The following is a 56340-nucleotide window of genomic DNA, read 5'->3' on the forward strand; positions in this document are numbered from 1 at the left end:
CCGTGTTCATCCCCGAATACGTGGTCGGACACTGGTGGGAACAGGTGCTGCACAACCAGAGTGCGCTGCGGCTCAAGGGGCGGTTGTTGTTCGAGCCCGGTGTGATGGTGACCAGCGTGCCGTGGCAGTTGAGCTCGTCGGCGCGAGCCAGGACGCCGCGCGCGGTGAACGCCCCGGGATCGGTGCGGCGCGGATTCGAGGACCACAGATGAGGTCGGCAGCTCCTCCGCCTTGTCAGGCGACGAGCTGGCCCACGGAGGCATCCGGCCGGACTTCGACACAGGGCCTGACGACATGACCGACTGGTTGGGCGCCGCCTTCGAGGTGCGGGTCGGGCCGCCGGGGCACGGCGGTTTCTGCGTCGCCAGGCACGACGGCCGGGTGGTGTTCGTCCGGCACGCGCTGCCCGGCGAACTGGTGCGGGTGCTGGTGACCGAGGACCGCGGCGGATCCTTCTGCCGCGCCGACGCGATCGACATCCTGGAGGCCGCCGCCGAGCGAGTGCCCGCCACCTGCCCGGTATCCGGGCCCGGCGACGCCGGATGCTGCGATTTCGCACACGCGACACCCGCGGCGCAGCGCGGGTTGAAGGCGGCGGTGGTCGCCGAACAGTTGCGCAGGCTCGCGGGCATCGAGCGAGAAGTGGTGGTGGAGCCGATAACCGGCGCGGGCGATGCCGTCGGCGGTTGGCGCACCAGAGTGCGTCTGGTCGTCGACGATGCGGGCCGAGCGGGCGTGCACCGCTATCGCAGCACCGACATCCTGCCGGATCTGCGCTGCCCACAACCGGTTCCGGGGATGCTGGACGGCATCGCCGACCGAACCTGGACGCCCGGAGCGGATTTGGTGCTCGCCCTCGACGGTGCCGGGGTGCGGCACGTCGTCGAGCTCGCGCCGACGGCGGTGAACTCATCGGAAGCTCGTGCGGCGCAACGAAACCGCAACGACCGCCCCGGAAATCACCGGGAGCCGCGCCGGAAACGCGACCGCCCGACGACGGTCGAGCCGCCCGAACATCGCGGGCGTGGTCGCCGTGCGGACGATTCAGTGGATCCGACCGCTGGTGGAAAGCCTTGGCGCGCGGCGGATTCGGTGGGCCGATCCGGTGACGAGCGGCGGCGCAGCGCGGCGGCGCGGCGGGCGGCGACGCATGCGGCGCGGGACGAATGGGTGGTGATCGGCACCGGGCGGGCCGTGGAGTATGTGGCGGGGCGTCGGTGGGAGTTGTCGGCCACCGGGTTCTGGCAGGCGCATCGCGGTGCGGCGCAATGCTATTCGGATGTGGTGGCGGAGTGGTCCGGGTTGCGACCGGGCGATGTGGCCTGGGATTTGTACAGCGGTGCAGGGGTTTTCGCGGCTCGCATGGCCGAGATCGTCGGGCCGACCGGTGCGGTGCGCGCGGTCGAATCGGCCCGACCCGCCGTCGCCGACGGCCATGCCGCCCTGCACGACCTGCCCTGGCTGGATCTGCGGGCGCAGCGGGTGGAGCGCTGGGTGCGCGAACAGTCCGGTGCGACACCGGATGTCGTCGTACTCGACCCGCCGCGCGCCGGTGCGGGCAAGGATGTGATCGCCGCGGTGACCGACGGCGCACCGGACCGCATCATCCACATCGGTTGCGATCCGGCCTCGTTCGCCCGCGACCTGCACCTCTATCTGACGGCCGGATATCACCTGACCGAACTGCGCGCCTTCGACGCCTTCCCGGCCACCCACCACGTCGAATGCATCGCGCTGCTCGAACGCTGACGCGGTGCGCGCTGCCGACAAGATCAGGTGTAACGAACCTGCCGGTGTCAACCGATTTTGTCGGCAACGGCATCAGGCGCGGGTGAGGGTGGCATGGTCGAATCGGTACGGCAGCGGGCGTGGCAGGGACGCGCCCGATGGTGGCTTTCGGTGCTACGTCAGGTGGCCGGTGCCGCCGCGGCGCTCGCGCTCATCGTGGTGCTGCTGCAGTTGCGGGCGCCGCAGCCGACCGACCCGGCCGCGCCGGTGATGCAATTGCCCGCCGTATCCGCGCCGATGGACGGATCCGTCCGGGGCTGAGCCCGGCGGAGGCCACCCCGCAATCGATGCCGTGCGGTCGCCGTGGCCCGCATGCGATGCTCTTGCGGTGACTTGGTCGATGATTGGTGGGTTCGCGGTAACGGTATTCATCGGTGCGATGGTGCCGGGGCCGACGACCGCGCTGATGATCCGGCGCAGCGCACTCGGTGGCACCCGGGCGGCACTGCCGATCATCGGCGGGATGGAAATCGGAATCCTGTTCTGGGCGTTGGCCTCCGCGCTCGGAGTCTCCGTGCTGGTGGCGGCCAGCGATGTGGCGTTCCTGGTGATCCGGGTGGTCGGGGCGGTGGTGCTGATCGGGCTCGGCGTGCAGGCGTGGCGGGCGATCCGGCGGCCGGTCGCGACGGAGGAGGTCGACGAACAGGCGGTGCGGGCCACCAAGTGGCGAGCGGCGTCGATCGGGTTGCTGACGAATCTGGCCAATCCGAAATTGGCGGTGTGGGCGTTCGCGTTCTATCCGCAGTTCGTCTCGGCGGGCAGCAATATCCTGCTCACCACGGTGCTGCTCGGGCTGCTGCACATGGTGATCGACGCCACCTGGTTCACCCTGCTCGCCACCTTCGTCGGCCGCGCGCGCAATTTCTTCAACCGGACCCGGGTGCGGCAGTGGCTGGAGGGCGTCACCGGAACGATCCTCATCGGGCTCGGACTGCGGCTCGCGGTGAGCGAGATCTGACCGCCACACGGTGCTTGAATCAGGTATGACCGTATATGCCGTAGTGCAATTGAAGTTCACCGACCGGGCCCGCTACGACCGCTACGTCGAGCGATTCATGGACGTATTCGGGAAATTCGACGGAACCCTGCTGGCCGCCGACGAGGCGCCGAAAGTTGTCGAGGGCGAGTCCGACCGGGAAAAGGTGGTGATCATGTCGTTCCCGGACGAACCGTCCTTCCGGGCCTGGGCGGAGTCACCCGAATACCAGGAGATCGCGAAAGACCGCTACGCGGGCGCGGATTCGGTGGCCTTCCTGGTACAGGGACTCGGCTGACGCGCCCTCAGTCGAGCAGCCAGGTGGCGCGGACCGTCGCGGAGATCTCACTCTCGCCCAATTCCACCGGAACCGGCGCCGCGCCATACCCCTCGGCGAGCGACATCGCCCGCACCTGTGTCTTCGGCGCGAAAACCGGTGCGGACGCGGTATTTTCAGTGATCTCCAGCACTGATCCCAGTGTCCGCCGCGCCCGTTCGGCGTATTGGGCGGCCTTGGCGAGCGCATCGTCCCATGCCGCGTCGCGCGCCTGGGCCAGCAGCCCGGCCTGATCGGCGAAGGTCAATGTCAGCCCGCCGAGCCGGACATCGTCGCCGCCCGCCTCGACACAGTCGGCGATGACGGCGGCGGGTCCGGGATCGGCGTCGTCACCGATTTCGCGCAGCACGACCGTCAGATCCGTCGTCGCGAGATAGCCGGTGATCCGGTTGCCCTGACCCTCGGTCCAGACGGTTTCGGTGTGCACCGATAGTCCGCTCGTCGCGATATCGGCCGAGCCGACGCGGTTGGCGCGCAGCGAGCGGGTGACGGCCGCGACCCGCTCACCCGCCTGGCCGTAGGCCGCCGCGACCTTGCCGGCCCGGCATTCGACGGAGATCGTGACCCGCATCAGGTCCGGGGTGGCACGCACCGAACCGTGCCCGAATGTGGTGACCGTCGCGCGATCGGATTCGTGCTTCTTGCCCAAGGTGGCCTCCTACTGTCGTTGCCCTGCCAACGAGCGAACCCGTTCAATAGTCCCCGCCGCGCACCGCGATCGCGCGCACCGCCGCGTCCATCTGCGCGTACGCCCCGGCCGCGAGCCGTTCCAGCAGCGCGAGTTTCAGCTCCGGCGCCCGCTCGGTGAGCTGGTCGAACCGCGCCGGGCGCAGTACCGCGACCCGCACCCCGGATTCGGCCCGCGCCTCGTTGACGAACGGGCTGCCGATCAACATCGGAATCTCACCGAACGACATACCCGCCGACAGCGAAACCAGCCGGTGAGCGCGCCCGTCGGCGCCGGTGAAACTGATCCGCACCCGGCCCTCCAGGATGAGGTAGAGCCCCGACCGCGCACTGCCTCGCTCGGCGATGGTCTCGCCGCGCGCGATCGTGCGGACCTCGAATTCCTTGGCGAGCCTGGCTCGGTCGCCGGGGTCCAGCGCGGCCAGCGCCGGATGATCCTCCAGCGCGATCGAGGTGCACACCGGATCGTCGGCGGGGCGGTAACGCGCGAGCACGATGTCCTCGCACCATTCGGTGGCGGTGTCGCGGTCGATGAACACCCGCCCGCGCGGATCGGCCGGGTCGAGGCTGGACACCAGGTGTCCGAGCTTTCCGTCCGGGTCGACGATGGCCACCTGGCAGCCGGTCGCGGCGAGTTCGCTCTGCAGTTCGTCGAGCATGCGCACCGCGATCGAACTCACCTCGCCGACCCGGCGCAGATCCACCACCAGCGCGACCAGTTCGCCCGCCTGTTCCTCGATGGTGCGCACGGCCCGCTCGGCGCCCGCGAACAGCAGGTCGCCGTGCAGTTCGTAGATCCGCGCCCGATATCCGTGCTCGGCGAGCACCGCCAGCTCGTCCGGGTCGCGCCGCAGCCGCGACGGAACCTCGGCCACCGTGTATTCGGAGCGGATCGCCGCCCGCGCGGCCCGGGTGACGTGCAGGAAGTGCAGTTCGAGCCGCTTCGACAGCTCCCGGCACGCGGTGACCCCGCGCACGCTGTTGCCGTGCGGATCCAGCCGGGGCGAATACACCGCGATGCCGATCTGGCCGGGCAGCACCGCCAGGATGCCGCCGCCGACACCGCTTTTCGCGGGCAGCCCGACGGTACTCACCCAGTCGCCGGCCGCGTTGTACATGCCGCAGGTGGTCATCACGCTGAGTACGCGTTCGGTGAGCGCGGCCGAGAGGGCCCGCTCCCGGGTGATCGGGTTGACTCCGTTGTTGGCCAGGGTCGCGGCCATCACCGCGAGATCGCGGCAGGTGACATCCACCGAGCATTGGCGGAAATAGCGGTCCACCGCCTCGTCCGGATCGGAATCGATGATGCCGAACGAGCGCAGCATGTAGCCGATCGCGCGGTTGCGGTATCCGGTGCGCGCCTCGGAGTGGTAGACCGCGTCGTTCATGGTCAGGTCGCGTCCGGCGAAGCGGGAATAGCAGTTCAGGATGCGGTCGAAGCGTTCCGCCGCGTCGCGGCCCTTGATCAGCGATGCCGCGGTGATGGCGCCCGCGTTGATCATCGGATTGCGCGGGCGTTCGGTGACCGGGTCGAGGCTGATCTCGTTGAATGCCTCGCCGGATGGTTCGACATCGATGCGGTCGGCGACGGCGGCCAGTCCGCGGTCGGCCAGCGCCAGCGCGTAGGTGAACGGTTTGGAGATCGACTGAATGGTGAACGCCGTCGCGACATCTCCGGTGCCGTATATCCGGCCGTCCGCGGTGGCGAGGCAGATGCCGAACGAATCCGCTTGCACCGCAGCGAGTTCCGGAATGTAATCGGCCAGCTCGCCGGATCGGTCGGCGCGGCAGCGGGCGTACACGTCATCGATGATCCGGCCGACGACACCGGCGGACGGCGGGCGCCGCCCGGCGTCGGGCGACTGCGGAACCACCTCTTCGGGCTCGGCCACCCGCTCACTCTATGCGGTGCGCGTCGCGCGCCGCGCGGCGGCATCGCGCCCCAAAGGCCCTGCGTCGAAGTCCCATCCGGCGCCTCCGTGGCCCAGCTCGCCGCCTGGCCGCGTTGTCGTCGCCGCCGATACAACCCCGGTATCGGCGGCTCCTCCGCCTTGCCAGGCGACGAGCTGGGCCACGGATGCATCCGGCCGGACTTCGACACAGGGCCTAGTGGCGGTGCAGTGGCAGCGCGAAGCCGCCCGCGCGTAGGGGTCCGGCCGCGTAATGTGTTCGGACACAGCCGCGTAACGTGTGTCGAGAGTTACATTTCCGCGCGATGTCGGCTGGTGGGATCGCGCGGGGCGGCCGGGGCCATCCGACCGCTCCGTAGACTGTTCGGATCAAGATGCGCTATCCGGAGGGAGCGAGTTCAGGTGGGAGTGCTTTCCCGGGTCGATACGCCCGAAGATCTGCGCCGGCTGACCGTGCCGCAAGTGCGCGAGCTGGCGGCGGAGATCCGTGAGTTCCTGGTGGAGAAGGTCGCCGCGACCGGCGGGCACCTCGGCCCGAACCTCGGCGTCGTCGAGTTGACCATCGCGCTGCACCGGATCTTCGACTCACCGGCCGACCCGATCGTCTTCGACACCGGACATCAGGCCTATGTGCACAAGATCCTCACCGGACGTAAGGACCAGTTCGACGGGCTGCGCACCCGCGGCGGACTGTCCGGCTACCCCAGCCGGTCCGAGAGCGAACACGACTGGGTGGAGTCCTCGCACGCGTCGGCGGCGCTGTCGTATGCCGACGGACTCGCCAAGGCCTTCGGGCTCACCGGTCAGCACGACCGGCATGTCGTCGCGGTGGTCGGCGACGGCGCGCTCACCGGCGGCATGTGCTGGGAGGCGCTGAACAATATCGCCGCCGCCGAGCGCCCGGTGGTGATCGTGGTGAACGACAACGGCCGCTCCTACGCGCCGACCATCGGCGGCCTGGCCGACCGGCTCACCGCGCTGCGCACCCAGCCCGGCTACGAGCATGCGCTCGACGCGGGCAAGAAGTTGCTGAAAAGCATTCCGCGCGTTGGCGAATCGGCCTATTCGATGGTGCACGCGGTGAAGGCCGGGATAAAGGACGCGGTGAGCCCGCAGGAGCTGTTCAGCGATCTCGGGCTCAAATACGTCGGCCCGGTGGACGGGCACGACGGGGTCGCGCTGGAGGCCGCGCTGCGCCGGGCCAAGGATTTCGGCGGGCCGGTGATCGTGCACGCCGTCACCCAGAAGGGCCACGGGTACGCGCACGCGGAGAATCACGTCGCCGATCAGATGCACGCGTGCGATCCGATCGACCCGCTCACCGGGCGGGCGCTCGGCGGTCCGAAGGCGCTGGGTTGGACCAGGGTCTTCTCCGAGGAGCTGATCGCGCACGCCGAGCGGCGCGACGATATCGTCGCGATCACCGCGGCGATGCCGGGCCCGACCGGGCTCGCCGCATTCGGTGAGCGCTTCCCGGACCGGATGTTCGATGTCGGCATCGCCGAACAGCATGCGATGACCTCGGCGGCCGGGCTCGCGCTCGGCGGGCTGCATCCGGTGGTCGCGATCTATTCCACCTTCCTCAACCGCGCCTTCGACCAGTTGCTGATGGATGTCGCGCTGTTGAAGCAGCCGGTGACGGTGGTGCTCGACCGGGCGGGCATCACCGGTCCGGACGGCGCGTCACACAACGGGATCTGGGATCTGTCGGTGCTCGGCATCGTCCCCGGTATCCGGGTCGCCGCGCCGCGCGACGGCGCGACGCTGCGCGAGGAATTGGCCGAGGCGCTCGCCGTCAGCGATGGTCCCACGGCCATTCGGTTCCCGAAAGGCAGTGTGGCCGAGGACCTTTCGGCGGTCGAACGGCTCGACGGGGTGGATGTGCTCCGGCTGTCGGAGAGCGGGCCCGCGCAATCGGTGCACGGCGACGTGCTGATCGTCGCGGTCGGGCCGTTCGCGCACACCGCCGTCGCGGCGGCGGAACTGCTCGGCGGCGAAGGCGTTTCGGTGACCGTCATCGACCCGCGCTGGGTGCTGCCGGTCTCGGACACCATCGTCAAACTCGCCGAGAACTACCGGATGGTCGTCACCCTGGAGGACGGCGGCCTGCACGGCGGCATCGGCTCCACCGTCTCCGCACGGCTGCGCGCCGCCGGCCTCGACGTGCCCACCCGGGATCTCGGTGTGCCGCAACAATTCCTGGACCACGCCTCGCGCGGCGAGGTACACGCGGACCTCGGGCTCACCGCGGAAGGTATCGCCCGGCGCATAGGTGGCTGGCTCGACGCTCGGTAGGGCTTCCGGTGGTTCGGGTCACCTGGTGACCCGAAGTGGTACCACCGTAGTACCATGGTTGGCATGGCGATGAACCTGCGACTGACCGAACAGAATGAGCTCGCCTTGCGCGCCCAGGCTGAGGCCGAAGGCCGCAGCATGAATGCCGTCGTCAACGTGGCCGTGGCCGAATACGTCGAGCGATGGCAGCACCGTGACGCGGTGCGGACCGAGATCGCCTTCATGATGGACGAGCATCGAGAGCTGTTGGACAAGCTCAAGTGAGCGAAATCCGATATCTCGGGATCGAAGACGTTCTCGAAATCGCCTACCAGGTGACCGAGGGCGCTGCCGTCGTGCGTGATCCGGGTCTGCTGCAGGCGGCCGTGTTCAGGTACCGCACAACAGTATTCGGTGAAGACGCATACCCGACTCTGTTCGACAAGGCAGCGGCATTACTCGAATCGCTGGCACGCAATCACGCACTGATCGACGGCAATAAGCGAACCGCCTGGGGCGCGACGGCTGTGTTCCTTGGTATCAATGGGCACCGTGTCACCTTGCAAAACGCGCCTCTGTCCGAAACCTACCCGTTCATGATCGCGGTCGCGACGGGTGAACTCGGGTTGGACGAGATCTCCACCACGCTCGCCAAGTTCGCTGGATCGGTTTGATCGACGCGTCGGTGCAGTCGACTTCGGCTGCGGCGATGTGCCAGGTCTCGTACGCGTCACAGTCGGGTAATGCATTAACCGCATGACGAGCTGGATCGGATGCCAGGTGGGACGCTGTCCATACGATGTATTGGGTCAAGGCTCTACGGGCATTGCGGATGCCCGCTCTCGCGGTCGCGGCGGCGTTGCTGGTGTCCGGGGTTCCGTCTGCCGCCGCCGGATCGAATTCGGACTGGACGATGTGGCAGTTCGATCTGCGTGGGTCGCGCTACAACGCGAACGAGTCGACGTTGACGCCCGCGAATGTCGGTTCGCTGCAACTGAAGTGGGCTTTCGCCTTTCCCGGCGCGATCGCCCAGTCCAGTCAACCGGCGGTCGTCGACGGCACCGTCTATTCCGGCGGGCGGGACGGGAAGATGTACGCGCTGGATGCGAAAACCGGTGCGACGAAATGGATTTTCGATACCGGCACCGCGCTGGAACACATCCCGGACTACGGTTTGCGCGACGGGCCCGCCGTGGCGAACGGCCTGGTCTACTTCGGTGATAACGGGGCCAATGTGTGGGCGGTCGACGCCGCGACGGGCGCGCGGCGGTGGATGACGCAGGTGGAGACGCACCCCTTCTCGATCATCACCAGCTCACCGCTGTACTTCGACGGCCATATCTATATCGGCGTGTCCAGCCAGGAGGAGGGCCCGGCGGGGGTCGATCTCTACCCGTGCTGCACCTTCCGCGGCAGCGTCGTATCGTTGGACGCCGCGACCGGGGCGGTGCAGTGGAAGTACTTCACCCTGCCGCCGCAGCAGGATCTCGGGCCGTTCGCGAGGCCGGAGTTCGTGCCGAGCGGTGCGGCGGTGTGGTCCTCGCCCACCATCGACCCGGACACCAGGACCCTCTACTACACCACCGGTAATCCGTACAGCGGCGAGAATCCGCAGGGCGCCGAGGCGATCGGCGCGGTGGATATCGATACCGGTCAGGCCCGCTGGATACAGCGAATGACGCCGGGCGATACCTGGAACGTCCGCTGTGTGCTGCCGCCATCCGGCGGGAACTGTCCCACTCCCGGACGCGATTTCGATTTCGGTACCCAGCCCAATATTTTCGCGATCAACGGCCGCACCGTCGTCGGCGCGGGCCAGAAGACCGGTATCTACCATCTACTCGACGCGGCCACCGGGGCGATCATCTGGCAGACCCAGCTGTCGGTGCCCACCTCACCGCTGCCGACGCCGGGCGCCGAGTCGCTGGCCGGAATCCAGTGGGGCGCGAGCTACGACGGCAATCGACTCTATGTGGCGACCTACGGCGCGAATCCCGGCACCCTGTTCGCGCTGAATCCCGCTACGGGACAGCTCATTTGGAGCACACCCAATCCGGCCAACGGCTGTCTTATCAATCTGCCTCCGGTGCCGATGGATCCGTTCTGTCAGCTGTCGATGCCCAATGCCGTCTCGTCCTCGCCGGGCCTGGTCTACGAGGGCAGTATGGACGGCAAGATGCGGGTGTTCGCCGCCGACACCGGGGCGATCCTGTGGGAATACAACACGGCCGGAGTGCATTTCGACACCGTCAACGGTGTTCCCGGTGTCGGCGGCGGACTCAACGGCAACGGTGCGGTGGTCGCGAACGGCATGCTGTACACCAATTCCGGCTACGGACATCCGATCACGACCGGCATGCCCGGCAATATGCTGCTGGCATTCGGGCTGCCGTAACCGAATCCCGTTCAGCTGCCGGGGAATTCGACCTCGGGCTCCTGGTCGGCCGACAGCGGGAAGTAGGCGAGGAACACCACATCCTCGTCGAGGGCGTCGAAGCGGGCGATTCGCACGCCCTCGGGTTCGAAGAACACATCGCCGGGGTGCAGGACGACTTCCGGCTCGCCGTCGATCTGGTAGGCGACCGAACCGCTGACGATACTGCCGACAACGGGACCGTTGTGCACATGGAGTCCGGCCGCCGCACCTGCCGGCATCCCGATCCGCCGCACCTGAATTCGCTCGGTCGGCTTGGCGGGGGTGAGCTCGGTGTCGAGCACGATGGTCCGAGAGAAAGCGGCGAGCTGTTCGGTCGATTCAGGCACGATCGCCAGAGTAACCTATTCAGCCGGTTACGCAAAGGTTCACGGCTGTGGCATCAGCGCCTGAGTGAGCCGCGGTACGGCGAGTTCACGCTGCCAGGGGCGGGCGCCGCCGGATTTGAGGAATCCGTCGATGGCGGTCGCGAGATCGTCGGGGGAGTCCGGTATCCGGTCATAATCGGGCAGGCCGTCCCAGCACAGTCGCCGCACCAGATCCGGTGAGAGCAGGTTCTCCACCGGGATGGACACCTCCGTCGACAACTCACCCATCGCCGCGCGCGCCTTGTTGAGCCGTTTGGCGGCGGCCGGGTCGCGGCGCTCCCAGCGGTTCACCGGCGGCGGACCGTCGAATGGCTGGGTCAGCGGCGGCAATTCGCCGTCCGGCAGGGCGCGCGCCCGATCGACGGCGCCGAGCCAGTCGCGGGAGTACCGGCGTTGCCGCGGCCCGCCGAACACCGGCAGCGCCCGCAACTGCGCGACCGAACGCGGCTCCGCGGTCGCCGCCGCGATGATCGCCGCGTCCGGCAGGATTCGCGCGGGCGCCACATCACGGGCCCGCGCGAGCGCATCTCTGGTGTGCCACAATTCGCGCACGGTGGCCAGCTGTCTGCTGCGGCGCAGCGTGTGGATACCGGAGGTGCGCCGCCACCGGTCGGCCTTCGGCGCCGGCGGCTCGGTGATCCGGATGTGCTCGAATTCCTGTGCGGCCCAATCGGTCTTACCTTGCAGCTCGAGTTCCACCGCCACCGCGTCGAGCAGTTCGAGCAGCAGTTCCACATCGAGTGCGGCGTAGTTCAGCCAGTCGTCCGGCAGCGGTCTGGTCGACCAGTCGGCCGCGCCGTGCCCCTTGCGTAGCGCCCGGCCGAGCAGCCGCTCCACCATGGCCGCCAGCCCGACCCGCTCGAATCCGGCCAGCCTGCCGCCCAATTCGGTGTCGAACAGGCGGGCGGGCCGTAAACCGAGTTCGGCGAGGCCCGGCAGATCCTGATCGGCCGAATGCAGCACCCATTCCAGGCCGTTGATCGCCGCAGCCAGCGGTTCGAGCGCATCGGTGACCGGGATCGGATCGATGAGGAAGGTGCCCGCGCCCTTGCGGCGCAACTGGATCAGATAGGCGCGCGCCGAATAGCGGAAACCCGAGGCGCGTTCGGCGTCGACGGCCAGTGGACCGGAACCCGCCGCCAGTGCCGCGGCGGCCGCGGCGACCTCCGCGGCGGTGTCCAGAACCGGAGGAACACCCTCGGCGGGTACGAGCAAAGGCTCGGCTGCGTTCTCTGGTTCTTCTGCTACCGGCATAAGCCTGAACTTTACGTTGCGGTCAGTTGGGCTCGCCGGTGGTATGGGACTGCGGCCGCAGATGAGTTATCCCGGCGGGCGGCAACCCCGCGGCATAGGCGAGTACTTCACAGAACGCTTCGACATGCGGGCGCATTTCCGTCGTCGTCGCCGTCCACGAGGCGCGCAGCTCCAACTGGTGTGCGCGCGGCGGCCCGGCGATATCGCCGTAGCGCACCGAACTGGTCGCGGTGACCGTGCCGCCCAGCGCGGTGAACGGCTCCGATCTCGATTCCAGCGCGTCGACCAGCCAGCTCCACGCCACCTCCGGCAGCAGCGGATCGGTGGCCAGCGCCGCATCGATATCGGCCTGGATGTAGGCCACCAGCCGGAATGTGCCGTGCCATGCCTCGTCGCCGTCCGGATCGTGCAGCAGGATCAGCCTGCCGAACGCGTCGCCCTCCGAATCGGCGGGCACCACAGCGGTTTCCGGATGTTTGACCTCGGCGCCGACGGCATACGAATACGGTGCGAGGCGTTGCGGCGGCCGAATCGGTGCGAGCTCGATCCGGGGGTGCACGGTTGCGGTGCCCATCGCATCGACCGCGGCGCGAAAGCGTGCCGGCTCCCCGTTGGGTCCCTCGGTCGGTGCGGCGCCGTCGCGGAAGTCGAGCGGTGTCACAGAGGGGACGGTAGACCCTGGGCACCCGGCGCAGTCGGAGGCGCGCCGCTCAGTGCCGCATAGTGATACAGCGGGATATTGCCGCGACATCGCGGACGCCGCCGGGATACGGCCGCAGGCACGCCGCGTGGGGCGCCGCATACGATGACGGGTGATGAGCACATATACGCGCCGCCGGTTGTCCGACGCTCCGTTCCTGGCCGCCGCCACCGGCGCCACACCGTCGCGGCGTCCGGTGTGGTTCATGCGACAGGCCGGACGTTCCCTGCCGGAATACCGCGAACTTCGCAACGGCATCGGGATGCTGGAATCGTGCTTCGATCCGGAGCTGGTGTGCGAGATCACCATGCAGCCGATCCGCCGGCACGGCGTCGACGCCGCGATCCTGTTCTCCGACATCGTCGTTCCGCTCAAGGCCGCCGGAATCGATCTCGATATCGTCCCGGGCGTCGGGCCGGTGATCGCGTCGCCGGTGCGCGACGTCGCCGATGTGCGTGCGCTGCCGCGGCTGCGGCCCGAGGAGGTCGGCGCGGTCGCCGAGGGTGTGCGGCTGCTCACCGCCGCGCTCGGTGACACCCCGCTGATCGGATTCGCCGGTGCGCCGTTCACGCTCGCCTCGTATCTGGTCGAGGGCGGGCCGAGCAAGAACCACGAGCGCACCAAGGCGATGATGCACGCCGACCCGCAGACCTGGCATGCGCTGCTCGGCGCGCTCACCGATATCACCATCGTCTTCCTGCGCGCGCAGCTGGCGGCCGGTGTCGACGCCATCCAGCTGTTCGATTCGTGGGCGGGTGCGCTGTCGTTGGCCGACTACCGCAGGTTCGTGCTGCCGCATTCCGAGCGGGTGTTCGCCGAGGTCGCCGACGCCGGCGTGCCGCGGATCCACTTCGGCGTCGGCACCGGCGAACTGCTCGGCGCGATGGGGGCGGCGGGCGCGGACGTGGTCGGCGTCGACTGGCGGGTGCCGCTCACCGAGGCGGTGCGCCGGGTCGGACCGGGAAAAGCGTTGCAGGGCAACCTCGATCCCGCGGTGCTGTTCGCGGGGCAGGAGGTGATCCGGGCCGAGACGCGCCGGATCGTCGGGGAGGCCGACGAGGCGATCACCATGGGCGCGGCAGGACATATCTTCAACCTCGGGCACGGGGTGCTGCCGGACACCGATCCCGGCGTGCTGACCGAGCTGGTGGGATATATCCACGAACTGTGAGGTTCGGTTCGGGCGGAAATCGGTCCGAGCGGTCGGGCGGACACTCGCGGGACCGGTGGTGGGCGCGGCCGGGGCGAGGGGTTACGGTCGGGACATGAGAATCGCGGTGATCGGCGGTGGCATCAGCGGGCTAGTCGCGGCGTATCGGTTGCGCACCTTGCTGGGAGCCGGGGCCGAGATCCTGGTGATCGAGCGCGGTGATCGGCTCGGCGGCATTCTCTACACCGGCGAATTGGCCGGGGAGCCAATGGATCTCGGTGCCGAGGCGTTCGTCGGGCGCCGGCCGGAGGTGCCGGGGCTGCTCCGGGAGCTGGGTCTGGAACCGCAGCTGGTCGTGCCGTCGGGGGTGCGGCCGTTGATCTGGTCCGGCGGGCAGACGCATGCGCTGCCGGAGCGGACGCTGATGGGCATCCCGTCCAACGCGGAATCCGTGCGCGGACTGGTCGACGAGGAGACGCTGAAAAAGATCGCCGCCGAATCGCATCGGCCGCTGGAATGGCTGCCCGGATCCGATATCGATGTGCACAGTCTGGTCGCGGAACGGTTCGGCGCGCAGGTTGTCGAGCGCAGCGTCGATCCGCTGCTCGGCGGCGTGTACGCGGGCAGTTCCCGCACGATCGGGGTGCGGGCCGCCCTACCCGGGCTCGCCGTCGCGCTCGACGGCGGCGCGCCGAGCCTCAGCCACGCGGTGGCCGCCGCCATGCCGCCGCCGTCCACCGCACCCGTCTTCGGCGGCATTCGCGACGGTTACCGCGTGCTGCTGGATGCGCTCTCGGCCCGGTCGGGAGCGAAATTCCTGACGGCGACGGCGGTTTCGCGGCTCGCCAGGACCGAACACGGCTGGATCGTCGACCCGGTCGGCGCGGTGGACGCGGTGGTACTCGCCGCCCCGGCGCCGGTGACGGCGCACCTGCTGACCAGCGCGGTACCCACCGCCGCCGCGGCCGCCGCGGAAATCCAGCTGTCCTCTTCGGTGGTCGTCGCACTCGCCCTGCCGAAGGACACCGCGCTACCGGAGCACTCCGGCATCCTGGTCGCCACCGGAGAACCGTTGCGCGCCAAGGCATTCACCCTGTCCAGCCGGAAATGGCCGCATCTGGCCGCCCGCGAAACCGCCCTGGTTCGCGCCTCGTTCGCCAAATTCGGGGACGACAGCCCGCTCGGCTGGTCCGACGCCGATCTCGTCGCGGCCGCCGCCGACGACCTAGCCACCGTCACCGGTATCCCCATCACCCCGCTATCCGCCGCCGTACAACGCTGGCCGGGCGGCCTCGCCCAATACGCCCCCGGCCACACCGAACGCGTGGCCACCATCGAATCCGCCGTCAACGACTCCGACCGTCTCGCCGTCGCGGGCGCCTACCTCCACGGCGTCGGCGTCCCCGCCTGCGTCGCCTCCGGCACCGCCGCCGCCCAACGCATCGCCGCCATGCTCAGCTGAACCCCAACGGTTTTCGAGCGTCCGGTGGCAACCCAGTGGGTGAGTTCGCGCAGCCTGCGCATAGCAAATAGCTTGCCGCGCAAGCGGTCGCGCGTCATGGGAGGGTGATCGCTATGCGCGAAGCCGAACCTGCGGAACTGTTGCCTCTGATTTGCTAACAGGATTTCCGGGTGGGGTCGGTAGGGGCGGAGGTCCCTGGGTTTTGTTGCCTTCGGCCACCGGGGTGTTGTCGGTAAGTCCCTCCTTGGCTTGATCATCTTCGAATAGCCTTCTGGTGCAGCAGTTTTGAATAGATCAGCGGGTGCGGTGAGCCTTGGATCCATCGTGGAACACTGCCGGCGGAAAATCCGCAGCGGATGGCGTAATTAAGCACACGCCGGTTTGCTGCTGAGTTTTCGGAATGGCGTGGTTAGCGTGCTGGGTATGCAGCTTTCGCGATTCACCGATCTCGGGTTGCGCGCGATGATGCGACTGGCGGTGAGCGGGTCGGCGGAGCAGCGGGTGACCACGCGGTTGATCGTCAGACAGGTCGACGCCTCGGAACATCATGTGGCCAAAGCGGTTACCCGTTTGGTCGAGCTGGGGTTGGTCGAATCGCAGCGCGGGCGCACGGGTGGTCTGTTCATCACCGAGGCCGGGCGCTCGATCACCGTGGGCCGCTTGGTCCGCGACCTGGAAGGCGATCGAGAAGTGGTGGCGTGCACCGGAATTCCGCCGTGCCCGCTGGTGGGTGCCTGCCGGTTGCGGCGGGTGCTCGCCGACGCTCAGGACGCGTTCTATCGCGAACTGGACCGGCACACGCTCGCCGAACTCGTCTCGGGTCCCGCGATCGGACTGCTGCATATGCTCGCGGGCCCTTCCGGGAGCGACGACGACGAAAGAGGAGTACCTGTGCACACCGAGATCGTGACCACCGAGCCCGCGCTGGAACCGGAACACGCCGAAATCATCCGCGCCACACTGCCTTTGGTCGCCGCCAACATCGATCGGATCACCCAGGTCTTCTACCGGACCATGTTCGGCAACCATCCCGAGTTGATTCGCGACCTGTTCAACCGCGGCAATCAGGCGCAGGGCGCCCAATCCCGGGCGCTGGCCGCATCGATCGCGACCTTCGCCACGCACCTGGTGGATCCGGAGCAGGCTCGCCCGAACACCATGCTGAGCCGGATCGCCAACAAGCATGCCTCCCTCGGCGTCACCGCCGACCAGTATCAGGTGGTGCACGACAATCTCTTCGCCGCGATCGTCGAGGTGCTCGGCGCCGACGTGGTGGACGCATCCGTCGCCGCGGCATGGGACCGGGTGTACTGGCTGATGGCCGACGCGCTGATCGACGAGGAAAAGGGCCTGTATGTAGCGGCCGGTGTGGAACCGGGCGACGTGTACCGCCGGGCCACCGTCGTCGCGCGCGACGACGAACCGAGCGGTGTCGCCGTCTTCACCGTCGAATCCGCCGATCCCGCCACGCCGCTGCCGGATTTCGCTCCGGGACAGTATGTTTCGGTCGGTGTCCGGCTGCCCGACGGCGCCCGGCAGCTGCGGCAGTACAGCCTGGTCGACGCGCCGGGCGCCGGGCGGTTGTCCTTCGCGGTCAAGCGGATCGATGCCGCGGGCGACTGCCCGGCCGGTGAGGTGTCCACCTGGTTGCACGAGCGGGTCCGGCCGGGCGATGTCGTCGATGTCACGGTGCCGTTCGGCGATGCGGGTGTCGACCTGGCCGATGACGCGCCGCTGGTGCTGGTGTCCGGCGGTATCGGCGCGACGCCGATGATCGGCATCCTCGAACAGCTGGCCGCGCGGCACCCGGGGCGGCGCACGCTGGTGGTGCACGGCGACCGCTCGCCCGATACCCATCCGTTGCGAAATCGCCTACGGCAGTTGATGTCTCGACTCCCGGAGAGCGAACTCGAGCTCTGGTACCAGGACGCGGTACCCGGCGCCCATATGGGCCTGGTCGATCTGACCGAACTGGAGTTGCCCGCGGGCGCCGATATCCACGTGTGCGGCCCGGTCGGATTCCTGCACGAGATGCGCACTCAGCTGCACGCGCTCGGCGTCCCTGACACCCGCATCCACACCGAACAGTTCACGCCCACCGACTGGCGGCTGGACGCCTGCCCGCGCTGATTCGGTTCCGGGGCCGAGTGGCAGGATGGGGTGTATGGCCAGACTCGATTACCAGGCGCTCAATTCGACGATTCGCTACCTGATGTTCTCGGTGTTCGAGGTGCAGCCGGGGGTGCTCGGGGACGATCGGGAGGCGGCGATCAAGGAGGCGCGGGCCTTCTTCGACGGGCTCGCCGAACGCGGTGTCGTGGTGCGCGGACTCTACGACGTCGCGGGTATGCGCGCCGACGCCGACTTCATGATCTGGTGGCATGCCGAGCAGATCGAGGAACTGCAGGCGGCCTACGCCGACTTCCGGCGCACCACCGAATTGGGCCGGGCGAGCGCGCCGGTGTGGAGTCAGGCCGCGCTGCATCGGCCCGCCGAGTTCAACAAGAGCCACGTTCCGGCGTTCCTGGCCGGTGAGGAACCGGGCAAGTACATCTGCGTCTACCCGTTCGTCCGCTCCTACGAGTGGTATCTGCTGCCCGACGACGAGCGCCGCAAGATGCTCGCCGACCACGGCAAGGAGGCCCGCGGCTACCCGGACGTCCGCGCCAACACCGTCGCCGCGTTCGCGCTCGGCGACTACGAGTGGATCCTCGCCTTCGAGGCCCCCGAACTGCACCGCATCGTCGACTTGATGCGCGACCTGCGCGCCACCGAGGCCCGCCTGCACGTCCGCGAGGAGGTCCCCTTCTTCACCGGCCCCCGCGTCGAAATCGAAAAACTCGTCGCCGCCCTGCCGTGATCCGCTGGTCGGGTACGCCCAACGTCGGCATACTCGACAACCATGCACTGGACGTCGACGAGACTCGTTGCGGCGCTGGTTATCCGGCTCCGCAGGATGATCGGGCGACCAGGTCGGATGTCGCTCACATCATGGCGAGACGATGCAGTTCGGCCGGGCCTGATCCGCATCATGGGTGCAGCAGAAGCCGGAGCCAGCGGCCGAAATGACATCTCTGCTCGGGTGGATGAGATTCTGGCGGAAGAGTGGCTGTCGTAGAACAGCCACCTGGGGACCGTCCGATAGCCTAGGTGTCAATGGTCTCGTTAGGAGGTGCCGGTGACAACGTTGGAATTGCCACCCATGTTCGAGTGGACGCCGGATGCGTTGGAGCGGTTGCCGTCCGATTATCGGTATGAGGTGCGGGAGGGGAACCTTGTCGTGATGGCGTCCGCAATGCGTCCGTGGCACGCGCGTACCCAGTCGCGGGTGTGCCGCCTACTAGAGGACCAACAGCGAGAGGCATACGCCGAACAGGGCATCGTCTTGTGTGACGGCGAGATTCGTACCTGCGATGTCGGTGTGTTCCGCGCGCCTCCGATTGGGGAACGAGCGTACAGGTCCGCCGACGAATTCGAGATGCTGGTCGAGATCGTCTCCCGAAGTTCGAGGCGCGAAGACCGCGAAATCAAACCGAAACTGTACGCGGCTGCCGGTATCGCTGAGTATTGGCGGATCGAAGAGGATACGTCCGGCGAGCCGATCGTCTACCAGTACCACTTGGCGCGCCTCGACGACGGTACCGCTGTATATGTCGAGACGCGCGTTGTGGCTCTTACCACCCTCGAAACAGGAGTTTCCTGAGCCTATTTCGCCGGGTTCAACCGCAGGGCAATGGAATTGATGCAGTAGCGCTTGTCGGTGGGGGTTTGGTAGCCCTCGCCTTCGAAGACGTGGCCGAGGTGGCTGTGGCAGTTGGCGCACAGCACCTCGACGCGGTGCATGCCGAGGGTGTCGTCGGCGCGCAGGATGACCGCATCCGATTTCGCGGGGTCGAAGAAAGAGGGCCAGCCGCAGTGCGAGTCGAATTTCTCGGTGCTGCGGAACAATTCGGCGCCGCAGGCCCGGCAGGTGTAGACGCCCTCGGTTTTGGTGTCGGTGTATTCGCCGGTGAAGGGGCGTTCGGTGGCGGCCTCGCGCAGCACCGCGTACTCCTCCGGATTCAGCTTGACCCGCCACTCCTGGGGAGTCAGCTGAATTCGCGGCGCGGGTAGGGATGTGTCGGCGTCGGTCATGATTCCACGCTAACGGGTTTCGCGGCGGGCGCCGACCCGTTGCGCCGATCGTCATCGGCGGATTCCGGCAGCATCCACGCCGGGTCGATGCTGCCGGAGCCGAGCCGCCCTTCCCGGCGCGCGTTCAGGTACCGGTCGCCGAGCACACAGAACACCACGATGAGCAGCAGCCCCCACCCGAAGGTGACGCGCAGGTATTCGAGCGCGCGCCCGGTGCTGGGCCAGCGGTACGACAGCCACTGCTCGCCGAACATGAATCCGAAGACCGCCAGCCACGCGGGCCAGTTGCGCAGCACCGAATTGCGCAGCACCACCGTCATCAGGAATGGGAACAGCATCATCGAGTAGTACTGCTGGCCGAGCGAGAGCAGCAGCCACGATGCGATGAGGATGATGCCGGAGCTGGTGCAGACGAAGAACAGCTCGTCTTCCCGGTAGTAGCGGTAGAGCACCCAGAGCGAAATCAGCACGAGCACGGCCATCACGATGCGCATGCCCCAGGTGAGCCAGACCGGCAGCCCGTAGTATCCGGCATTGCCGACGATCGCGCTGTTGAAGTAGTCGCGCGACTCCAGAATGTATGGCCCCGTGCGCTTCACGAAGTCCATCGGATCCTTGATCAGCGGCCAGGCGATGGCGTTGAGCACCAGCGGCACGCCGATCGCGGTAATGAACACCTGCCACTGGCGGCGGACCAGCGGGATCACCAACAGGTAGGCGAGCGTCGGTTTCACCGCGATGGTCAAACCCATGACCACACCGGCCCACAGGTCCTTACGCCGCAGCAGCAGGTGGATGAAGATGACCTCGGCCAGCAGCACACATCCGTTGACATTGCCGAAAACCAGTGTGTTGACCACGGTTTCGGACATGAACATGGCCAGCAGCAGTGCGGGCGCGACCACCGAACGCAGCGTGAACTTGAACAGCCGCAGCAGCAGATACCAGGCGATGATGATCGCGACGGCGTTCAACAGGATGAAGCACCAGCGCGATTTCTCCGGGTCGAGAATGGCCAGCGGCGCGATCATCAGCGTCCCGCTCGGCGGGTAGAGGTAATGCGGGTCGACGGAGTCGAAGTTGTCCGTATACACCGGACGGTGGTTCAGGAACGCCAGCGAGGCATCGTACACGGGCCTGAAGTCGTCGGTAACGTAGCGGTTGACAGCCCTGATGATCACCCGATGCACCACGGTCATGATCGCGATGGGCCAGAGGATGAAATTCAGCGCCTCGGCGGTGGTACGAGCGGTGCGAGGCTCGAGCTGTCGAAGGAACACTGGGGCACGGTACACCGAATGCGATCCCGGCGCGTTGCCCGGACCACATTCGGCGTGCCGTCGACCCGGAAAGTCAGGCCGGGCAGGCGGTTCCGTCCTGCGGCAGCTTGGCGTCCTGCAGATAGGCCAGGATCGTGGTCTGCGCACAGCCGGAATGGCTGAACACCGGATGCCCGAAGCCCTGCCAGGTGATGGTCGCGGTCCGCGCGCCCGCACCGGCGAGCGCGCCGGTGACCGAGCTCTGCGCGCCATTGCCGACCACCGGGTCGGCCACCGAATCCAATACCAGCACAGGCAGATTCAACTTCTCCGGCAGCGGCGGCACCGTCGCGATCGGCCAGGCGACGCAGCCGATCATCCCGATCGCCGAGACCCGGCCGAATACCGGATACTTCTTGGCCCAGGTCTCGGCGAGGTCCTTGGCCTGGTTCGGCGTCGGCTGCTGCTGGGTGTCGGTGCAGCCGTTGACGAATTGGCCGTCGCTCGCGGTGGCCGCGTTCTCCCGTTGGATCAGCCCGGTGAGCGGGCCGCGGTCGCCGCGTCGGGCGGCGGACAGCGCGTCGGCGAGTTCGGCGGTGCGGTCGGGCTGGTCGGCCCGCGGTTCGCCGAGGTAGCCGGTGATGGTGTCGAGCAGCGCGCTGGCCGAGATATCGCCGAGCGCGCCGGTGCTCGCCTTGCCGACCAGATCGGTGATCGCGCCCTTCGGATCCGCGCCGAGCGAACAGCCGATTCCGGTGCAGCGCTGGATGAATGCGGCGAGCGCCGCCTCCGCGCCCTGCACCTGCTGTTCGACGCGGGTGACGGTATCGGTGTTGACGGCGACGGGTGAGTCGAGGACGAGCCGGGCGAGGTGGTCGCCGTAGCGGCGCGCGTAGCTGAGCGCGACCTTTGCACCGTTACCGGAGCCGAGCAGCATGATGTGGTCGACCTGCCACTGTTTGCGCAGCTGCTCCAGATCGTCGGCGGCGTGCGGTGCGTCGAAGGTGCCCTCGTACGGTTGCAGGAAGTCGCGGCAGGCGATGGTGGCGTTCTGGCTGAGCGTGGTCATCGCGACCGCGGGATCTTTTGTGTCCGTATTGAATTGGGCGTTGTCGGCGAGCCCCTTGCGCACCTCGGGCGGCATGCAGTCGATCGGCTGCGAGGTGCCGATACCGCGCCGGTCGACCGCGACGATGGGCCGGGCGGCCAGCAGCGCGTTGCCCTGGCCGACGGCGAGTCCGGCCAGCGTCGCGGTGGATGACCGGTCGACGCCCGAGGTCAGCACCAGCGGCGCGGCGTCGAGCGGGGTCTGCGGGACGCGGGCGCGCAGCGCGCCGGTGCGGAAGGTGCCGAGCACCTGACCCGCCGCATCGATGGGTGTGGAGAATTCGGCGCATTCCAGCACCAGCCCGGCGGGCGCCGCGCCGAGACCGAACGTATTCAGCGTCTGCGCGGTGCAATCGCGCCACGGGAGATCGGTCTTCGGCACTTCGGCCTGCGGTGGCGGCGCGGCGGCGGCGGTCGTGGTCGGTTTCGCTCCGCCCGCCGCCGGCCGCTCGACGGCAACACCGGGGCGGTCGGATGGTCCGGCACCGCATCCGGCGAGCAAAATCGAGAGTGTCGCGGCCGACACGACGGCCCGAGTCCAGCGCATGCGCTACAGCCTGCCAGGTTCGGCCCCTCGTTTCATCGACGGCCCGCCTAGGCCCGCCCGTCACCCGACCACCACCCCCCATCGGATCGCTGCGCGATGCTCAGTATCTACGCCACCTGGTCAGCACCGTGCCGTCGTCGGCGAGCAGGATATGCGCCCGGCGCATCGGCCGCCGGAACTCGTGCGCGGACAGCGCGATTCGCCGCGCCGACCCGCCGACCAGCAGCGGAGCCGTGGTGAGGCAGAGCTCGTCGACGGCGTCGGCGTCGAGCAATTCCCCGAACAGATGCGGCCCGCCCTCGCACAGCACCCGAAGCATCTCGCGCTCGGTGAGCACACCGAGCAGGGCCTTCGGGGTGATCGCGATATCGCCCGCCTCGACCACCTCCCCGCCCGCGTCGGCGAGTGCCCGCTTGCGCTCGGCCGGCGCGCCCGCGGTGGTGATGATCAGCGGCGGCACAACGGTATCGGTGAAGAGGCGGCTTTCGGGTTCGAGTCGGGCGCTCGCGGTCACCACCGCGATCCGCGGCGGCGTGCCGTGCCGGTCACCGCCGAAACCGCTCGCGTACAGCGCGCGCCTGCGGTCCGGATCGGTGCGCGCGCCGCCGTAGTTCTCGGCGCGCACCGTGCCCGCGCCCACCAGGATGACGTCGGCGAGATCGCGCAGCAGCAGGAAGACCGTCTTGTCGGCGGGTGTGCCGAGCCCCTCGGAGAGTTCGCCCGCGGTGGCGGCGCCGTCGACGCTCGATACGAAATTCGCCCGCACCCAAGGGGCTTGGAGCCCGACCGGGTAGGCGTACAACCGGGCGAGTTCCTCCCGATTCAGCGCTGTGAGCTGGATCGCATTGTGACTACGCTGCATGACACCCGATCTCACCACGTCATTACGCTTCATACATGCCAGAACGCCTCGTCGACCGCCACCCGGAGGTCCCGGCCGACCAGCTCGTCGCCCAGATGGTGCCGCCGCCCATGTTCGACGAGGTCGCCTTCGCAACCTACATCCCGGATCCGAAGGAGCCGTCGCAGGCCGCGGCGGTGCGCAAGGCGGAGAATTTCGCGGATCAGGTGGCCAAGATCCACCGTGCAGCGGGTAAGAAAAGCCTGTTCGGGAAGAAGAAGCCGATCAGCGGCGCGGGCCTGTATCTCGACGGCGGCTTCGGCGTCGGCAAAACCCATCTGCTCGCCTCGATCTTCCACAGCTCGCCCGCCCCGAAATCGTTCGGCACCTTCGGTGAGCTCACCAACCTCGTCGGCGCGCTGGGCTTCAACAACGCGGTGGAGCGGCTGTCGGCCAACAGCGTGCTGTGCATCGACGAATTCGAGCTCGACGATCCCGGCGACACCATGCTGGTCTCCCGGCTGCTCACCGAGCTGACGGCGCGCGGCGTCTCCGTCGCGGCCACCTCGAATACGCTGCCGGGTCAGTTGGGCGAGGGACGTTTCGCCGCACAGGATTTCATGCGCGAGATCAAGAAGCTCGGTGCGATCTTCGAAGCCGTCCGGGTCGACGGACCCGACTACCGGCATCGCGATCTGCCGCCGGCCCCGCCGCCGACCGCACCCGAACTGCTCGCCGAGCGGGCCGCCGCGACACCGGGTGCGACCCTCGACGATTTCGACGCCCTGCTGAAACACCTGAGCACCCTGCATCCCTCGAAGTACGGCGCGCTGATCTCCGGGGTGTCGGCGGTATTCGTCGCGGGCGTGCATCCGGTGGTGGATCAGGCCGTCGCGCTGCGGATCGTGGTGCTGGCCGACCGGCTCTACGACGCGAGCATTCCGGTGACCGTATCCGGTGCGAAGCTCGACGAGATCTTCTCCGCGGAAATGCTGGAGGGCGGGTATCGCAAGAAGTACCTGCGCGCCATCTCGCGCCTGCTCGCGCTGTCCCGGTTCGAGGTTTCGGCTGCTTGACGTGGCCCGACCGGGGATTGTGAATCCCCACAGTCACGTGAACGGCGGCCGGAGGTAAGCGGTAGCGTTAGCATCCGGTGGTGCGGGTCCGGCGTGACCGGTATCACACCGAACTTGCTTGCCGCACACGACAACTGATTTGCTCGAACCGGCCCGGACGTCTGTCGAAGCTCGGCGGACCGGACGAAGGGAGTGCCCACCGTGAATCGTGACCGCGCGTTACGCGCCTCGGTGGCCGCCGCCACCGGTTTGGCCCTGGTGTTCGGACCGGTGGTCACCACCGTCGCGTCCGCCGATCCGACGGCCACCGCGGGCACCGCGAACTTCGACCGGTCGCTGCTGCTGCAGGGCGTGCAGAACGCCCGCGATGTCGGCGGCTATCGAACCGTCGACGACCGGATCGTCCGCCTCGGCCTGGTCTACCGCACCGGACAGCTGAACAACGCGACCCCGGCCGATCTGGGCGAGCTCACCAGCCGCAGCGTCCGCTACGTCGACGACCTGCGCACCGTCTTCGAGCGGACGATGGCCCCCGACCTCATCCCCGGCGGCGCCACCGCCAACTGGGACGATGTGATCGGTCACGCCTCGCCGGAGGTCATGGCCACCACCCTCACCGGCGGTGTCGGGCTCTACAGCGCGTTCATCACCGCGCCGGGCGCGAACGAGGCGTTCGCCGCCGTGCTGCACGACATCATCAATACGAAAGAGGGTGCGGTGCTCTACCACTGCACCGCGGGCAAGGACCGCACCGGCTGGGCCACCGCCGTCCTGCTGACCATCCTCGGCGTCGACCGCGGCACGGTGACCCAGGACTACCTGCTGTCCAACCAGTACCGCAATGCCAGCCCGCAGGATCCGCTCAACGGCGTCCAATCCCAGTGGCTGGACGCGGCTTTCGATCAGGCCAACGCGACGTACGGCAGCTTCGACAACTATGTGCGCGACGGTCTGAAGCTCACCGACGCCGATATCGCGGCACTCAAGGCGAAGATGCTGGCCTGACTGTTACGAGCCGTGTTCGGCGTACCAGCGGTCGATGAGGGCGGGCATTTCCTTGCCGATCCAGGCCAGGAATTCGTGCATATCGCGAACCCGGCTGGCGTCCTTGCCATTCGGATCGCTGAACAGTGCGAGGCCGCGTGCGGTGACGCCGGTGATATCGGTGTACATGGCGCTCTGCTGACGCATCAGCTCCGGCAGGATGCCGGGCCGGATGCTGTAGTAGTCGCGGCGATCGCCGGGTTTGGAGACCTTGTCGACCCAGCGCATGGTGACGAGGGTCTTCAACGCATTGGAGATGGATCCCTTGGATGCCTGTAGCGCCTCGGCGATCTGACCGAAGGTCTGCTCCGGCGGATCCGCCACCAGCAGCCATCCGACGGTGCGGCCGACCATTCTGACCAGGCCCATGCGCTCGAGCACCAGCGCGAATTCCTCGACGAAGGCCAGCGCTTCGGGTGACCGGTCGGTTGCCGGATTGTCGCGCTCGGTCATTCCCGCGCCTCGCCGGGTTCGGTTCCGGCCGGTGCCGCGTCGTCGGTGGGCGCGCTGTCGTCGATCATCGGTCGAGTATCCCTTTCGGCCGTGCGGATATGAGAAAGCGGGGCAGACCGCGCGGCGCCACGGAACCTAGACGGCGATATCGCGGCGATCGAAGGCGGCGATCGCCACGCCGACGGCGAGTGCGGTCAGGCCGAACAGCACCAGCAGGTGCGCGCTCCACCCGTTGAGCAGCGGCGTGTTGCCGTTCGCGTAATAGACCGGCGAGAGCCTGCGCAGCCAGCGTGCGCCGTCGATCGTCCCGCCCAGATTGTTGGCGAGATAGCTGCCGAGGCCGACGACCGCGCCGATTCCCAGTGTGCTGGAACGGCTTCCGGTTATCGCACCGGCGAGCAGCGTGATCGTTCCGATGGTCAGGGCGAACAGTCCGAGTCCGATGCTCGCGGCGACGATATTCCCCGCCGCAACGCCCAACCCGCCGGAATTCGCGCCGATCAGCACGCCGAGGGTGAGCACGGCGGTGACGACGCCGACCTGGGCCGCCAGCGCGCCGAATCGCTGTGTCAGTAGCTTTACCCGGCTGATCGGTTGTGCCAGTAGCAGATCCAGCGATCCGTTCTCCTCCTGTGTCGCCGATCTCGCGGCGAAGGTCACCGCGAAGATCAGCATCATCACCAGGCCGAACATGGCGTAGATGGTCGAGCCGAGATAGCCTGCGCCGCTGGCGAAGTCGCTGAGTCCGAGGGCGTCGTAGAGCTTGTTCTGCTTGACGTTCAGCGAGCCCTGGTCCCGCAGCGTCCGATACGACGGCAGGTACAGCATGGGTACGAGGGCGAATGCGATCGACCAACCGATCAGCCCCCGTCGCTGCTCCCGCAACGTTTGCGTGAATATTGTCCGTGTCATGCGAAGGCTCCTGTATGTCAAAGGTTTTCGGTTCATCGGCCGTACAGGCTGAAGAAGATCTGTTCCAGGTCGGGTTCGGTGGAGAGCACGCTGGTCAGGTGGTATTTGGCGGCCGCCTTGAACAGCGCGTCCACCTCGCCTTCGGTGGTGCAGCGCAAGGTATCTCCGATCAGCCGCACATCGCGGACGTTTGGCAGGCGAGTGAAGTCGTCGACGAAAACGTCCTCGGCGAAGGCCAATTCGACGCTGCGCGGGGAGCGGCGGCGCAACTCGTCCACGTTCTCGGTGCCGAGCAGTTGTCCCGCGCGCATGATGACGGCGCGGTCGGCCACCTGCTGTACCTCGCTGAGGATGTGCGAGGACATGAAGACGGTCTGCCCGTTTCGCTTCGCCTCGGTCACCAGATCCAGAAATCGTTGTTGCAGTAGGGGATCCAGCCCGGACGTCGGTTCGTCGAGGATCAGTAGCTCGGGCCGGTGCATGAAGGCGGCGATGATGCCGACCTTCTGTTTGTTGCCCTTCGACATGGCTCCGACCTTCTTGGTGAGGTCCAGGTCGAGTAGGTCGGCGAGTTCGGTGACGCGTTGCTCCGACACCGCGTCCTCGCGCTGGGCGGCGAGGAATCCGAGCAGGTCACGGGCGGTGTTGCGGCCCTCCATGGCCAGTTCGCCCGGCAGGTAGCCGATGCGGCGGCGCAGCTTCGGTCCGCCCGCCCTCGGATCGACGCCGAGCACCTCGACCTGTCCGGCGGTGGGCCGGATGAGGTCGAGCAGGATGCGGATGGTGGTGGATTTGCCCGCACCGTTGGGGCCGAGGAATCCGAAGATTTCGCCCTGTGCGACTTCGAGATTCAGCTCGGTGATGGCGGGATGCCTGCCGTAACGCTTGGTCAGGCCGGTGGTGCGGATGGCGATGGTCATCGGATCTCCAACGTTCAGGTAAGGTCAATGTGTTCAGTAAATACTGAACACAGAGAACATGTCAATCATGGCGATGAACTACCATCTGCCCGCATGACGAAGTTCAGAACCTGGGACGGCCTGGAGCTCAACTACCGCGTCTGGGAGGGCTCGGGTACGCCGGTGATCCTGCAGCACGGCGTGGTCGCCGACACCAACGCCAACTGGATGAGCCCGGGCGTGGTCGCCGCGCTGCAGACCGCGGGGCACACCGTCATATCCCTGGACGCGCGCGGGCACGGCCGCTCCGACAAACCGCACGACGCGGCGAGCTACTCGTGGGCGGCCATGGCCAAGGATGTCAGCGCGCTGTACGACGAGCTGGGGCTGGACAGCGTTGTGCAGGTTGGGTATTCGATGGGCGCGATCATCTCGCTACTGGTCGCGGCCGCCGACGAGCGGGTGACCCGGCTGGCGATCGGCGGCGTCGGCTCCGGCGTCATCGACTGCGGCGGCGTCGACCGCCGCGTCATCGAGCTGACCGAACTGCAAGCCGCCATGCGCGGCGAACAGGCCCCGGATCTGGCGGTGATGTTCCGCATCCTCGCCGACGCGGTACACGCCGACAAGACCGCCATCGAGGCGGTCGCCACCGGCCTCGACGATCGCCCGATCCGCGATCTATCCGAAATCACCGTTCCCACACTGGTTCTGGCGGGCGACAAGGACCCCTTCGCCGCCGAACCCGAGCGCTTGGCCGCCGCCCTGCCGAACGCGAAACTCGAACTCGTCCCCGGCGATCACCTGCTGGCCGTCACCGCACCGGCCTTCGCCACCGCCCTGGTGGACTTCGTCGCGGCGTGATCACCGACGCGCCGCACGGCGATGAATTCCTGCGCTAGAACAGCTTTCGCATGATGAAGTCGTTCTGCGGCTGAGTGCCGACCATGAACGTCTTGGTGCCGACGACGACGAACCCGTGCCTGGCATAGAAGCGCTGGGCGCGGGTGTTCTCCTGATTCACCCCGAGCCACACCCCGGGAAATCCGTCCGCGGCGCAGCGCTCCAGCACCGCGCGCATCAGCGCCGTCGACACCCCGGTGCCGTGATGACCCGGCAGTACATAGATTTTGCTGAGCTCGATCGCCGGGTGCAGATCGACCGCCTTGGCGATCTCCGGATCCTCCGGATCGGCCGCGTGCAACATGACATAGCCGACGATGTCGTCACCGGACACCGCCTTCAAGACCGTGCGCGCCGGATCGCTCAGGTATTCGCCGAACCGCTCGCCCGAGAGCGCCTCGGCGATGTAGATCTCGATATCGTCGGCGGTGGCATCGGGCGGGCACGCGAGCGGGAACGTCGCGGCTGCGACGTCACTGAGGGCCTCGGCATCCCACAGGCCGGCCCGGTCGACGGTGACCGGCGTATCGCTCAACTGATTCACCCATCCAGTACAGCATGGTCTGTATCCGTGGCGAGCGGCCTGCCCGCTTCGGAACGCGAATGGAATACCCGCGCGATGAGAATCAGCGACGCCGCGAAAACCAACGGGATCACGAAGCCGACCCGATGTCCGAAGCCCGCCGCGATCGCGCCGACCACACCTCCGCCGAACAGCGTACCCGCGTAATTGAACAGGTTGAGGCGCGCGATGAGCGCGTCGAGTTCCCGTCCGCCGGTGAGCCGCCCCGCCTCACTGAAGCACAGCGGCGCGATCACCGGCATCCCGAGACCGGCGACGAGGAATCCGGCGATCGCCACCACCGGACCCGGTGCGGCGACCACCACCGCGAGACCGAGCACGCCGATGGACGCGGCGACGCGCACCACCCGGCGCGGCCCGTAGCGGCGCACCCACCAGTCGCCGGTGAGCCGGGCCAGCAGCGAGGTGCCCTGGTAGGCGGCCAATCCCAGCGCCGCGCCCGCGGAGCTGGCGAGCAGATCGTCCTTCAGGTAGAGCCCGGCCCAGTTGCCCACCGCCAGATCGATCGCGAACACCAGCGCCATCGCGACGCCGAATGCCGCGTAGCCGCGGAAGGCGAGCGAGCCCACCGCCGAATCCCGTTCCGCCGGAGCGGCTTCCGCCGTATCGGCGCCGAGCAGCCGCGATCCGGCGAGCAGACCGAACAGCAGGACCGCACCCGCCGCGCCCACCAGTGATTCGCGCGGTGTGACGCCGAACTTCTCGGAGGCGGACACATACAGCGCACCGAGGATCGATCCGCTGCTCCACGCCGCGTAGAACGAGGAAAGAATGAATGTGCCGTACCCGTGCTGGATGAACACCGCCTGCATATTGGTGCTCGCGTCGACGATGCCCACCGCGATGCCGTAGCAGCCGAGGCAGCACATCAGCACGATCACGTTGGGCGAGAACGCGATCGCGCATCCGGTGACGGTGATGAGCAGCAGTCCGATGCGCAATGTCATGCGGCTCGTCAGTCGGGTGGCCAACTGTTCGGCCAGCACGCTGCCCACCCCGGCCAGCACCGAGACCAGCACCACCGCGCCGACGATCAGACCGTCGGACATGTCGTAGCGGTCCTTCATCTGTGGCAGCTGCGTCAGGATCACCGCGAAGAAGAAGCCCTGCAGGCCGAAGGCGACCGAATTCGCGCTGCGCGCGCCGCGCAGGACCGGTGACACCGTACTCATGCCCGGAGACTAACGGCAGCAACCACGGCGTGATACCCCGAATCGCTGGAAATCGCCCGATAAGTCGTCGCTATCGCGCGAGGCGCTCCTACCGAGAGTGGTGGCCGGGCTCGGTGGCGCGTGCCACTATCGAAGTGGCGCAACATAACTCGCAGAGGGGCTTTCCGGCATGAAACGTTTGACGCAGGACTTCTTCCATACACCGCACGCCATTTACGACGAGCTACGCGCCGAGGGGCCGGTACACCACGTCATCCTGCCGACGGGTCTGCCCGCCTGGTTGGTCGTCGAATACGACGCCGTACGGGAGGTATTGCGCAATCCGACGGTCCGCAAGGATCCGTATTCGCCCGAGGGGATCGCCGCGCGGGAGGCGGCGTCCGGGCTCACCGTCTCCGACGCCGTCGTCCGCAAGCTGAACAACCACATGCTCAATGCCGATCCGCCGACGCATACCCGGCTGCGCAAGCTGGTCACCCCGGCCTTCGCACCGGCCAGGATGGAGGAGCTGGCCCCGCGGATCCGCGCCATCACCGACGAACTGCTGGACCGGATCGCGGATACCACCGGGACCGTGGATCTGTTGGGGGAGTTCGCTTTTCCACTGCCCGTCACGGTGATCTGTGAACTGCTCGGGCTGCCCGTCGAGGACCGTGACGACTTCCGCGAATGGTCGGCCGCCGTCATCGATTCGCCCGCGCTGCACAAGGACGACGTGGAGCGCATCACCGTGACCATGATCGAATATTTCGAGCGGTTGATCGCCCGCCGCCGCGCCGAAGGCCTCGGCGACGATCTGGTCTCCCAGTTGATCGCCGCCACCGACGACGGCGACCGGCTCAACGACGAGGAATTGATCTCGACGATCTTCCTCATCCTGGTGGCCGGGCACGAGACCACGGTCAACCTGATCGGCAATACCGTGCTCACCCTGCTGTCCGATCCGGCGCGCTACCGCGCCGTGCACGACAATCCGGACGCGGTGCCGCAGCTGATCGAGGAGATGCTGCGCTACAACGGCCCGGTGAACATCGCGACCTGGCGCTACACCACCGAGCCGATCACCTTGGGCGGCACCGAGATTTCGGCGGGCGAACTGGTGCTCGCGGCGCTCGGCTCGGCCAACCACGATGAGCACCGCTACGCCGATGCCGCCGAATTCGATCCGGCCCGCGGCGCGGCGAACCACGTCGCCTTCGGCTACGGTATCCACTTCTGTCTCGGCGCCGGGCTGGCCCGGATGGAGGGACGCATCGCGATAACCCAACTGGTGCAACGTTTCCCGGATATGCGGCTGGCCGCCGACGCGGATCCGCGCTGGCGCGAGAGCACGCTGATCCGCGGCCTGCACGACCTGCGGGTGGAATTGGCGGGAGCGCCCGCGCTGCGCTGAGCGGCGACCCGGGGCCACGGTGCGGCGAAAAATCCGCCCGTGGTCCCTTTTCGGAACGGCACAGTCGTGCAAGAGTGAGGGTGCCGGTGCAGGGTCGCAGCGGCGCGGCGAGTGGAGGAGAGCAATGACCCCGACGTACCCGCCCGGGCCGGCACTGCCCCCATTCGTGCAGAGCTTCCTGTACCTGAACCGCCGCGCCCGATGGCTGCCCGTACTGCGGCGCCGCCACGGCGACGTTTTCGCGATGCGGGTGCCGCCGTTCAACGACAATGTCGTCGTCTTCCACCGCCCGGAACACGTGAAGGAGATCTTCGCGGGCGACCCGCGCGATATGCACGCGGGCGAGGCGAACAACATCCTGCGCCCGATCATGGGCTCGCATTCGGTGCTGCTCACCGACGAATCCGAACACGCCCGCGCCCGCAAACTGCTGATGCCCGCGTTCAACGGTGCGGCGCTGCGCGGTTACGAAAAACTGGTCGAGCAGATCGCCGAGGCGGAAACGCAACGCTGGCAACCGGATTCGACGCTAGTCACGCTCGACCGGATGAACGCGCTGACGCTGGAGGTGATCATGCGGGTGGTCTTCGGCGTCACCGATCCGGGCACCCGCGCCGCGCTGGCCCCGCGCCTGCACCGCGTGGTCACCATCGGCCCCGTGCAATACGCCGGTTTGCAATTCCCGCGCCTGCAGCGGCTGCGGCCGTGGAAAACCTTCCACGACAACCTCGATGCCATCGATGCGCTGCTCTACCGCGAGATCGCGGCCCGCCGCGCGGTGCCCGATCTCGCCGAACGCACCGATGTGCTGTCCAGACTGCTGCAGGTGGGCGGCGACGACGAGCGTCCGCTCTCGGATGCCGAACTGCGCGACCAGTTGGTCACGCTGCTGCTGGCGGGGCACGAGACCACCGCGGCGGCACTGTCCTGGGCCCTCTACGAATTGGCGGCGGATCAGCGGATCCAGCTGCGGACCTACGATGCGGTGCGTTCCGGCGACGACAAATTCGTCGAGGCGGTGCTGAAGGAGGCGATGCGGCTGCATCCGGTGATTCCGGGCGCGGTGCGCCGCCTGACCCACGACACAACCGTCGGCGGCTACGCGTTACCCGCGGGCACCACGGTGAGTTGTTCGATCATGCTCGCGCACGGCAGCGATGCGAACTACCCGGATGTCGCGGCATTCCGGCCGTCCCGTTTCCTCGACGGCGAGGTCGGGCCGAATATGTGGCTGCCGTTCGGCGGCGGTGTGCGCCGCTGCATCGGCGCGGGCTTCTCGTTGATGGAGGGCACGGCCGTGCTGCGCACCGTGCTTTCGCGGTTCGCGCTCGCCCGGCCGAGCGGCGCGAAACCCGAACGCGGGCATGTGCGCAACATCACCACGGTGCCGCGCGGCAAGGCCAGGATTGTGATCACCAAGCGAGGGCCGTAGTCTCCTGCCCATGACGAGCGGGAGCCGTATCGCCATCGTCGGTGCGGGATTCGCGGGCTTGGCCTGCGCAAAGGTGTTGGGAGAAGCGGGTTTTGCGGTCGAGGTGTACGACAGGACACCCGATGTCGGCGGTGTGTGGAGCGCGACGCGGCGCTATCCGGGGTTGCGTACGCAGAACAGCAAGTCCACCTACCACTTCCCCGGCTATCCGATGCCCGCGGACTATCCGCGCTATCCCGACGCCGCGCAGATGCAGGCCTATCTGGAAGGGTATGTCCGGCAATTCGGGCTCGGCGACCGGCTGCGGCTGAACACCGGTGTGGTCGCGGCCGATCCGGTGGACAGCGGCTGGCTGCTGGAGATCCGCGACGATATGGGCATCCGGCGCACCTCCTGCGATCACCTGGTGATCGCCAACGGTGTGTTCAGCGAACCGTACGTGCCGGATTTCCGCGGCGCGGAGCTGTATCGCCAGCAGGGCGGGCGAATCTGCCACGCCACGGAATTGGGCGACGACCTGGACGCGGTGCGCGGCCGCAACGTGGTGGTCGTCGGCTACGGGAAGTCGGCGTGCGATATCGCCGAGGCGGTGAGCCACGTCGCGGCCTCGACCACGGTGGTCGCCCGGCGGTTGCTCTGGAAGATGCCGCGCAAGCTGGCGCGCGTCGATTTCGAGACGCTGATCCTGACCCGTATGGGGGAGGGGCACTTCCGCGATCTCGAGCCGAAGGGCTTCGCCCGTTTCCTGCACGGGCCGGGCCGGTCGTTCCGCGAGGCCAATATGGACGTGATGCAGGAACTGGCCATCAAGAACATGCATCTGCGGGAGCTGGGGCTGGTGCCGGAGGGCCGGTTCGAGGAGATCGCCGCCAGTTCCGCCGGACTCACCACCGAGGGCTTCTACGAGCAGGTCGGCATGGGCCGCATCACCGTGTGCCGGGATACCGAGATCGCGGAAATGCTCGCCGCGCCCGAGGGTTTGGCGGTTCGGCTGACCGATGGCGAGGTGGTCCCCGCCGATGTGGTGGTCTGCGCGACCGGATATCAGCAGCGGGTGCCGTTCCTCACCCCGTTCGTGCAGCGTCAGCTCACCGACGACCAGGGCAATTTCCGCCTGTACCGGCACATCCTGCCGGTCGACGTGCCGAATCTGACCTTCGCCGGATACAACGCCTCGCTGCTCACCGCCGTCGGCGTCGAGATCGGGGCGCAGTGGATCGCGGCCCTGCTCACCGGCCGGCTGACGCTGCCGCCGGAGGAGGCACAGCGCGCCGAGATCGATACCCGGCTGCAATGGATGGCGGACCGCACCGGGGGTAACCACGCGCACGGCACCGTCGTCACACCCTTCTCCATCCGCAATATCGACGAGATGCTGGCCGACCTGAATGCCAGGCTGCCGCTGAGAACCCGTATCGCGCAATGGTTCCGGCCGATCCGCCCGGCCAGCTATCGCGGATTGATCGCCAAGCCCGCACCCGCCGCGTTACCGGAGGCGCCGAAGCCGCCCGCGCAGCCGTCCGGCGACCAACCCGCCTACTCGACACGTGAATCGGGCCCGACCGAGGGCTGAACCTCGGGCGGGCCCGGCCGCCGCGTGAAAGATATTTCGAGACAATCGATTTCACCGGCGGTTGTGGCGGGCGGCCTCAGCGGGACGTCAACCACGCGCGGAACTGCGCCGCGTCGAAGATCCGGCCCTGCACTCCCGGATCGGTATCGGATCTGATTGCGACCACCCGTGTTTCGGTCCAGCCGAACCAGGTGTGCGAGGGATAGTGCAGCAGCAGCCGCGTATCGTCCGCCAGCAGTCGCGCCGTCTGCGCCTCCTCATTGCCCTCCGCGACCGCGCGCGGAGTGTACGGGGGAGCGGGATCGAGTTGCAGCGTATCGGTTTCCGCCCGCGACCCGACGCGCACCGGGACCGCGATATAGGCGGGCGCCCCCGCGTCGCGCAGCGTCGTGCGCGGATCGGTGACGAATCCCGGTGCGGTCGCGTAAACCGTCACCGCTCGCTCGACCTGTCGTAAAGGCGCTGTGCCCGAACTACTTTGGGGCGAAAACTGGGCGCGCAGGAAGGAGCCTGCGAGTTGTTCGGCCGCGGGCGAGGCGAGTACGCGAGTTATCGCGTCGGCGTCGGGATCCGGAGCCCACGGGGTGTCTGCGTGCGCCTGGTTCGTCGGAACATGTTGTGCGGCAGTACATCCAGGGATCGCGAGCGCGGCGAAGAGGAGCATCGCCAGCGCGTGCAGGGTCGGCATTCTCATTCCTTCGGCGCGATCCGGTAGTCCTCGCCGAACCAAATCCATTGTGGATTCTTGGTATACGAGGCCAGCGTCTGGGTGACCTGCCGCTGCGAGGTCGGCCACGGGTCGCCGTAGGTGATCGTCCCGGCGTCGGCGTCGTAGCCGTAGACCACTTGGGCGTGCCCGCCGCCCGCGGCCCAGGCGATGCCGGTGAGGATCGGGCGGTTGGCCGAGATCTCCTCGACGATCCTGGTCATCGAGAACGGGCTGCCCACCTTCGCGTCGAAGCCGATCTTGCCGAAGGCCTTGGCGATATCCTCCAGCGAGGCATTGTCGTTGGGGCATACGTCGTTCGCGTCGGCGCCGTGCACCAGCTTGCAATAGTCGTTCTGGTCGATCCAGTGGCCGAGGTAATTCGCGATCGACGCGCCGTCGGCGGCCCAGCACCACTGATCCCACTCCTGCTCCTGCTGCAAATACGGCAGCACCAGCCAACCGAATACGGCATCGCGCGGCTCCATTACCCCGGGCAATCCCGGAGTGACCCGCAGACCGGTGGACCGGCCGGTGAACGTTTTCCCGGCGGGCAGCGGATCGGCGGCCGAAATACCGTGGCCGAACGAGGAAGTCGCCACCATGGTCAGACACAGCAGAATGAAGAGGATCCATCTCGGCCGCACTTTACCGATCCTTTCGAAACGCCGTATCCGGCAACTGAATTCGCGCGATTCCGGACTTCGCAAATCCAAGGTAACCGATCGGATCGGCGAGCACATCCGTGAACATATTGAACGCACTTGCCCGAATCCGCTGCCGGGCCAATTATATGTCTCATCGCGAACGAGCGTCCGGATGGGGTTCCACCGGTTCGGCCGGGTTTGTTCCGGATGACTCCGGCGATCGGGCACAGGCCCGGGATTCAGCACTCATTTCAGGAGAACCCATGCGTTACACACGTTATTCATGCGTGCCCGCCGCGGCGGCATTCGTGCTCGGCGTCGGACTCGTCTCCGCCGGATTCGCGGTCGCGGCTCCGAGCCCATCGGCGCCTTTGCCGAAGCCCGTCCTGCCCACGCACGGCTTCGGTTTCGACGCCAACGCCGCGAAGGCCGCACAGACCCATGACACCAGCAGCGGCACCGCGCTGCCGGTCCGGGTCGGCTCGCTTACCCCGCCGTCGTCGTATTCGCTGCAGCAGTATGCCCTTTCGCCGGGTGACCAGGGCCAGGTCGGATCGTGCGTGACCTGGGCCACCGGCTACACCGGGTACGGCGTGCTGATGAACGAGCAGGGCATCAGCGGTGGCCCGATGGCGCCGATGTTCATCTACTCGCAGATCGCGAAGGGCAACGATCAGGGCACGTACGCCTCGGTCGCATTGCCGATGGAGCAGGAACAGGGTATCGATACGAAATCGGATTACTGGCAGGGCGATTTCGATTACACCACCCAGCCCGATGACAACGAGCGGGCGAATGCCGCGCACTACAAGCTCTCCGGCTCGCAGGATCTGACGGGCGGAGATGTCATCAGCAATATCAAGCAGGCGATTTCGTCCGGCCTGCCGGTTCCGATCGGGTTCGAGGTTCGGCAGAGCTTCATGAACCTGAACCAGAGCAATTACTACTACAACCCCGACCCGAGCGAATCGGTCGTCGGCGGGCATGAGGTGACGATCGTCGCGTACGACGAGAACGGTGTCACCATCGAGAATTCGTGGGGTGCCGGTTGGGGCAACGGTGGATACTTCACCGCGCCGTGGTCCTTCATCACCGGTGGCGATGTGGACGAGGTCCACTCGATGGGCCGGTTGGTCACCGAGTAATCGGCTGAATGGTTCCCGCCGATGCGCGCATCGGCGGGAACCATTGCGTTTCAATACATTCCGCTCAATTCGCGCGGCGCTCCAACTGCGCCGCGAATCTCCGCCAATCTTCGGCGAACCAATAGGCGAGTTGCACTATCAGGCCCAGGTTATGGGCGGGCAACGCATCGGCCATCGATTCCAAACCGGCATTGGCGGTCGCATATAAATCCAGTCTGCGCAGTAGGGCGCGGCCCGCTTCACTGAATCGCAGCGAGGGATCGGCGCGCAGCCGGTCTATCACGATCCGGGGATCCTTGATCTGGACGGGCTGGGTCGTGCCGGGCTGGGCGGTCCCGGACGGCCACCGCGCCGGGTCGTCGGATGTTCGCGTGAGCGAATTGCGGTGCTGCCGTGGGGGAATCGGATCGTCACCGCGCCGCAGCCGCTGTCGCACGTCGTGCGCGGTGCCCAGCGAGACGCCCGCCACCTTGGCCACCTCGCGCAGCGGGGCGTCGGGTGAGCGGAGGAACAGCTCGCATGCCAGCCTGCGACCGTCGGTGGCGCTGGAGGTGTGCGCTCGGCCGTCCCGGCCGATCCGGGTGTTCGGCTGGGAATCCGCGCCAGCCGAACGGCGCAGCGCCCCGATGGTTTTGTGGGACAACCCCGTTGTCGCACCGATCGCCCGATCGGACCACTCCGGGCGTTCCCGCAGTATCCGGGCGGCCGCCGCCTTGCGGTCGGCCAGCGACAGCGGCAGGCCGTGGCTGATGTTCAGCCGGACGGCGAGGATGAACGCCTCGCTGTCGGTGCCGTCGAAGAATTGCGCCGCGATGGTGGTGTCGCCGCGCAGCCGCGCCGCGCCCACCCGGTGCGCCCCGTCGACCACTCGCATGCTCGGCCGGTGTACGAGGATGGGAGGCAGCGGCTCGTCGGTCTCCGCCAGCGCGTGGATGTGGGCGTAGTCCTCCCCGGTCAACCGGGGCGAACCGGCCAGAACCAAAGCGTCCAACCGTATTTCGACGGTCTCGTCGCCATCTGGCATGCGGTGGCACTCGGACATCTTTGTCGTCCGCATGGAGTCCTCCCTGCCGCGGGGGATGTCCCGGCCGCCCACGCCGGCCCGGCGCCGTGCGGTCGAGTCGAAAAGCGTTTGCAAAGAAGGAGGTTACCGGCCCGCTGCGGCCCCGCCAGGTTCTGCTCTGGGGAATTCGCGGTGCCGGGCGCGATCTCACCGGCCCTGTACCGATCGCGAAGATGACCGGCGGCATCGCCCGCGAAACATAGACAAATCAGCCAGTTTTCGCGGGAATCAGCCGTGAACATGTTGCAGCGCAACGGCGTATGGGCAATCCCCGAACGGTTACATCCGGTAAATATGTCGTAAAGGCGAATTCACAATTGCGACCATCGATCAGCAAATGGTTACGCCGTTTACGGCTCGTCGCCGATCGTCCGGGTTCGGGCTCGTATGCCGCTCTCGGTGTGGTCGGCACCTGTGTCGTCAAGCCCGAACAGCCTGCGCGGATTATCAGGAACGGAACTTTGCCGAGCGATCATTCCGATGGCGATAATCCAGGGGTGGACCCGCTGGATATGAATCTGTTGGTGGCGCTGGACGCGCTGCTGGAGACGAACAGCGTGACCGCGGCGGCCGAGCGGCTGGGGACCTCACCGCCCGCGATGAGCCGCACACTGGCGAAACTGCGGCAGGCGCTCGGCGATCCGCTGCTGGTACGGGCCGGGCGCGGGCTCACCCCCACTCCGCGCGCCGTCGAATTGCGGTATGAGGTCAGGGCGCTGGTGGAGCACGGCCGCACCCTGCTCGCTCCGCGCGCGCCCGTCGATCCGCTCGCCCTGAAGCGCACCTTCACCGTCCAGGCCGACGATATGGTGCTCACCGATCTGGCCGCGCCGCTGCTCGCCGCCATCGACGCCGAGGCGCCCGGTGTGACGGTGCGCTTCCTGCCGGACGATCGCGACGGCGCCGCCGCCCTGCGCGCCGGACATATCGATATCGAGGTCGGCGTGCTGGAACATTCCGATCCGGAGATCACCGTGCAGCGGGTGCTCGGTGACCGAATGGTCGGCATAGTCTCGGCGCAGCACCGGTTCGCCACCGGACGCGTCTCGGTGGCCGCCTACGCCTCCGCGCCCCATCTCGCGATCTCCCGCACCGGCCGCGCACAGGGCGCGATCGATGAGCGGCTCGCTCTGCACGGTCGCACCCGCCGGGTGGTCGCGACGGTGCCCACGTTGTCCGCGGCCCTGTTCGCGGTCCGGTCGGGCAATCTGGTCTGTCCGGCCCCCGCGGCGCTCACCGCCGCCGCACTGCCCGCGATGGGCCTGTGCGCCTTCGAGATTCCACTGCCGCTGCCCGAGGTGCCGATCGGGATCGCCTGGCATCCGCGCAATTCCGCCGACAGCGCGCACCGGTGGTTCCGGGAGTTGGTGCGCGCCACGCTGAATCGGCCCGCCGAGCTCGCCCGGCCGCTCCGGATCACCCCGCGGACAACGGGTTCCGCGCGGTCGGCGAGCTGATCAGTTCGGGTCGCAGTCGAGGTCGGCGGCGGGGATCGTGCCGTCGCGGAAGTAGGCGTTGGTGGTTTCCAGGATGCAGGTGCTCAGCTCCGTGCGGAACACCATGTGAATCCTGGTGTTGCGCAGGGTGATCAGGCGCGATCCCGTCATCTGCCGATGCAGCGCGACGGCGTTCCGGTACGGGGTGCGGTTATCGCCGGTGGCCTGCAGGATCAGCGCGGGGACCGCGTTGCGCACCACCGTCGGCGGTTCCAGCGGCGCGGGCCAGAACGCGCACGGCTGAATATTGTTGGCCAGCGCGCCGAATATCGGCTGGGTGGGCCTGGCTCGCTGGATGGCATCCCAATACCAGGCCGGATCGCGCGGCATCGGCGCGTCGGCGCACCAGATCTGCGCCATGACCGAATACTCGTCCTCCTTCGCCGAAACGATCCATTGGTGCAATCGTTTCGGCACATCCGGAGCGCGTCCCTCGGCCGCGTCGGCGAGGGCGCGCATCATCTGCGCGACGGGCTCGTTCAGCCGGGCGTCGCGCAGCATCTCCCACAGCAGATTCGGTATCAGATGGTCGTCGAAGGCGAACCCCTCCACCACGATCGGCGTCTCGGCCGCGTGCGCGATCAGCGCCTCGACGGTGTCGCGTACCTCGGCCGCCGACGCGCCCAGGTGATACGTCTCGTCGCGGTCGGCGGTCCACGCGGCCCAGTCGTCGAAGCCCGCCTCCACCGCGGGACCCCAATCCTGTTGCAGCCCTAGCCAATAGCGGTCCGGATCGATGACGCTGTCCAGCACGATCCGGTCGGACCGTCCCGGGAACAGCTGGGTGTACACCTCGCCCAGATATGTTCCGTAGGAGAGGCCGTAGTAGCTGAGCCGTGGTTCACCCAGCGCGCCGCGGATCACATCCATATCCCGCGCCGTGTTCCGGGTGGACAGATGCCGCATCCAGTTCTGGTCGCGCTGTAGACAACTCGCCGCCAGATAGGCTTGCAGTAAGGTCTCGCTGACGAATCCGGCCCGGTCGACACCCGCCGACCGGATCGGGTTGGCCACCGGCCAGCCGCACCGCTGCTGTTTGCCCGACCGTTCGACCCCGCGCGGATCGAATCCGATGAGGTCGTAGCGGGCCAGTACATCGGGTTCGAGCACATCGCCGATCAGGTCGAACGCGTCCATCCCGGAACCGCCGGGCCCGCCGGGATTGCTCAGCAGTATCCCGCGCCGATTGGCCTTGTCCCGCGCCGCGATCCGGGAGATCGCGACGCTGAGCGCCGGTCCGCTCGGATTGCCGTAGTCCAGCGGCACCATGACCTCGGCGCAGCTGGCGCCCTCTTTCGCCAGGCCGTCGTCCTTGCACGCATGCCAGTGCAGGCGCTGCTGGTAGTAGCGCGCCAAGCCGGTGGTGTCGGCCGCGACGCACAGCGCCGCGACCAAGATCAGCGCAGCGCCGCCGCACCATACCGCGGTGCGGCCGAATTTCCCTGTCTTCCAGGCATTTCGCCGAGCTGGGCGGTCGTCCACCAGAACAACGTAGACCAGTCGGAAGTAACTACCAACCCCCCGGTTTGGGAATAGTCATCCCGAGTCATCGGTTATCGTGCGCGAGCTCACGGGTGAGCGGGCCGCGATTATCGGACACCCAGCGGTGTGCGGCGCGGATTCGTTCCGGAACTCCGGCCGCCCGCAGATGCGCCAGCGCCGGGTCGTGTTCGATGCCGCGACGGCACCGGTCCTGCCACCAGAGCACGGTGTGGATCAGCTCTGGTGGGTCGATCAGCTCTGCCCGGCCGTACGCGTCGCGGATCACCCGCATGCGTTGTGCCACAACGGGTACCTCGGCGCCCGGGCCGGGATCGCCGTACTGCCAACATAAATGCGCGACGTCGTGGATGCGGCGACCCGGCGCCGCCAGATCCCAGTCGATGAGCGCGACGGGTACGGCCAAGCGGTAGATCGTATTCTTCGGCGATAAATCGTTGTGGCACACCACCTCACCGGATCCGGCCAGCGGGTGCCCCGCGGTCAGGTCGTGGAATTCGCGCACCAGTCGCGCGACCGCGGCGAGCGCCGCCGTCGACCGCACCTCTTCGGTGAGTTCGGATCCGGCGAAACCGGGTATGTGGGAGAGGATTTCGCGGCCCTGCGAGTCGCTGCCGAGATATCTTGGTGCGTGGAGCCATTCGGCTTCGGCGAAGTATTCGAGCAGTTCGTGCACGAATGCGGCGCGTGGCGGTGGCGGGCGGAATACCCGGTCGCCCGCCACCACGATGCCTCGGTCGTACGCCGTCATTCGTCAGCGCTGATCCAGCAGGAATCGCTGGACCGCATCGGTCTGCTCGACGATGGCGTGCCCGACGCCGGGCAACACCCGCACCGTGGCGTTCGGTATGAATTCCCGTGCCCGGCGGGCGGTTTCGGCCGAGTCGAGCAGCACATCGCGCTCGCCGACGATGACCAGGACGGGCATGGTCAGCCGCCGCAGCGCGGTATCCGGGAGGATCGGCAACCGCCCGGTGCGGGGCCGGTAGTGGGTGAAGGTCAGCACCGAGGTGTCGAGCGCGGATTCGTATCGCGGTCCGTCGAGTCCGGTGACGAGCCGGGCGATCCGAGGTAATCCGTTGCGCCCCAACAGCCGCAGCGGCAGCGCCTTGACAACCCATCCCATTGTCTGGCGTCCGATGCCACTGGGGCACAGTAGCGCCAGTCGATGCACGCGTTCGGGATTGCGGGTCGCGTAGTGGGCCGCCACCAGCCCGCCGAGCGAAATGCCGACGATCGCCATACCGGTGCAGCCGAGCGCTTCGCGCACCTCGTCCAGCCAGTCCACCATCGCATCGGAGTCCAGCGGCGGGCGCGTCGGCGCGCTCCGGCCGGGTTCGCCGATGATGTCGATCGCGTAGACGCGGAAATGCGTTGCCCACGAGGCGATATCGCCGCGCCACATCGCCGAGTTCCCGCCGGATCCGTGCAACAGCAGCAGCGGCGGCGCATCCGCCGGGCCGGAGGCGATCACGAAGGTTTCGCCCTGCCGCGTCGGCAGCCGCAGGTATTCGGCGGGCACCGGCCACTCGCGCAGCCCTTCCGCATACCGCCGTTGTAGCTCGGCCGCACCCGCGTCCGACTTGTAGATAGTGCTCATGTGTCGAGTACCCCCTCCATATATTCCAGCAGCCGCGCCGTATCGGCGAGACCGCCGAGGATGATGACCTTCATCCGGCCACGCTCCTCGTCGTAACCGGTTTGGACGCGCAGCGGCTGGTCGGTATTGCCGCCGTTGGCCGCACCCGTCACCAGCAGCGCCAGCCGACTGGCCAGCTCCCGATCGATCGCGTCCACCTCCACGATCGCCGACACCTCGCTGTGCCGTTGCCGCGCAACCGTTTCCCGCACCGCCGCCGGAACCGGTCCCCCCGTGAACGCCTCCAGATCCGACTGCGCGATCCGATACTGCTTTCCGATCCGCACCGCCTTGAGACGTCCATCGCGCACATAGTTCCGCACGGTGCGTACGTGAAGTCCGAGCCGCTCGGCTACCTGGTCGACGGAGTAAAGGGGTTCTGCCATGAAAATACTCTATCACTCCCTATTGATTCGGAAAATAGAGAAATATAGAGATAATTGTGGAGTACGTTCCTAGTTCGCCGCGCCGCATCGTCGACGATTCGGTTTCTCCGCCGACCCGGTCGAGGGCGGCACCTCGGCAACCGTGTTCTCGCCGATGTCGCGACGCCCACACTTGAACACGTTCAAGAATCGCTCTAAGCTCATAGTTGAACACGTTCAAATCAGCAAGGAGCTGGGACAATGAACTTCATCGTCGTCACATACGCGGTCTACGTAATCGTCAGCTTGGCGGTCACGTTCTGGGTGGCACGCACTCTGCACCGGACCGGGGCGCGCTTCCTGGTGGATGTCATGAATGGCGACACCGACCTCGCCCAAGCCGTGAATCATCTGCTGGTCATCGGGTTCTGGCTGGTGAACGCGGGCTTCGTGGCGCTGGCCCTGCGCATCAGCGGCCCGGTCGGCGATGCGCGCGTCGCGATCGAGGAACTCGCGATGAAGCTCGGCATGGTCCTGCTCGTGCTCGGCGGTATGCACTTCGCAAACCTGATCGCGCTGAACAAGATCCGCCGCGGCAGGCATCAGGAGAAGCAGGCCGCGGTCGCCACGATTCCGGTCGATGCCGCCCGGCTGGCCTGAGCCGCATGACCCGCCCGGAGCCCACGACCGCGCGCGGTGAGGAAACTCGCCGGCAGATCATCGATGCCGCCCTTCGCCTGTTCGAGCAGAACGGCTATACGAAGACCACCATGCGCGCGATCGCGGGCGAAGCCGGTGTCAGCGTCGGAAACGCCTACTACTACTTCAAGTCGAAGGAACACCTGGTTCAGGGGTTCTACCAACACATTCAGACCCTGCATCAACAGCGGGTCGAGCAGACCATCCGCGGCGATTCCCTCGCCACCCGATGGCAGACGATGGAACTGGCCTTCGTCGACGTCGCCGCCGCCTACCACGAATTCGGCGGCAAGTTCTTCGCCATCGCCGCCGAACCCACCAGCCCGCTCAACCCGTTCAGCGACGAAAGTCGGCCCGCCCGAGAGGCATCCACCGCCATCATCGCCGACCTGGTCATCGGCGCCGACGTCAAGGGCGACAAGCGGTTGCTGGCCGAGCTGCCGGATCTGCTGTGGTTGGCCCACATGGGCATCGTCCTGTTCTGGGTCCACGACCGCAGCCCCGGCCAGGAACGCACCCGATTGCTGATCCGCCGAACCGCCCCACTCGTCGAACGCGTCGTTGCGCTGTCGAGACTGCGTCCGCTGCGCGCCGTTCTCTACCCGGCCCTGGACCTCATCAAGGACCTCGGCAACTAACGGATCAGGCGCTGGGCGGTTCGAGACGGGGTGGCGGACCGGACAGGCGATAGTCGCGGCGAGGTTCGCTGGTGTCGCGGGTCGGCAGAGGAGTCGGGTCGACGGCGGGTGGGCCGAAGACGTCGGAGCGGCCGATGGACATGCCCGCCGTCTTCTTCAGTTCGTCGAGCATGGCCTGGAGTTTGTCGACGTGGCTGCGGTCCTCGTCGGCGGCGCGGTGCGAGCCGGTGAGGGCGACCCCGTTCTGTTCGGGCGCGACGAAACTTTCGTAGGAGCCCTGGCTCTGGCTGTCGTAGTTGCCGGTCAGATTCGTCGACCCGGTGCCGTAGGAGGTGGTGAGGCCCGGCTGCGTGTTCTCGTAGGTGAGACCCTTTGGCGTCGAGCCGTTTTCGTAGCCGACCGGTTCGGACTTGCTCTGGTAGGTGGCCGCCGAGAAACCCGAGCCGGAAAGCCCGCCGCCGGAACCCTGCGCGGGATTGGACAGCGTGGACTCACGCGTTCCGGATTCGCCCGAATTCGATTGTGCCGCAGCGCCCGACAGCCCGGTGAAGCCGGTGGCCGCGCCGTTGGTTTCGGCATACGACTTGGGCGCGGCGAATCCGGTGTTCTCCGAAGGCGTCTCGACGCTCGGGAAGCCTCCGCTGTTCTCGGCGGTGCGATGCGCGCCGCTTTCGGACACGGTGAATATCTCCGGCCCGGTGGAGATCGGCTCCCGCGGCACCGTGGTGTCCCGCGCCGAACTCTCCCGCAGGCTCGGGAACGGCTGGCGTGTCGCACCCGGCCCGAGCTGCGGTGCGCCGGATTCCCGCGGCGCCGGGCCCGGCTCCGGTTGCGAGTCGGTGGAATCCCGGTGCGCCGCACCGGTTTCGCCCGTCGCCGCGCCGGATTCCCGCTGGGCCGAACCGGTCGGGTAGGCGTCTCGTGGCGCGTGCGGCGCGGTGGGTATCCGGTCCCGCGCGTTCGGGAACGGCTGACGCGCGGTGGCCCGCGTCGCGGCGCCCGGCTCGCGGACAGCCGGAATGCTCTCCAGCGCGGTGGTCTGCGGTTCGAGCGGCGCGGGCGCGGATTTGCGCGCATCGGCCTGCTCGGCCTTGACCGGCGGTGTGAAGAGATTGCCGCCCCGGGTCGGCACGGTCTCGCCGCGCCTGGTGAACGGACCGGTGTCGGCCGCGGGTTGCGGGCCCGCCTCGCCCGGCCCGTCGGACTCGACTCGGTCCAGCCGCGAATCTATGCCCGAAATGTCTTGTCCGGCACGGAATGCCCACGCCTCCAGCTTGGCCAGCCGAGCCTCGACACCGCGGTCGCCGTCCACTCGGCCCGCCACCTCGTCCAGCTTGTCGCTGAACTCGCGCAGCGCCGCCGCAATGCTCGACAACATCGCACCGACCGACTCGGTGCCCTGCTGACCGTGCTCCATCCAGTTCCTCTTCCCCGTATCGCCCGGGCTCGCGCTCGGCCGCCCGATTCTATCCGCGTATCCGGAAACAGGTCGTGCGCGCGACGACCGCTGAACACCCCAGGTATCGGTTCCTCGCCGCCGCACGCTACTCGCCACTTTTCGCGGACCGCACCGGGGTGGCCAATCCTTGCAGACTGTGCAGTCTTACGGGCAAATATCGAGCGATTAGCGCGGATTACCTCGGGTGTCGGCTGCTGGTCGGTTGACCTGGGCTGCACGTACCGTTAATCCGGACCTAGAGCACCATTCCGGATACCCATCGGGCGACCCGTTGAAAACAGCGGCGATCGGTTTGTCCGACAACTCGCAGCGAATTCGTGGAATGTTCGAAAAGTCGGCCGCCACCGCCGAATCACGCCCAGATCAAGGTGATTCCACGCGACGGAACTTTTCGCCGGGCCGCTCAGGAACGCGTCTCGATCTGCGCACCCCTGCGGCGGACCGCGTCGACGAGCCGGGCGATCTCGCCCGCCATCATCTTCGCGTCCATCGGCTTGGCGACGACCGGATCACCGGATCTGATGTAATAGCGCCCGTCGTCGACGTAATCCGACCAGAGGAATCCGCGCCCATCCGGCATCGGCCTGGAATCGACTGCGGCGCCGGGGAATACGGTGATCTCGCCGACCGCCGACCGGTCCCGCCCGAACACCCGGTGCAGCTGCTCGGTGACGCTGTACTCGTCGACCCGCCGGACGTAACGCCGCCTGTCCGCGGCGATCTCGGTGCGGCGGAAGCTGATCGGCGCCCGCTTACCCGCGGGCGCCTTCGGCAGTGCGGCCACCGCGGCCGCGGCCACCTCGTCGGCGCGGCACAGCGTCATCAGCACATCGCCGCCGGTGTCCTCCGTGACTCCGGGGAGTTGTACCAGCGTCGCGCCGATCTCGTCGCGCAGCACCCCGTGGAACCGGAAAACCGCGACCAGCCCCGAACCGCCGAAACCCTTTGACTCCACCCGTATTTCCGGTTCCAGCAGCACCGAAAGCGCCCGATCCAGATTCAGTGAGTATCGGCCCAGCAGTGATCTGGTCGCCGATTCCCGTTGCCGCACGAGATCGTTCCAGTCGACCGCGGACCCGGGTCGGTACGCCAGCGGATAGGGCAGGCGGTCGCGGTCGTATGAGCTCCAGAGGATCTGGAACTCCTGTCCGGTGAACCTCCAGGTGCGCACCGTCAGTCATCCCCGATCACCGGCGAAATATGCGGACTGTCCACAACTTTCGGACTGTCCGGCACGACGGGCACCCCGGCGTCGGCCAGGTTCGCGGCCTGCCAGTACACCGTCCGCAGCACCCGTCTCGCCTCCTCGACGGCCTCGGATCTGCTGTGGTCGTCCGCCTTCATGACACCCTCCGGCGGCAAAGCCTTGTCCTTCAGGACCGGTACACCGTCGCCGGTGCGCGGCATCAGCGCCCGGGTTCGCAGCAGTCCGGCGCCGAACTCCGCCAACGCGGTCGAGATCCGTTCGGCCGCCAGCGTCAGTTGCTGTGACTGATCGACGTAATTGGTGATCGCCTCGGTGGCCTGATTCGCCGCCGCGCCTCTCCAGCCGTTCGCGATGGTGGCTCTGATCGCGGCGCCGAACGCCGTCGACTTCTCCCGGAAGGCCGCGCTGATGTGCTGCCACTGCTGCGATACCTCCAGCGCCGAACTCGGCCGCATCGCCTCGACCCGCTGAACGAGGTCATCGAGCGTCGCCGTCTCGATCACGTACAGGTCCTGATTCGGATCGGTGATCGATCGTGGGTCACAACCGTTTTCGAGCTCGCGCGCGCCAGGGTCGTCCGGGACGGCGACCCGGTCACGGCGCCACTGGTCTTGTGCCGCAACGATTCTGCGCGCGTACTCCGCCTGGCTCATCGGCCCCCTTCGCGCGGAATCTCGATGCCGTCGAGCCGCACTGCGGTGCTCCGGTCCGCCTCCCGGTAATTCGCGATCGCCTTGGCGAAGACCTGGCGCATCAACTCGACCTGATCGATATGCGTATCGAGCGATCTGCACAATGCGCTGTCGGGTCCGTCGACCTTGCCCGCGAACTTGGCTTCCAGGATCGGTCCCGATGGCATCGTGCCGAAGCCGGTCAGGTGTTCGGCGGATCGGGCCGAGGCGCGAATGCTGTCGAGCTCGTCGAGGTAGGCCGCGCATTGGGCGTCCAGATCTCGGCCGATTTCCGGATCGAGTTGCAGCTCACCGGAATTCGCGAGATCCAACAGTTGCCGCCACCGCGCGGTCGGGTCCATCGTTCAGTGCCCTCTGTCGGGCATCCGTCTGCCGGTCATTCGCGCCCCTAACGTCTCGGTGCTCCGAAATATCTGCGACGAGTCCCGTGAACTGCGCAAACAGTACCTTTGGCGCGCGGGCTCGGCAAGGAGAACCGGTTTCGGCCGCCTTCTCGGCGGAGTCGAGATGTGGCTCCGAACGGTATCGCATTTTGCCGCATACCGTGGTGGTATGCGGACCGAGAGTGCGGAATTCCTGGCGGCGTTGCCACGTAAGCGCATGGGTTCGGGTGCGCTGTTCGTCGATGAATCGGATCGGATCCTGCTGGTCGAGCCGACCTACAAGGACCACTGGGAGTTTCCCGGCGGGGTGGTCGAGGCCGATGAATCGCCCTATGCCACCGCCGTCCGCGAGATCCAGGAGGAGTTGGGGATGGCCGTGACGCTCGGCCCCCTACTGGTGTTCGATTGGATCCCGCCGCGCGGCGACCACAGCGAGGGCGTCATGCTGCTCTTCGACGGGGGCGTGCTGACCGCGCGAGCGGCCGCGGCGATCGAACTCCAAGCCGAGGAACTGCGCAGCTGGGCGTGGAGCGATGACGCCGAAATCGCCCAGCGCCTACCGGATTTCATGACCCGCCGGGCCCTGGCCGCGCGCCGGGCCCGCAACCTCGGCGCAACCGCATACCTCGAGTACGGATTCCCCGTCGGGTAAACCATTGGCAGGCCGAACCATTGCCGGGATACCGTGTGCCCCATGCTGATCCGGGATTTCACCGAGGCGGACTGGCCGCAGGTCTGGCCGATCGTGCGCCAGGTGGTCCGGGCCGCGGACACCTTCGCGTACGACCCGGCGATGACCGAGCAGCAGGCGCACGATATCTGGGTTGTCCGCCCACCCGGCGCGACGGTGGTGGCCGTCGCGGGCGATCGTGTGCTCGGGACCGCGAACTCCTACGCCAACCGTCCGGGACCGGGCTCGCACGTGGCCAGTGCGAGCTTCATGGTGGCCGCCGACGCGCGCGGCAACGGTGTCGGCGCCGCGCTTGTCGAATACGTTCTCGCCTGGGCGAAGGAATCCGGTTATGCCGGAATGCAATTCAACGCGGTGGCGGCCAGCAACCGGCGGGCGGTCGAGCTCTACCGCCGGCTCGGTTTCCAGATCGTCGGAACCGTGCCGGGCGCGTTCCGGCATCCGGTCGAGGGACGCGTCGGCCTGCACGTCATGTACCGCGAGCTCTGAGCGGTCGACACATCGCGGACGAGCCGAACCGAACCCGACAAACCCTCCTACGCAGCATATTTGGTCCGATACCATGGATTTGCGGAGGAGGCAGATATGGCAACTGGCCCGGACGGAACCTCGCAACAAGATCAATTCGACAGGCTGGCCGAGCTGCAGGAACGACACAGACGGCTCGACCGCCAGATCGAACAGCTGCAGTCCCGCCCCGACATCGACGATCTCGTCCTGCACCGCCTGAAAAAGGAAAAGCTGCTGGCGAAAGATCAGATCGTCATGCTGCAATCCCAACTGGGCACGCACTGAATCAGGGCGTGAGCACCTCGTCGGCGATCGTGGTGAGCAGGCCGGGATCCAGCCGGGCCAGCACATCCAGCGGCCGGTACCATACGGCGCCGTTCCAGATCTCGGCGAGCAGGCGAACGATCTTGGGGCGCAGGACAAGTCGATCGATCTCGGCGGCCCGCCGGTATTCGGTCACCAGCACCTGCGCCACCTGAACGAGCGCCTCGGCACGGGCAATCGGCGAATCGGCGAGCGCCGCAGAGGCGGTGGCGCGCGCCGTATCACCGAGCCGCAGCGCGGTTTCCACCAGGTGCAGCGCGACCTGATCCCGGTTGTGAATATCCCGCGCGGACCGCTCGGCCGTTTCGAAACGCTGCCAGGCGGCGGCGCGACCGTCGCGTTCGGCGATCGCCGGGACCAGGACGAGTTCGGCGTGAATATTGGCGTGTACGTAGCTGATTCGCGCCGCGAGGGCTGATGCGGCATCGATATCGCCGGACCGGACCAGGGCCGCGACGATCTCGGTCTGGATCTGCGCTCGACCCGGCACATCGTCGAACCCGCGCGCGGTGCGATCGGCCCGTTCGATATCGCCGATTCGGGCCAGCGCGATGCCGAGATCGGTGCGGGCCGTCGGCTGAATGTCCTCGGGTAGTTCGGCAACCAGCGGCTCGACCGCGAGGAGGAGCTGGTGCAGTTGGTCACCCGCGCCCGCGGCTGCGAGCGGGGCGGCCAGTTCGGTCATGATCCGAATCCGTTGCGCCACATCGTCGATGCGTGTGAGCAGTTCGATAGCGCGCTCGGTCCGCCCGACCTCGACCAGTACCGCCGCCAACCGCGACAGCACCGTGCCGTGCCCGCGCCGCAATGTTCCATCGATGGCGGTATCGATACACGATTCGATTTCGCGTGCCAGATCGCCCGGCGACCACGCGTACAGGCGGATGAGTTCGGTCGTCTGCATCAGCCCGGAATCGAAGTCTTTCGACGCGTCCGCGACCCAGTCCAAATCGAGGTCCGCGGACGGGACACCCAGATGTTCGGCGAGCCGGGCCAGTTCCCGGGCGGGCCCGGAGCGCAGATGCTTCGCCAGCTCGGCCAGCGCGCGGATCCGATAAGCCGTCGGCTGGATGTGCCCGACGGCCGCCCGCGCCAGATCGAGCGCGTCGGCGTCGATGAGTGCTCGCACGAGTCTGCTCAGCATTACGGCCCGCGGGCCCGGATGGTCGAGCCGATTGGCGAACGCCTCGACCGCATCCGCCAGACGTCTGCCGTCCGCCCGGCGGCCCGCCGCCAGAAAGGCGGGGATGAGATCGGTGAGAACGTCGGCCCGGAGCGGGAAGGGCAGGATTTCGTTGGCGCAGCGTTCCGCGGTGTCCAGCGCGCCGACCATGACGAAGACCGTGACGTATTCCGGCCGCGGCGAGCCCCATTTGCGAACACGCATGGTTCCGGGCTCCGGTTCGTGTTCGGTGACGATGCGCCGTGCGTCCTCGGCGTGATCCGCGTCGATCATCGCCGAGATGATCGCAGGAAAGGCCGGGCCGCTCAGCTCGAACAGCGGCCTACCCTGTGCGAATTCGGCGAGTCCGCCGAGCATTTCCCGGACGCGATCGCGCTGTCCGGCTCGGGCCGCCCACCGGATCACCCCCGCAAGCGCCTCGATTCGGCCATTCTTGTCGGCGATGGCGCGCGCGACCGATTCCGCGCGCCGGTACTCACCGATCACCGCCAGCGCCTCGGCCGCGAGCACACGCGCGCGATCCCGGCTTTCGACCGGGAGAAACCGCTCGGCGAGGAATTCGATCCGTGCGGCCGTCTCCCGCGCCTCCTCCTCCCGCCCGGCGGCCAGCCAGACCGGCACGAATCCGCTCAGTGCCCGGGGTAGGTGCGGCGCGTACGCGACCTCCTCGAGCAGCTTCTCGGCATTTCCGGTGTCGCCGGCCGCCAGTAGCGCGCCGATGAGGTCGGTATACAGGCTCTCCCGGGTAACCGCGTCGCCGATCTCCCTGATCAGCGATTCGGCGAGTACACGGTCACGCTCGTGCTCGGTGGCGGCGCGCGGCACGGCGGCGAGCGCGATATGGGCGCGGGTCCGGCGAAGCTGATCCGGGATGCTGATCGCCAGGCTCGCCGCGCGATCGCATTCGCCCAGGCGGGCGAACGCCGCAGGCAGCATGATGGGGATATTGTCGCTGCGCTGTCGGAGCCGGTCGCGCCGCATTGCCAGTCTGCACAGCGTGAGCAGATCCGGATCGGGTTGCCGCGCAACGATTTCCGCCGCAGCGGCGATTTCGGTGCGCGCCGTGATGTCACCGCCGGTGAGGTGAAGCATCCGATCGTGGCGATCGGCGTCCAGCGCCAGCGCGGTCATCCTCGGCGCGTCCCCGAGTGCCTTGAGCATCGAAAAATAGCGCGTCAGGAGATAACTCGGTGTGTTCCCGGGCCAGCCGTCCGCGCGGTAGCGATCCGCCCATGCGTGGATCTCGGCCCGATAGCGGTCCAAAAGATGTTTGCCGAGAGCGTTTTCGGATTCCTGCTGCAATGTCTCGTGGGCCAGCAGGTTGATCTGGTCCGGGACGAAGGCGCTCATTCTGGTGCGGAAGGTGCGGCCCGTGACACCGTCGAGTATCTCCTCGATGCGGAATGGCGGCAGCTGGGTGAGGTCCTCGAGTTCGGGATTGGTGAGACCGCCTGCGGCCGTGACCAATCCGAGCACCCGGCGGGTGTCCTCCGACCCGGCGAGCAGGCGCCGCAGTTCCCACTGCGCGGCCCGGATGATGCCGCTGGCCCACGGTGAGCGCTTCAGCGTCAGCTGGGTGCAGGTGCGCAGCGGATGGTCATCCGGAACATCAAGGGGGATGGGCGGATTCGGGCGGCTCGCGACCAGGACGCGTAGTCCGGGGCCGGGATTGCGCGGCAGCAGCGAGGCGATACTCGGAGCACCCTGGTCCTCGTCGAGACCGTCGACGATCAGCACGATCCGTTTACCGCTTTCGATCGCGCGCCGCTCCGCCAGATCCAGCAGATGCCTGCGCAACGCGTCCCGGTTGCCGACCGCGCCGGTCACCGTGGTCCGCTCGGCCGGTAGCAGCGCCGAAAGCTGTTCCAGCACCGCATCATCGAAGGCGAGATGATCGGCCTGCGCGGCCAGCCGCGAGGTGATGAAAAAGGCCACCACACGCACGTTTTCGGGCGGATGCAGTGCGAACCAGGACAGCAGCGCCGTTTTTCCGGCCCACGGCCCGGCCCGGCACCAGAGATACGGCTCGCCGCCCGCGCAGAACGCCGCCAGGGTCGCCAGTTCCTGCTCACGGTCGCGCAATTCGTCCGCCGGTGCGATATCGCGGATCTGCGCGAAATAGGCGGTCGTTTCGGTGCCCGGTAATGCCGGTGCCGCGCCGCTGCAGCCCGCGTTCACCGCCAGCGCCAGCTCCGCCGCCGTACCGCGTTCCAGCGCCTTGGGTTTCGGCAGGTTCGCCGCGGGCAGCCGCGAGCGCAGCTCGCGGAACAGCGCCGACATGGTGAGATAGCGCTCCGCGCCGGGTATTCCGGACGCCATGATGTCGAGCAGTACGCCGGTGAACGCCGTCCGCCCCGAACCATCCTGGGCCACCGCGAATTTCGTCTTCTCGTCGGTGGCGGTGAGCACGAAGGTCCCGTCGATGTCGGCGGCCTCACGCAGCACCTCCGGCCCGGCGAGCACGTCGCGCCCGAATGCCTTTCCGCTGTGGCAGCAATCCAGGATGACGATCTTCACCTTGGCCCGCGATGCCCTGATCTTCGCGCGGACGGCCGGATACGGGACGGTCGTGAAGGCGACGTGCTCGGCGTGTGATCCGCTGTGCGCCAAGTGCAGTTCGTTGCCGACCGCGACGCCGTGGCCCACGTAGTAGAACAGCAGCAGATCGGTCGCGGCATCGGCGGCCGCGGTCAAGGCCGTCGCGAAGGACACCGGGTCGGGCGGATCCACGATCTCCACCACGTTGGTGAGTCCCGTTGTGTTACGCAGGAATTCGCCGAAATCACGGACGCTGCGGGTGATGGACGAAAAGGAGGGGAAGCCGGAATCCGCGCCGTAGCGGGCCGTTCCGATCAGTACGGCGTACGAGCGATCCGGATCAGGAAGCCTCATCCTGTGTTCCGCGAGCGATATCGATCGCCTTCTGCACCTGGTCGGTCTCGACGACCTGTCCGTCGTCGGCCTCGATCTCGGCCGTCGAGCCGTCCGGCCGGGTGAATTTCAGGCGCAGGCGCGGCCTGCGCAGCTGCAGCCAGGCCGCGACACAGGTGGACAGCGCCGTCCACAGGGCGGGCGAGTCCAGCACGATCCGGATGATCTCCTCGGCGCCGAGCGTCTGCGGGTGGGCCGCGCCCGGTTCGAGGCGTTTGCCCGCCGCCCGCAGCTCGTCGTCCTCGATCAGCGCCTCGAACAGCGAGTGCAATTCGGCGATATCGTCGTCGGCGCCGTGCACCGCGACCAACAGCTCCACGATCCGTCCTTCCCCACGGGTGTGCCGCCAGTGTGACATGACAATCGTCACGTCGTACCGATATTGTTTCGCTGCGACACGAGATTGTGTTGCACATGACGCACCGACTACCGCGCGTCGGAGAATTGGCGGTAAAGGTCAATGTCTCGGAACTTATTGTGGTGAAGCTCTCCCTCGGCGCGTGAAAGCGCCTGGTGTGCACCATTCTTCGGCAGGTCACCGGAGGTTTTGCGGCTCCGCCGCACCCGAGCGCGGGGTATAGGGGGCTGGCGAGGCCGGGAAGTCTTATGCACTCTTGATCTATGGCGTGGGTATTCGCGCCTGCGGTGGTATGGGCAGGGGAGTGGTCGTGAGAACGAAGCAGCGGGCGGATCCGGCTTGCGGGCGTCGGGCGGTGCTCGCCGAGTTGGGTATAGCGGACGGACAGCGCCGAACGCCGGGCGACCAGTCGGGTTACAGCTGTCGGTGCGCCGAATGCGTTGCGGCGCAATGGGATGTGCGGCGTCTCAAATACTGGTTGGTCGGCAGGCTGCTCGCGTACGGCGCCGAGGTGGCCGAGGTGGACCATCGCGTCGGCCCGCTCCCGGTGGATATCTACTGGCGAATGGGTGAGCGGCAGTACGCCATCGAGGTGCGCACCGCCCCGCTCGACCGCGGCGCGGCGCAGGAACACACCGCCCGGCTGCGCGCCCAGGGACTCGACGGCGTGCTGTGGCTGTGCCCGCCCGGCTACTGGGTGGATCATCTGCCCGCGCTCGGCCTCGCCGATTTCGCGCCCTCCGGTGTGGATTATCGGGTGGAACGGGGCATAGTCGATGTGGAATACACCTCGGTGGTCTCGCCGCGCCGGGAGCCGTATGAGCTCCGCGAGTTCATCCAGAAGTGGATGTCCGGCGAAATCGTCTGGGGTTATCGCGATCTGATGACAGGAGGATGGGCCACCGTGACCGACTGGGAGCACCACACGCGAACACAGTCCGCGGTGATCGCCCGCCAGCAGCAGGAGTTGGTGAACCAGCGCACCGCATTGGCGCTGTCCCGGAAATCGGTGCGCGACAAGCAGAAACAGCTCATCAAGCTCACCACGCGGCTGGAAAGGGCGGAGCAGACGGTCGAGGAGCAGGCCGAATCGCTCGACGAGGTGCGGCGCAAACTCGCCGACCACCATCGCGTCGACAACGCGTTGCGCGGCACCATCCGCAGCATGCAGACCACGATCGGGCATTGGCAGCTCGTCACCGTCTGCGCGATGCTGCTGATCGTCACCTTCGTCGCGGGTGCGATGTTCGTGCGCTGAGCGGCGTTGGCAATCCCGGTCGCTGGGTCGTTCGGCGGCCGGGATCGGCGATCAGAGGCTGAACGCGATGGCGCGCAGGATCAGCACCGCGATGAACACCGCCGTGAACGCCAGATCGATGGACAGTCCGCCGGCCCGGATCGGCCGCAGCACCCGCCGCACCGGCGCGATGACCGGCTCGGTCCAGGTATGTGTGAATGCCCGCGCCCTGTTGGCCCAGCTGGGGCTGTCGGCCAGCACCGCGACCCAGTCCAGCACCACCCGGGCGAGCAGCAGCAACAGGAACAGCGTCAGCGCGTACCCGAGCAGAGTCCCGATAAGGCTCATGACCAACTCCTTCGTGATGGCCGATCTACCTGTATAAACGCCGCGATGAGCGCCGAGGTGCCCGGTTCGCCCGCTTCTCAGCCGACTATCAGCTCGGGGCCTCGTGTCCTGCGTTGCGGCCGGATGAGGCGGTGAGCGTAAACGGACCTCGATCCCAGCGCCATTCATGACGCAATGTGAGGGCGATCAGGTCCAGGGCGGTGAGGTCGCGGATCCCGCGCAGCGCGTGCCAGTACACCGGACCGGTCGTGATCAATTCGCCGAGCTGTGCCTCCACGGCCGCATCGACCTTGCGGTGCAACAGATCCGGGACGCCGAGCCGACTGCCCGTCCAGATCGTCCAGCCCCAGCCTTTGTCGTGGGCGTAGGCCCGGGCCGCGGCGGATCTGGCGCGGTTGGTGTGAAATCCGATGTGGCCGAGCGGTTGTACGTCGATCAGCAGTACGCGGCC

The 56340-nt window shown here is 67.4% G+C and carries 57 protein-coding genes and 1 pseudogene (2 of these 58 running past the window's edge); 29 read left to right on the top strand and 29 right to left on the bottom strand.

The features are described 5' to 3' along the window. From LGY53_RS11895 to LGY53_RS11915, 5 genes are all read left to right on the top strand, one after another. A protein-coding gene (locus tag LGY53_RS11895) for an APC family permease (protein WP_225726704.1) crosses the window boundary here: on the top strand, nt 1–212 show its 3' portion. It extends 1777 nt beyond the left edge of the window; the window shows 212 of its 1989 coding nt (coding positions 1778–1989); the start codon falls outside the window, past its left edge; its stop codon occupies nt 210–212. An 82-nt stretch (nt 213–294) separates the two neighbouring features. Then, a complete protein-coding gene (locus LGY53_RS11900; RefSeq protein ID WP_225726705.1) occupies nt 295–1749 on the top strand; it encodes a class I SAM-dependent RNA methyltransferase in 1455 nt (484 codons plus the stop codon). Between the two features lie 93 nt (nt 1750–1842). After that, nucleotides 1843–2049, top strand: a complete 207-nt coding sequence (locus tag LGY53_RS11905) for a hypothetical protein (RefSeq protein WP_225726706.1) — start codon at nt 1843–1845, stop codon at nt 2047–2049. Between the two features lie 67 nt (nt 2050–2116). Next, a complete protein-coding gene (locus LGY53_RS11910; RefSeq protein ID WP_225726707.1) occupies nt 2117–2746 on the top strand; it encodes a LysE family translocator in 630 nt (209 codons plus the stop codon). 25 nt (nt 2747–2771) lie between these two features. Next, entirely contained in the window at nt 2772–3062 is a 291-nt protein-coding gene (locus tag LGY53_RS11915) for a DUF1330 domain-containing protein (RefSeq protein ID WP_225726708.1), read from the top strand. A 7-nt stretch (nt 3063–3069) separates the two neighbouring features. Here the strand turns inward: LGY53_RS11915 and LGY53_RS11920 are convergent, their stop codons facing one another. Both LGY53_RS11920 and glsA read right to left on the bottom strand, forming a co-directional pair. Then, complete coding sequence (locus LGY53_RS11920) at nt 3070–3750, bottom strand: SIMPL domain-containing protein (protein WP_225726709.1); 681 nt, start codon at nt 3748–3750, stop codon at nt 3070–3072. A gap of 43 nt (nt 3751–3793) precedes the next feature. Next, nucleotides 3794–5662 (bottom strand): glutaminase A, encoded by a 1869-nt coding sequence (gene glsA / locus LGY53_RS11925; protein WP_374111168.1) that lies wholly within the window; start codon nt 5660–5662, stop codon nt 3794–3796. A gap of 438 nt (nt 5663–6100) precedes the next feature. Here glsA and dxs point away from each other — a divergent pair, with 438 nt between their 5' ends. From dxs to LGY53_RS11945, 4 genes are all read left to right on the top strand, one after another. Then, on the top strand, nt 6101–7993 hold the full coding sequence (gene dxs / locus LGY53_RS11930; protein WP_225726710.1) for a 1-deoxy-D-xylulose-5-phosphate synthase: 1893 nt from the start codon (nt 6101–6103) through the stop codon (nt 7991–7993). A gap of 63 nt (nt 7994–8056) precedes the next feature. Next, nucleotides 8057–8257 (top strand): CopG family transcriptional regulator, encoded by a 201-nt coding sequence (locus tag LGY53_RS11935; protein WP_225726711.1) that lies wholly within the window; start codon nt 8057–8059, stop codon nt 8255–8257. Further along, a complete protein-coding gene (locus LGY53_RS11940; protein ID WP_225732610.1) occupies nt 8254–8646 on the top strand; it encodes a type II toxin-antitoxin system death-on-curing family toxin in 393 nt (130 codons plus the stop codon). The genes LGY53_RS11935 and LGY53_RS11940 overlap by 4 nt, the downstream gene beginning before the upstream one ends. A 158-nt stretch (nt 8647–8804) precedes the next feature. Beyond that, entirely contained in the window at nt 8805–10367 is a 1563-nt protein-coding gene (locus tag LGY53_RS11945) for a PQQ-binding-like beta-propeller repeat protein (protein WP_225726713.1), read from the top strand. Between the two features lie 11 nt (nt 10368–10378). On the opposite strand, the gene LGY53_RS11950 is transcribed toward LGY53_RS11945, so the two are convergent. From LGY53_RS11950 to LGY53_RS11960, 3 genes are read right to left on the bottom strand one after another with little or no spacing between them, the layout of a single operon-like run. Continuing rightward, complete coding sequence (locus tag LGY53_RS11950) at nt 10379–10735, bottom strand: cupin domain-containing protein (protein WP_225726714.1); 357 nt, start codon at nt 10733–10735, stop codon at nt 10379–10381. Between the two features lie 39 nt (nt 10736–10774). Further along, entirely contained in the window at nt 10775–12028 is a 1254-nt protein-coding gene (locus LGY53_RS11955; protein ID WP_225726715.1) for an HRDC domain-containing protein, read from the bottom strand. Between the two features lie 22 nt (nt 12029–12050). Beyond that, nucleotides 12051–12689: a DUF3000 domain-containing protein gene (locus tag LGY53_RS11960; protein WP_225726716.1), complete on the bottom strand. Its 639-nt coding sequence runs from the start codon at nt 12687–12689 to the stop codon at nt 12051–12053. 154 nt (nt 12690–12843) lie between these two features. Here LGY53_RS11960 and hemE point away from each other — a divergent pair, with 154 nt between their 5' ends. The 6 genes and pseudogenes from hemE (at nt 12844) to LGY53_RS11990 (ending at nt 19043) form a co-directional block, all read left to right on the top strand. Further along, nucleotides 12844–13899 (top strand): uroporphyrinogen decarboxylase, encoded by a 1056-nt coding sequence (gene hemE, locus LGY53_RS11965; protein ID WP_225726717.1) that lies wholly within the window; start codon nt 12844–12846, stop codon nt 13897–13899. A gap of 94 nt (nt 13900–13993) precedes the next feature. Beyond that, nucleotides 13994–15340, top strand: coding sequence for a protoporphyrinogen oxidase (locus LGY53_RS11970; protein ID WP_225726718.1), 1347 nt, complete (start codon nt 13994–13996; stop codon nt 15338–15340). Between the two features lie 423 nt (nt 15341–15763). Beyond that, nucleotides 15764–16147, top strand: a pseudogene (locus LGY53_RS11975) (Rrf2 family transcriptional regulator); the annotation flags it as partial. Between the two features lie 36 nt (nt 16148–16183). Then, on the top strand, nt 16184–17470 hold the full coding sequence (locus LGY53_RS11980; protein WP_255663829.1) for a globin domain-containing protein: 1287 nt from the start codon (nt 16184–16186) through the stop codon (nt 17468–17470). A 34-nt stretch (nt 17471–17504) separates the two neighbouring features. Further along, a complete protein-coding gene (gene hemQ, locus LGY53_RS11985; protein ID WP_225726719.1) occupies nt 17505–18200 on the top strand; it encodes a hydrogen peroxide-dependent heme synthase in 696 nt (231 codons plus the stop codon). 318 nt (nt 18201–18518) lie between these two features. After that, nucleotides 18519–19043: a Uma2 family endonuclease gene (locus LGY53_RS11990; protein ID WP_225726720.1), complete on the top strand. Its 525-nt coding sequence runs from the start codon at nt 18519–18521 to the stop codon at nt 19041–19043. Between the two features lie 2 nt (nt 19044–19045). On the opposite strand, the gene msrB is transcribed toward LGY53_RS11990, so the two are convergent. The 4 genes from msrB to LGY53_RS12010 form a co-directional block, all read right to left on the bottom strand. Then, nucleotides 19046–19474 (bottom strand): peptide-methionine (R)-S-oxide reductase MsrB, encoded by a 429-nt coding sequence (gene msrB, locus LGY53_RS11995; RefSeq protein ID WP_225726721.1) that lies wholly within the window; start codon nt 19472–19474, stop codon nt 19046–19048. Then, entirely contained in the window at nt 19471–20754 is a 1284-nt protein-coding gene (locus LGY53_RS12000; protein ID WP_225726722.1) for a glycosyltransferase family 87 protein, read from the bottom strand. Before LGY53_RS12000 ends, msrB begins: the two co-directional genes overlap by 4 nt. Before the next feature lie 73 nt (nt 20755–20827). Continuing rightward, a complete protein-coding gene (locus tag LGY53_RS12005; RefSeq protein ID WP_225726723.1) occupies nt 20828–22387 on the bottom strand; it encodes an alpha/beta hydrolase in 1560 nt (519 codons plus the stop codon). Nucleotides 22388–22487: 100 nt separating this feature from the next. Next, nucleotides 22488–23249 (bottom strand): pyrimidine reductase family protein, encoded by a 762-nt coding sequence (locus LGY53_RS12010; RefSeq protein ID WP_225726724.1) that lies wholly within the window; start codon nt 23247–23249, stop codon nt 22488–22490. 35 nt (nt 23250–23284) lie between these two features. Between LGY53_RS12010 and zapE the strand changes: the two genes are divergently transcribed. Then, nucleotides 23285–24304 (top strand): cell division protein ZapE, encoded by a 1020-nt coding sequence (zapE, locus tag LGY53_RS12015; RefSeq protein WP_225726725.1) that lies wholly within the window; start codon nt 23285–23287, stop codon nt 24302–24304. A 201-nt stretch (nt 24305–24505) separates the two neighbouring features. Next, nucleotides 24506–25309 carry a tyrosine-protein phosphatase gene (locus tag LGY53_RS12020; RefSeq protein ID WP_225726726.1) on the top strand — a complete coding sequence of 268 codons (804 nt, stop codon included), beginning with the start codon at nt 24506–24508 and terminating at the stop codon, nt 25307–25309. A 3-nt stretch (nt 25310–25312) separates the two neighbouring features. On the opposite strand, the gene LGY53_RS12025 is transcribed toward LGY53_RS12020, so the two are convergent. The 3 genes from LGY53_RS12025 to LGY53_RS12035 all read right to left on the bottom strand — a co-directional run bounded on the left by LGY53_RS12025 (nt 25313) and on the right by LGY53_RS12035 (nt 27633). Beyond that, entirely contained in the window at nt 25313–25801 is a 489-nt protein-coding gene (locus LGY53_RS12025) for a GbsR/MarR family transcriptional regulator (RefSeq protein ID WP_225726727.1), read from the bottom strand. Nucleotides 25802–25936: 135 nt separating this feature from the next. Then, complete coding sequence (locus LGY53_RS12030; RefSeq protein ID WP_225726728.1) at nt 25937–26713, bottom strand: ABC transporter permease subunit; 777 nt, start codon at nt 26711–26713, stop codon at nt 25937–25939. Between the two features lie 32 nt (nt 26714–26745). Beyond that, the gene (locus LGY53_RS12035; protein WP_225726729.1) at nt 26746–27633 is read right to left on the bottom strand and encodes an ABC transporter ATP-binding protein; all 888 of its coding nucleotides are present in this window, start codon (nt 27631–27633) and stop codon (nt 26746–26748) included. Nucleotides 27634–27726: 93 nt separating this feature from the next. Between LGY53_RS12035 and LGY53_RS12040 the strand changes: the two genes are divergently transcribed. Next, nucleotides 27727–28476 (top strand): alpha/beta fold hydrolase, encoded by a 750-nt coding sequence (locus tag LGY53_RS12040; RefSeq protein WP_225726730.1) that lies wholly within the window; start codon nt 27727–27729, stop codon nt 28474–28476. 34 nt (nt 28477–28510) lie between these two features. Here LGY53_RS12040 and LGY53_RS12045 read toward each other — a convergent pair whose 3' ends face one another. Next, the gene (locus LGY53_RS12045; protein WP_225726797.1) at nt 28511–29050 is read right to left on the bottom strand and encodes an N-acetyltransferase; all 540 of its coding nucleotides are present in this window, start codon (nt 29048–29050) and stop codon (nt 28511–28513) included. A gap of 5 nt (nt 29051–29055) precedes the next feature. Continuing rightward, entirely contained in the window at nt 29056–30270 is a 1215-nt protein-coding gene (locus tag LGY53_RS12050) for an MFS transporter (RefSeq protein ID WP_225726731.1), read from the bottom strand. A gap of 169 nt (nt 30271–30439) precedes the next feature. Between LGY53_RS12050 and LGY53_RS12055 the strand changes: the two genes are divergently transcribed. From LGY53_RS12055 to LGY53_RS12065, 3 genes are all read left to right on the top strand, one after another. Continuing rightward, the gene (locus tag LGY53_RS12055; RefSeq protein WP_225726732.1) at nt 30440–31663 is read left to right on the top strand and encodes a cytochrome P450; all 1224 of its coding nucleotides are present in this window, start codon (nt 30440–30442) and stop codon (nt 31661–31663) included. Nucleotides 31664–31787: 124 nt separating this feature from the next. Further along, a complete protein-coding gene (locus tag LGY53_RS12060) occupies nt 31788–33095 on the top strand; it encodes a cytochrome P450 (protein ID WP_225726733.1) in 1308 nt (435 codons plus the stop codon). 10 nt (nt 33096–33105) lie between these two features. Beyond that, nucleotides 33106–34668 carry an NAD(P)/FAD-dependent oxidoreductase gene (locus LGY53_RS12065; protein ID WP_225726734.1) on the top strand — a complete coding sequence of 521 codons (1563 nt, stop codon included), beginning with the start codon at nt 33106–33108 and terminating at the stop codon, nt 34666–34668. A 76-nt stretch (nt 34669–34744) separates the two neighbouring features. Here the strand turns inward: LGY53_RS12065 and LGY53_RS12070 are convergent, their stop codons facing one another. Beyond that, nucleotides 34745–35356, bottom strand: coding sequence for a hypothetical protein (locus LGY53_RS12070; RefSeq protein WP_225726735.1), 612 nt, complete (start codon nt 35354–35356; stop codon nt 34745–34747). Nucleotides 35357–35358: 2 nt separating this feature from the next. After that, nucleotides 35359–36021, bottom strand: coding sequence for a papain-like cysteine protease family protein (locus LGY53_RS12075; protein WP_225726736.1), 663 nt, complete (start codon nt 36019–36021; stop codon nt 35359–35361). A 263-nt stretch (nt 36022–36284) separates the two neighbouring features. Between LGY53_RS12075 and LGY53_RS12080 the strand changes: the two genes are divergently transcribed. Continuing rightward, nucleotides 36285–37166 carry a C1 family peptidase gene (locus LGY53_RS12080; protein ID WP_225726737.1) on the top strand — a complete coding sequence of 294 codons (882 nt, stop codon included), beginning with the start codon at nt 36285–36287 and terminating at the stop codon, nt 37164–37166. A 64-nt stretch (nt 37167–37230) separates the two neighbouring features. Here LGY53_RS12080 and LGY53_RS12085 read toward each other — a convergent pair whose 3' ends face one another. Then, the gene (locus LGY53_RS12085; protein ID WP_225726738.1) at nt 37231–38223 is read right to left on the bottom strand and encodes a transcriptional regulator; all 993 of its coding nucleotides are present in this window, start codon (nt 38221–38223) and stop codon (nt 37231–37233) included. Nucleotides 38224–38726: 503 nt separating this feature from the next. Between LGY53_RS12085 and LGY53_RS12090 the strand changes: the two genes are divergently transcribed. Further along, a complete protein-coding gene (locus LGY53_RS12090) occupies nt 38727–39686 on the top strand; it encodes a LysR family transcriptional regulator (protein WP_374111165.1) in 960 nt (319 codons plus the stop codon). Here LGY53_RS12090 and LGY53_RS12095 read toward each other — a convergent pair whose 3' ends face one another. The 4 genes from LGY53_RS12095 to LGY53_RS12110 all read right to left on the bottom strand — a co-directional run bounded on the left by LGY53_RS12095 (nt 39687) and on the right by LGY53_RS12110 (nt 43250). Then, nucleotides 39687–41207: an alpha/beta hydrolase gene (locus LGY53_RS12095; protein WP_225726739.1), complete on the bottom strand. Its 1521-nt coding sequence runs from the start codon at nt 41205–41207 to the stop codon at nt 39687–39689. It abuts the gene before it with no gap. 64 nt (nt 41208–41271) lie between these two features. Further along, nucleotides 41272–41976, bottom strand: coding sequence for a phosphotransferase (locus tag LGY53_RS12100; RefSeq protein WP_225726740.1), 705 nt, complete (start codon nt 41974–41976; stop codon nt 41272–41274). Nucleotides 41977–41979: 3 nt separating this feature from the next. After that, nucleotides 41980–42825, bottom strand: coding sequence for an alpha/beta fold hydrolase (locus LGY53_RS12105; RefSeq protein ID WP_225726741.1), 846 nt, complete (start codon nt 42823–42825; stop codon nt 41980–41982). Then, nucleotides 42822–43250, bottom strand: a complete 429-nt coding sequence (locus LGY53_RS12110; protein ID WP_225726742.1) for a helix-turn-helix domain-containing protein — start codon at nt 43248–43250, stop codon at nt 42822–42824. Before LGY53_RS12110 ends, LGY53_RS12105 begins: the two co-directional genes overlap by 4 nt. Nucleotides 43251–43490: 240 nt before the next feature. On the opposite strand from LGY53_RS12110, the gene LGY53_RS12115 reads away from it, so the two are divergent. Beyond that, nucleotides 43491–43889 carry a hypothetical protein gene (locus LGY53_RS12115; protein WP_225726743.1) on the top strand — a complete coding sequence of 133 codons (399 nt, stop codon included), beginning with the start codon at nt 43491–43493 and terminating at the stop codon, nt 43887–43889. Between the two features lie 5 nt (nt 43890–43894). Continuing rightward, complete coding sequence (locus LGY53_RS12120; protein ID WP_225726744.1) at nt 43895–44566, top strand: TetR/AcrR family transcriptional regulator; 672 nt, start codon at nt 43895–43897, stop codon at nt 44564–44566. Between the two features lie 4 nt (nt 44567–44570). Here LGY53_RS12120 and LGY53_RS12125 read toward each other — a convergent pair whose 3' ends face one another. The 4 genes from LGY53_RS12125 to LGY53_RS12140 all read right to left on the bottom strand — a co-directional run bounded on the left by LGY53_RS12125 (nt 44571) and on the right by LGY53_RS12140 (nt 48265). Beyond that, nucleotides 44571–45983 carry a hypothetical protein gene (locus LGY53_RS12125; RefSeq protein WP_225726745.1) on the bottom strand — a complete coding sequence of 471 codons (1413 nt, stop codon included), beginning with the start codon at nt 45981–45983 and terminating at the stop codon, nt 44571–44573. Between the two features lie 445 nt (nt 45984–46428). Then, complete coding sequence (locus LGY53_RS12130) at nt 46429–47196, bottom strand: ESX secretion-associated protein EspG (protein WP_167476186.1); 768 nt, start codon at nt 47194–47196, stop codon at nt 46429–46431. A 2-nt stretch (nt 47197–47198) separates the two neighbouring features. Continuing rightward, entirely contained in the window at nt 47199–47885 is a 687-nt protein-coding gene (locus tag LGY53_RS12135; RefSeq protein WP_225726746.1) for a hypothetical protein, read from the bottom strand. After that, nucleotides 47882–48265 (bottom strand): hypothetical protein, encoded by a 384-nt coding sequence (locus tag LGY53_RS12140; protein ID WP_225726747.1) that lies wholly within the window; start codon nt 48263–48265, stop codon nt 47882–47884. The genes LGY53_RS12135 and LGY53_RS12140 overlap by 4 nt, the downstream gene beginning before the upstream one ends. A gap of 211 nt (nt 48266–48476) precedes the next feature. Between LGY53_RS12140 and LGY53_RS12145 the strand changes: the two genes are divergently transcribed. The 3 genes from LGY53_RS12145 (at nt 48477) to LGY53_RS12155 (ending at nt 49793) form a co-directional block, all read left to right on the top strand. Continuing rightward, nucleotides 48477–48959 carry an NUDIX hydrolase gene (locus tag LGY53_RS12145; RefSeq protein ID WP_225726748.1) on the top strand — a complete coding sequence of 161 codons (483 nt, stop codon included), beginning with the start codon at nt 48477–48479 and terminating at the stop codon, nt 48957–48959. A 42-nt stretch (nt 48960–49001) separates the two neighbouring features. Beyond that, nucleotides 49002–49487, top strand: a complete 486-nt coding sequence (locus tag LGY53_RS12150) for a GNAT family N-acetyltransferase (protein WP_225726749.1) — start codon at nt 49002–49004, stop codon at nt 49485–49487. A gap of 96 nt (nt 49488–49583) precedes the next feature. Further along, nucleotides 49584–49793 (top strand): YdcH family protein, encoded by a 210-nt coding sequence (locus LGY53_RS12155; RefSeq protein WP_167476182.1) that lies wholly within the window; start codon nt 49584–49586, stop codon nt 49791–49793. Between the two features lies 1 nt (nt 49794). On the opposite strand, the gene LGY53_RS12160 is transcribed toward LGY53_RS12155, so the two are convergent. Then, nucleotides 49795–53907 (bottom strand): caspase family protein, encoded by a 4113-nt coding sequence (locus LGY53_RS12160; RefSeq protein ID WP_225726750.1) that lies wholly within the window; start codon nt 53905–53907, stop codon nt 49795–49797. Next, nucleotides 53894–54265, bottom strand: coding sequence for a hypothetical protein (locus LGY53_RS12165; protein WP_225726751.1), 372 nt, complete (start codon nt 54263–54265; stop codon nt 53894–53896). Before LGY53_RS12165 ends, LGY53_RS12160 begins: the two co-directional genes overlap by 14 nt. A 349-nt stretch (nt 54266–54614) precedes the next feature. On the opposite strand from LGY53_RS12165, the gene LGY53_RS12170 reads away from it, so the two are divergent. After that, nucleotides 54615–55562, top strand: coding sequence for a hypothetical protein (locus tag LGY53_RS12170; RefSeq protein ID WP_225726752.1), 948 nt, complete (start codon nt 54615–54617; stop codon nt 55560–55562). Between the two features lie 51 nt (nt 55563–55613). On the opposite strand, the gene LGY53_RS12175 is transcribed toward LGY53_RS12170, so the two are convergent. Further along, nucleotides 55614–55889: a YggT family protein gene (locus LGY53_RS12175; RefSeq protein ID WP_225726753.1), complete on the bottom strand. Its 276-nt coding sequence runs from the start codon at nt 55887–55889 to the stop codon at nt 55614–55616. Between the two features lie 88 nt (nt 55890–55977). Continuing rightward, nucleotides 55978–56340, bottom strand: partial view of a sigma factor-like helix-turn-helix DNA-binding protein gene (locus tag LGY53_RS12180; protein WP_225726754.1) — the 3' portion only. The gene runs 846 nt beyond the window's last position; only the last 363 of its 1209 coding nucleotides appear in the window; its start codon lies beyond the right edge, outside the window; its stop codon occupies nt 55978–55980.

The sequence above is a fragment of the Nocardia sp. JCM 34519.1 genome (genome assembly GCF_020361265.1).
In the GTDB taxonomy this organism is placed as follows: Bacteria; Actinomycetota; Actinomycetes; order Mycobacteriales; family Mycobacteriaceae; genus Nocardia; species Nocardia arthritidis_A.

Coding starts and splice junctions, on each gene's coding strand:
- LGY53_RS12120 (WP_225726744.1), top strand. CDS start 43,895: ATGACCCGCCCGGAGCCCACGACCGCGCGCGGTGAGGAAACTCGCCGG.
- LGY53_RS12005 (WP_225726723.1), bottom strand. CDS start 22,387: ATGCGCTGGACTCGGGCCGTCGTGTCGGCCGCGACACTCTCGATTTTG.
- LGY53_RS11955 (WP_225726715.1), bottom strand. CDS start 12,028: ATGCCGGTAGCAGAAGAACCAGAGAACGCAGCCGAGCCTTTGCTCGTA.
- LGY53_RS12110 (WP_225726742.1), bottom strand. CDS start 43,250: ATGGCAGAACCCCTTTACTCCGTCGACCAGGTAGCCGAGCGGCTCGGA.
- LGY53_RS11970 (WP_225726718.1), top strand. CDS start 13,994: ATGAGAATCGCGGTGATCGGCGGTGGCATCAGCGGGCTAGTCGCGGCG.
- LGY53_RS12065 (WP_225726734.1), top strand. CDS start 33,106: ATGACGAGCGGGAGCCGTATCGCCATCGTCGGTGCGGGATTCGCGGGC.
- LGY53_RS11905 (WP_225726706.1), top strand. CDS start 1,843: ATGGTCGAATCGGTACGGCAGCGGGCGTGGCAGGGACGCGCCCGATGG.
- LGY53_RS12175 (WP_225726753.1), bottom strand. CDS start 55,889: ATGAGCCTTATCGGGACTCTGCTCGGGTACGCGCTGACGCTGTTCCTG.
- LGY53_RS12050 (WP_225726731.1), bottom strand. CDS start 30,270: ATGAGTACGGTGTCACCGGTCCTGCGCGGCGCGCGCAGCGCGAATTCG.
- LGY53_RS12035 (WP_225726729.1), bottom strand. CDS start 27,633: ATGACCATCGCCATCCGCACCACCGGCCTGACCAAGCGTTACGGCAGG.
- msrB (WP_225726721.1), bottom strand. CDS start 19,474: ATGACCGACGCCGACACATCCCTACCCGCGCCGCGAATTCAGCTGACT.
- LGY53_RS11935 (WP_225726711.1), top strand. CDS start 8,057: ATGGCGATGAACCTGCGACTGACCGAACAGAATGAGCTCGCCTTGCGC.
- LGY53_RS12060 (WP_225726733.1), top strand. CDS start 31,788: ATGACCCCGACGTACCCGCCCGGGCCGGCACTGCCCCCATTCGTGCAG.
- LGY53_RS11945 (WP_225726713.1), top strand. CDS start 8,805: ATGCCCGCTCTCGCGGTCGCGGCGGCGTTGCTGGTGTCCGGGGTTCCG.
- hemQ (WP_225726719.1), top strand. CDS start 17,505: ATGGCCAGACTCGATTACCAGGCGCTCAATTCGACGATTCGCTACCTG.
- LGY53_RS12080 (WP_225726737.1), top strand. CDS start 36,285: ATGCGTTACACACGTTATTCATGCGTGCCCGCCGCGGCGGCATTCGTG.
- LGY53_RS12155 (WP_167476182.1), top strand. CDS start 49,584: ATGGCAACTGGCCCGGACGGAACCTCGCAACAAGATCAATTCGACAGG.
- LGY53_RS12115 (WP_225726743.1), top strand. CDS start 43,491: ATGAACTTCATCGTCGTCACATACGCGGTCTACGTAATCGTCAGCTTG.
- LGY53_RS11900 (WP_225726705.1), top strand. CDS start 295: ATGACCGACTGGTTGGGCGCCGCCTTCGAGGTGCGGGTCGGGCCGCCG.
- LGY53_RS12160 (WP_225726750.1), bottom strand. CDS start 53,907: ATGAGGCTTCCTGATCCGGATCGCTCGTACGCCGTACTGATCGGAACG.
- LGY53_RS11915 (WP_225726708.1), top strand. CDS start 2,772: ATGACCGTATATGCCGTAGTGCAATTGAAGTTCACCGACCGGGCCCGC.
- LGY53_RS12145 (WP_225726748.1), top strand. CDS start 48,477: ATGCGGACCGAGAGTGCGGAATTCCTGGCGGCGTTGCCACGTAAGCGC.
- LGY53_RS11980 (WP_255663829.1), top strand. CDS start 16,184: ATGCTCGCGGGCCCTTCCGGGAGCGACGACGACGAAAGAGGAGTACCT.
- LGY53_RS12010 (WP_225726724.1), bottom strand. CDS start 23,249: ATGCAGCGTAGTCACAATGCGATCCAGCTCACAGCGCTGAATCGGGAG.
- LGY53_RS12150 (WP_225726749.1), top strand. CDS start 49,002: ATGCTGATCCGGGATTTCACCGAGGCGGACTGGCCGCAGGTCTGGCCG.
- hemE (WP_225726717.1), top strand. CDS start 12,844: ATGAGCACATATACGCGCCGCCGGTTGTCCGACGCTCCGTTCCTGGCC.
- LGY53_RS12070 (WP_225726735.1), bottom strand. CDS start 35,356: ATGCCGACCCTGCACGCGCTGGCGATGCTCCTCTTCGCCGCGCTCGCG.
- LGY53_RS12140 (WP_225726747.1), bottom strand. CDS start 48,265: ATGGACCCGACCGCGCGGTGGCGGCAACTGTTGGATCTCGCGAATTCC.
- LGY53_RS12040 (WP_225726730.1), top strand. CDS start 27,727: ATGACGAAGTTCAGAACCTGGGACGGCCTGGAGCTCAACTACCGCGTC.
- LGY53_RS12030 (WP_225726728.1), bottom strand. CDS start 26,713: ATGACACGGACAATATTCACGCAAACGTTGCGGGAGCAGCGACGGGGG.
- LGY53_RS12085 (WP_225726738.1), bottom strand. CDS start 38,223: ATGCGGACGACAAAGATGTCCGAGTGCCACCGCATGCCAGATGGCGAC.
- zapE (WP_225726725.1), top strand. CDS start 23,285: ATGCCAGAACGCCTCGTCGACCGCCACCCGGAGGTCCCGGCCGACCAG.
- LGY53_RS12105 (WP_225726741.1), bottom strand. CDS start 42,825: ATGAGCACTATCTACAAGTCGGACGCGGGTGCGGCCGAGCTACAACGG.
- LGY53_RS12025 (WP_225726727.1), bottom strand. CDS start 25,801: ATGACCGAGCGCGACAATCCGGCAACCGACCGGTCACCCGAAGCGCTG.
- LGY53_RS12125 (WP_225726745.1), bottom strand. CDS start 45,983: ATGGAGCACGGTCAGCAGGGCACCGAGTCGGTCGGTGCGATGTTGTCG.
- LGY53_RS12055 (WP_225726732.1), top strand. CDS start 30,440: ATGAAACGTTTGACGCAGGACTTCTTCCATACACCGCACGCCATTTAC.
- LGY53_RS12100 (WP_225726740.1), bottom strand. CDS start 41,976: ATGACGGCGTACGACCGAGGCATCGTGGTGGCGGGCGACCGGGTATTC.
- LGY53_RS12135 (WP_225726746.1), bottom strand. CDS start 47,885: ATGAGCCAGGCGGAGTACGCGCGCAGAATCGTTGCGGCACAAGACCAG.